Annotated in this window: 47 protein-coding genes and 1 riboswitch; of the genes, 23 read left to right on the forward strand and 24 right to left on the reverse strand. The window is 64.9% G+C overall.

Going from position 1 to position 43424, the window contains the following annotated elements; all coding sequences use genetic code 11:
• Window positions 1–139: 139 nt before the first annotated feature.
• Window positions 140–763 carry a response regulator FixJ gene (fixJ, locus tag KP010_RS20725; RefSeq protein WP_166143970.1) on the reverse strand — a complete coding sequence of 208 codons (624 nt, stop codon included), beginning with the start codon at window positions 761–763 and terminating at the stop codon, window positions 140–142.
• 408 nt (window positions 764–1171) lie between these two features.
• On the opposite strand from fixJ, the gene KP010_RS20730 reads away from it, so the two are divergent.
• From KP010_RS20730 to KP010_RS20775, 10 genes are all read left to right on the forward strand, one after another.
• Complete coding sequence (locus tag KP010_RS20730) at window positions 1172–1564, forward strand: hypothetical protein (RefSeq protein ID WP_142864711.1); 393 nt, start codon at window positions 1172–1174, stop codon at window positions 1562–1564.
• A 128-nt stretch (window positions 1565–1692) separates the two neighbouring features.
• Window positions 1693–2244 carry a NifU family protein gene (locus KP010_RS20735; RefSeq protein ID WP_142864710.1) on the forward strand — a complete coding sequence of 184 codons (552 nt, stop codon included), beginning with the start codon at window positions 1693–1695 and terminating at the stop codon, window positions 2242–2244.
• 46 nt (window positions 2245–2290) lie between these two features.
• A complete protein-coding gene (gene tsaB / locus KP010_RS20740) occupies window positions 2291–2986 on the forward strand; it encodes a tRNA (adenosine(37)-N6)-threonylcarbamoyltransferase complex dimerization subunit type 1 TsaB (protein ID WP_142864709.1) in 696 nt (231 codons plus the stop codon).
• Complete coding sequence (locus KP010_RS20745) at window positions 2983–3489, forward strand: GNAT family N-acetyltransferase (protein ID WP_142864708.1); 507 nt, start codon at window positions 2983–2985, stop codon at window positions 3487–3489. Before tsaB ends, KP010_RS20745 begins: the two co-directional genes overlap by 4 nt.
• Before the next feature lie 149 nt (window positions 3490–3638).
• Window positions 3639–4001 (forward strand): hypothetical protein, encoded by a 363-nt coding sequence (locus KP010_RS20750; RefSeq protein ID WP_142864707.1) that lies wholly within the window; start codon window positions 3639–3641, stop codon window positions 3999–4001.
• 57 nt (window positions 4002–4058) lie between these two features.
• On the forward strand, window positions 4059–4847 hold the full coding sequence (locus tag KP010_RS20755) for a 1-acyl-sn-glycerol-3-phosphate acyltransferase (RefSeq protein WP_142864706.1): 789 nt from the start codon (window positions 4059–4061) through the stop codon (window positions 4845–4847).
• A gap of 116 nt (window positions 4848–4963) precedes the next feature.
• Window positions 4964–6385, forward strand: coding sequence for a tRNA (N6-isopentenyl adenosine(37)-C2)-methylthiotransferase MiaB (miaB, locus tag KP010_RS20760; protein WP_281405371.1), 1422 nt, complete (start codon window positions 4964–4966; stop codon window positions 6383–6385).
• A complete protein-coding gene (locus KP010_RS20765) occupies window positions 6382–7428 on the forward strand; it encodes a PhoH family protein (RefSeq protein WP_142862701.1) in 1047 nt (348 codons plus the stop codon). The genes miaB and KP010_RS20765 overlap by 4 nt, the downstream gene beginning before the upstream one ends.
• Window positions 7425–7943 carry an rRNA maturation RNase YbeY gene (gene ybeY / locus KP010_RS20770; RefSeq protein ID WP_142862702.1) on the forward strand — a complete coding sequence of 173 codons (519 nt, stop codon included), beginning with the start codon at window positions 7425–7427 and terminating at the stop codon, window positions 7941–7943. The genes KP010_RS20765 and ybeY overlap by 4 nt, the downstream gene beginning before the upstream one ends.
• Window positions 7936–8889 carry a hemolysin family protein gene (locus KP010_RS20775; protein ID WP_142862703.1) on the forward strand — a complete coding sequence of 318 codons (954 nt, stop codon included), beginning with the start codon at window positions 7936–7938 and terminating at the stop codon, window positions 8887–8889. The genes ybeY and KP010_RS20775 overlap by 8 nt, the downstream gene beginning before the upstream one ends.
• A gap of 149 nt (window positions 8890–9038) precedes the next feature.
• Here the strand turns inward: KP010_RS20775 and KP010_RS20780 are convergent, their stop codons facing one another.
• The 3 genes from KP010_RS20780 to KP010_RS20790 all read right to left on the reverse strand — a co-directional run bounded on the left by KP010_RS20780 (window position 9039) and on the right by KP010_RS20790 (window position 12259).
• On the reverse strand, window positions 9039–9584 hold the full coding sequence (locus KP010_RS20780; protein ID WP_142862704.1) for a hypothetical protein: 546 nt from the start codon (window positions 9582–9584) through the stop codon (window positions 9039–9041).
• A gap of 62 nt (window positions 9585–9646) precedes the next feature.
• Window positions 9647–10210, reverse strand: a complete 564-nt coding sequence (locus tag KP010_RS20785) for a hypothetical protein (protein WP_142862705.1) — start codon at window positions 10208–10210, stop codon at window positions 9647–9649.
• 24 nt (window positions 10211–10234) lie between these two features.
• On the reverse strand, window positions 10235–12259 hold the full coding sequence (locus tag KP010_RS20790) for a TonB-dependent siderophore receptor (protein ID WP_142862706.1): 2025 nt from the start codon (window positions 12257–12259) through the stop codon (window positions 10235–10237).
• A 110-nt stretch (window positions 12260–12369) separates the two neighbouring features.
• Window positions 12370–12575, reverse strand: a riboswitch (cobalamin riboswitch).
• Window positions 12576–12708: 133 nt separating this feature from the next.
• Between KP010_RS20790 and KP010_RS20795 the strand changes: the two genes are divergently transcribed.
• Complete coding sequence (locus KP010_RS20795) at window positions 12709–13140, forward strand: cupin domain-containing protein (RefSeq protein WP_142862707.1); 432 nt, start codon at window positions 12709–12711, stop codon at window positions 13138–13140.
• 5 nt (window positions 13141–13145) lie between these two features.
• On the opposite strand, the gene KP010_RS20800 is transcribed toward KP010_RS20795, so the two are convergent.
• The gene (locus KP010_RS20800) at window positions 13146–14597 is read right to left on the reverse strand and encodes an NAD-dependent succinate-semialdehyde dehydrogenase (protein ID WP_142862708.1); all 1452 of its coding nucleotides are present in this window, start codon (window positions 14595–14597) and stop codon (window positions 13146–13148) included.
• 309 nt (window positions 14598–14906) lie between these two features.
• Here KP010_RS20800 and KP010_RS20805 point away from each other — a divergent pair, with 309 nt between their 5' ends.
• The 5 genes from KP010_RS20805 to KP010_RS20825 all read left to right on the forward strand — a co-directional run bounded on the left by KP010_RS20805 (window position 14907) and on the right by KP010_RS20825 (window position 21596).
• Complete coding sequence (locus tag KP010_RS20805) at window positions 14907–16796, forward strand: extracellular solute-binding protein (RefSeq protein WP_246659817.1); 1890 nt, start codon at window positions 14907–14909, stop codon at window positions 16794–16796.
• Between the two features lie 6 nt (window positions 16797–16802).
• On the forward strand, window positions 16803–17912 hold the full coding sequence (locus tag KP010_RS20810; protein WP_142862709.1) for a microcin C ABC transporter permease YejB: 1110 nt from the start codon (window positions 16803–16805) through the stop codon (window positions 17910–17912).
• A gap of 33 nt (window positions 17913–17945) precedes the next feature.
• Window positions 17946–19088: an ABC transporter permease gene (locus KP010_RS20815; protein ID WP_371824247.1), complete on the forward strand. Its 1143-nt coding sequence runs from the start codon at window positions 17946–17948 to the stop codon at window positions 19086–19088.
• 8 nt (window positions 19089–19096) lie between these two features.
• Window positions 19097–20725 (forward strand): ABC transporter ATP-binding protein, encoded by a 1629-nt coding sequence (locus tag KP010_RS20820; protein ID WP_142862716.1) that lies wholly within the window; start codon window positions 19097–19099, stop codon window positions 20723–20725.
• An 88-nt stretch (window positions 20726–20813) separates the two neighbouring features.
• Complete coding sequence (locus KP010_RS20825; protein ID WP_142862711.1) at window positions 20814–21596, forward strand: phosphorylase; 783 nt, start codon at window positions 20814–20816, stop codon at window positions 21594–21596.
• 19 nt (window positions 21597–21615) lie between these two features.
• On the opposite strand, the gene KP010_RS20830 is transcribed toward KP010_RS20825, so the two are convergent.
• The 3 genes from KP010_RS20830 to KP010_RS20840 are packed head-to-tail and all read right to left on the reverse strand — an operon-like array spanning window position 21616 to window position 24329.
• Window positions 21616–22068 carry a MaoC family dehydratase gene (locus KP010_RS20830; RefSeq protein WP_142862712.1) on the reverse strand — a complete coding sequence of 151 codons (453 nt, stop codon included), beginning with the start codon at window positions 22066–22068 and terminating at the stop codon, window positions 21616–21618.
• Window positions 22069–22086: 18 nt separating this feature from the next.
• On the reverse strand, window positions 22087–22935 hold the full coding sequence (locus tag KP010_RS20835) for a C40 family peptidase (RefSeq protein WP_142862713.1): 849 nt from the start codon (window positions 22933–22935) through the stop codon (window positions 22087–22089).
• The gene (locus tag KP010_RS20840) at window positions 22932–24329 is read right to left on the reverse strand and encodes a M17 family metallopeptidase (RefSeq protein WP_142862714.1); all 1398 of its coding nucleotides are present in this window, start codon (window positions 24327–24329) and stop codon (window positions 22932–22934) included. The genes KP010_RS20835 and KP010_RS20840 overlap by 4 nt, the downstream gene beginning before the upstream one ends.
• A gap of 86 nt (window positions 24330–24415) precedes the next feature.
• Between KP010_RS20840 and KP010_RS20845 the strand changes: the two genes are divergently transcribed.
• Window positions 24416–25483 carry an FUSC family protein gene (locus tag KP010_RS20845; protein ID WP_216281580.1) on the forward strand — a complete coding sequence of 356 codons (1068 nt, stop codon included), beginning with the start codon at window positions 24416–24418 and terminating at the stop codon, window positions 25481–25483.
• A gap of 66 nt (window positions 25484–25549) precedes the next feature.
• Window positions 25550–26446, forward strand: coding sequence for a tetratricopeptide repeat protein (locus KP010_RS20850; RefSeq protein WP_142862989.1), 897 nt, complete (start codon window positions 25550–25552; stop codon window positions 26444–26446).
• On the opposite strand, the gene KP010_RS20855 is transcribed toward KP010_RS20850, so the two are convergent.
• From KP010_RS20855 to KP010_RS20900, 10 genes are all read right to left on the reverse strand, one after another.
• Window positions 26418–27389, reverse strand: coding sequence for a type II secretion system F family protein (locus KP010_RS20855; RefSeq protein ID WP_142862988.1), 972 nt, complete (start codon window positions 27387–27389; stop codon window positions 26418–26420). The two genes, KP010_RS20850 and KP010_RS20855, sit on opposite strands and share 29 nt — an antisense overlap.
• A gap of 29 nt (window positions 27390–27418) precedes the next feature.
• Window positions 27419–28390, reverse strand: a complete 972-nt coding sequence (locus tag KP010_RS20860; protein WP_142862987.1) for a type II secretion system F family protein — start codon at window positions 28388–28390, stop codon at window positions 27419–27421.
• Between the two features lie 15 nt (window positions 28391–28405).
• Window positions 28406–29839 (reverse strand): CpaF family protein, encoded by a 1434-nt coding sequence (locus KP010_RS20865; protein WP_108916522.1) that lies wholly within the window; start codon window positions 29837–29839, stop codon window positions 28406–28408.
• Between the two features lie 32 nt (window positions 29840–29871).
• On the reverse strand, window positions 29872–31122 hold the full coding sequence (locus tag KP010_RS20870; RefSeq protein WP_142862986.1) for a CtpF protein: 1251 nt from the start codon (window positions 31120–31122) through the stop codon (window positions 29872–29874).
• Window positions 31122–31847, reverse strand: a complete 726-nt coding sequence (locus KP010_RS20875) for a CpaD family pilus assembly protein (protein ID WP_142862985.1) — start codon at window positions 31845–31847, stop codon at window positions 31122–31124. Before KP010_RS20875 ends, KP010_RS20870 begins: the two co-directional genes overlap by 1 nt.
• A 23-nt stretch (window positions 31848–31870) precedes the next feature.
• The gene (locus tag KP010_RS20880) at window positions 31871–33352 is read right to left on the reverse strand and encodes a type II and III secretion system protein family protein (protein ID WP_246659845.1); all 1482 of its coding nucleotides are present in this window, start codon (window positions 33350–33352) and stop codon (window positions 31871–31873) included.
• A 31-nt stretch (window positions 33353–33383) separates the two neighbouring features.
• The gene (gene cpaB / locus KP010_RS20885) at window positions 33384–34169 is read right to left on the reverse strand and encodes a Flp pilus assembly protein CpaB (RefSeq protein WP_142862983.1); all 786 of its coding nucleotides are present in this window, start codon (window positions 34167–34169) and stop codon (window positions 33384–33386) included.
• A 139-nt stretch (window positions 34170–34308) separates the two neighbouring features.
• Entirely contained in the window at window positions 34309–34815 is a 507-nt protein-coding gene (locus KP010_RS20890) for a prepilin peptidase (protein WP_253203954.1), read from the reverse strand.
• Between the two features lie 137 nt (window positions 34816–34952).
• Entirely contained in the window at window positions 34953–35117 is a 165-nt protein-coding gene (locus KP010_RS20895; RefSeq protein ID WP_142862981.1) for a Flp family type IVb pilin, read from the reverse strand.
• Window positions 35118–35256: 139 nt separating this feature from the next.
• Entirely contained in the window at window positions 35257–35421 is a 165-nt protein-coding gene (locus tag KP010_RS20900; RefSeq protein ID WP_018265749.1) for a Flp family type IVb pilin, read from the reverse strand.
• 226 nt (window positions 35422–35647) lie between these two features.
• Between KP010_RS20900 and KP010_RS20905 the strand changes: the two genes are divergently transcribed.
• From KP010_RS20905 to KP010_RS20915, 3 genes are all read left to right on the forward strand, one after another.
• Window positions 35648–36115 (forward strand): pilus assembly protein N-terminal domain-containing protein, encoded by a 468-nt coding sequence (locus tag KP010_RS20905; protein ID WP_142862980.1) that lies wholly within the window; start codon window positions 35648–35650, stop codon window positions 36113–36115.
• Window positions 36116–36192: 77 nt separating this feature from the next.
• Entirely contained in the window at window positions 36193–36789 is a 597-nt protein-coding gene (locus KP010_RS20910) for a TadE/TadG family type IV pilus assembly protein (protein ID WP_246659844.1), read from the forward strand.
• Complete coding sequence (locus KP010_RS20915) at window positions 36786–37541, forward strand: TadE/TadG family type IV pilus assembly protein (protein WP_142862978.1); 756 nt, start codon at window positions 36786–36788, stop codon at window positions 37539–37541. The genes KP010_RS20910 and KP010_RS20915 overlap by 4 nt, the downstream gene beginning before the upstream one ends.
• Window positions 37542–37545: 4 nt before the next feature.
• Here KP010_RS20915 and KP010_RS20920 read toward each other — a convergent pair whose 3' ends face one another.
• Entirely contained in the window at window positions 37546–39045 is a 1500-nt protein-coding gene (locus KP010_RS20920; RefSeq protein WP_142862977.1) for a phosphomannomutase/phosphoglucomutase, read from the reverse strand.
• A gap of 254 nt (window positions 39046–39299) precedes the next feature.
• Here KP010_RS20920 and KP010_RS20925 point away from each other — a divergent pair, with 254 nt between their 5' ends.
• Window positions 39300–39839: a cytochrome b gene (locus KP010_RS20925; protein WP_142862976.1), complete on the forward strand. Its 540-nt coding sequence runs from the start codon at window positions 39300–39302 to the stop codon at window positions 39837–39839.
• 46 nt (window positions 39840–39885) lie between these two features.
• On the opposite strand, the gene KP010_RS20930 is transcribed toward KP010_RS20925, so the two are convergent.
• The 5 genes from KP010_RS20930 to KP010_RS22945 all read right to left on the reverse strand — a co-directional run bounded on the left by KP010_RS20930 (window position 39886) and on the right by KP010_RS22945 (window position 42875).
• Window positions 39886–40659, reverse strand: a complete 774-nt coding sequence (locus KP010_RS20930) for a DUF4261 domain-containing protein (protein ID WP_142862975.1) — start codon at window positions 40657–40659, stop codon at window positions 39886–39888.
• A gap of 96 nt (window positions 40660–40755) precedes the next feature.
• Complete coding sequence (locus tag KP010_RS20935) at window positions 40756–41097, reverse strand: hypothetical protein (protein WP_142862974.1); 342 nt, start codon at window positions 41095–41097, stop codon at window positions 40756–40758.
• Between the two features lie 79 nt (window positions 41098–41176).
• Window positions 41177–41659, reverse strand: coding sequence for a hypothetical protein (locus KP010_RS22935; protein ID WP_246659843.1), 483 nt, complete (start codon window positions 41657–41659; stop codon window positions 41177–41179).
• Complete coding sequence (locus tag KP010_RS22940) at window positions 41656–42039, reverse strand: hypothetical protein (RefSeq protein WP_246659842.1); 384 nt, start codon at window positions 42037–42039, stop codon at window positions 41656–41658. The genes KP010_RS22935 and KP010_RS22940 overlap by 4 nt, the downstream gene beginning before the upstream one ends.
• Entirely contained in the window at window positions 42036–42875 is an 840-nt protein-coding gene (locus KP010_RS22945) for a glycosyltransferase family 4 protein (RefSeq protein ID WP_246659841.1), read from the reverse strand. Before KP010_RS22945 ends, KP010_RS22940 begins: the two co-directional genes overlap by 4 nt.
• On the opposite strand from KP010_RS22945, the gene KP010_RS22955 reads away from it, so the two are divergent.
• On the forward strand, window positions 42820–43341 hold the full coding sequence (locus KP010_RS22955; RefSeq protein ID WP_253203955.1) for a hypothetical protein: 522 nt from the start codon (window positions 42820–42822) through the stop codon (window positions 43339–43341). The two genes, KP010_RS22945 and KP010_RS22955, sit on opposite strands and share 56 nt — an antisense overlap.
• Window positions 43342–43424: the final 83 nt, after the last annotated feature.

Here is a 43424-nt window from a genome sequence, read left to right on the forward strand (position 1 = left end):
GTCGAAGACAAGGCCTTCCACGCAACGCCCGCGCTTTATCGCCCCCCTGTGTCCCGTTCGCTACAGGACGTGGTTAACAAAAAGGACGCGCCGAGGAACCGGCGCGTCCTTCGTATGCTGGAAAATCGCCGGGCGCGGGTCAGCCCTTGCCGCGCGCCTGCTCGGCGGCCAATGACATGCGCACGAGCTCGGAGAGGCTGCCGGCGCTCATTTTCAGCATCACATTGGCGCGGTGAACCTCCACCGTGCGGACGCTGATGCCGAGTTCGCGGCCGATGACCTTGTTCGGCATTCCGTGCAAGAGACGCTCGAGCACCTCGCTCTCGCGCGCGGTGAGCGTCTGCAGACGCGCCTCGATCGTCTGCGTCTCGGCGGCGCGGAACTGCTCCTCCCGCTCATAGGCGAGCGCGAGGCGCACGCAGGCGATCAGCGCCTCATTGTCGAAAGGCTTTTCGAGAAAGTCGAAAGCGCCCTGCTTCATCGCCTGCACGGCGAGCGACACATCGGCATAAGCGGTGATGACGACGACCGGCAGCGACAAATGCCGCGCCTTCATCGCCTCCAGCAGCTCTATGCCGGTCATCTCCGGCATACGCGCGTCGGTTACGACGCAGCCCGTATCGCCGGAATCGACGGAAGCGAGAAATCGGCTGGCGCTCTCATGCGCCCGGACCCGAAAGCCGTCCGTCGACAATAGAAGACTGAGAGAATCGCGAACGGCGTCGTCGTCGTCGACGATATGAATCGTGGCGTCTCTGCTCATCCGTTCTTGCGGAAGGGCACAAATTCGACGAGACGACTCGTCGACGAGCGCGCTCGTCAGCGGAGGCGGCTGAACCATGGTCATCCTTCGTCTCGAGTGGAACAAGCGCGTCGCGCGTCTCGACGCGCCGACACAGGGAACGCGAAGCATGGGATCGCATCGCGCAGCGACAGACAGATCATCATCAAAAGCCCCGGAATAACCAAGCGCGGAAAGGCCGAGCGAACGACGTCTGCGCCGAGTTTCGTTCGGCGTGACCCGCGCTATAACCATTATTCTGGGCAGGGCGGGGATTGACAAACTGGGGAATACACGTAGCTGGGAATCGAGCATGCGCGAATCACAAGCGAGCGTTCGAATAATATTCGCGCAACGCATCACGCTTCGTTCCATTTTCGCGCAATGGCGATGACGAGAGCATTTTTCTACTGTGGATTGTCGGCGCTCGCGATGCTCGCTCCCGCCGCGGCGGAAGCGACGCGCGATGAGGATGCGCGCGTCGAATGGCTGCTTCGCATAGACGAAGCACGCGAGCGTTACGACGCTTTCGCGACGCGCGTCGTCGCCGATCGCGAGCGCGCCGTCGAGACGCGCGACGCGCGCCAAGATGCGCGCCTCGACGATCCGACCTTGCGCAAAGGCGACATCATCGTCACACAGACGGGCCTGCTGATGTTCGAAGGCTCCGACAAAATCGCGCCCGACATCTCCGATTTCGCGCCCATCGGCGAAGCGCGCGCGCGGCGCTCGGAGCATAGCGCGACGCTGCTCGGCATTTTGCGCGCCCGCCCCGCCCGCTGAGCACGCCATTGCGCGCGCCCGGCGTGAGGCGTCGTGCGCGAGGCTCGGCTGCCGCGCGGCGGATTTTGTGCTAGAGAAGCGGCGCCATCGCCACGCCGGCCTTGAACCGGACGCTGCGGAGAAGACACATGTTCATCCAGACCGAGACCACGCCCAACCCTTCCACGCTGAAGTTTCTGCCCGGCCGCCCCGTCCTCGCCGAGGGCGCGCGCGAATTCCGCTCGCCGGAGGCCGCGGCCGCCTCGCCGCTCGCCGGCGCGCTGCTGTCGATCGACGGCGTCGAAGCAGTGATGTTCGGCCCCGATTTCGTCTCCGTCACCAAGACGGGCGCCGAATGGGCGCATCTGAAGCCGGCCATTCTGGGCACGATCATGGAGCATTTCAGCTCCGGCCAGCCGATCGTCATCGACGGCGCCGAGGCCGCTCCGGCGGAGTTCTTCGATCCCGCCGACGCCGCGACAGTGGCGCAGATCAAGGAGCTGATCGCGACGCGGGTGCGGCCGGCGGTCGCCAATGACGGCGGCGACATCACTTTCCGCGGCTTTCGCGACGGAATCGTCTATGTGGCGATGAAGGGATCGTGCTCCGGCTGCCCCTCCTCCACGGCGACGCTCAAGAATGGCATAGAGAATATGCTGCGCCATTTCGTGCCCCAGGTCACGTCGGTGCAGCAGGTTTGAGAGGCCGCTTTGAAAGCCGCGCGAAACCCGTCATAATCCGCCGGCAATGAGAATCCTCGCCATCGACACGGCGCTTCCCGCCGTCTCCGCCTGCGTGCTCGATCTGGGCGCCGCGGACCCAATCGCTATCGAGACGGCGCCCATGGAGCGCGGCCACGCCGAGGAATTGCTGCCGCTCGTCGAGCGCGTCGTCGCCGCGGCGGGCGGCGGCTTCGCCTCCATCGGACGGGTGGCGGTCACGGTCGGGCCCGGCTCCTTCACCGGCATCCGAATCGGTCTCGCGGCGGGCCAGGCCATCGCTCTCGCCGTGAAGGCGCCGATCGTCGGCGTCTCCACTCTGGCGGCGCTGGCGGCGCCTCATGTGCTCGTCCCCTTCGACGGCGTGGTGGCGGCGGCGATCGACGCCCGCCATGGCCAAGTCTATGTGACCGCCTATGGGCCGGATGGCCGCACGCTCTTGTCGCCGCGACGCGTCGGCGCCCATGAGGCGCTGCGCGCGCTCGGCTCGGGCCCGCTGCGGCTGATCGGCTCCGGCGCGCCGCTGCTGGCGGAGGAGGCGCGGCTCGCCGGCCTCGAGGCGGAGGTCGCCAGCCGCGCGCCGGCGCCCGATATCGCCTATGTCGCGCGGCTCGGCCTCGTCGCCGATCCGGCGACGGCCCCCGCCCGCCCGCTCTATCTGAAGGCGCCGGACGCCAAGCCCTCGGAGCAGCGCCCGCTGCAAGACGCCCCGGCCGAGGCATGAGCGGCGCCGTCATGAGCTTGTTCTCGACCTTCTTTCCGAGGCCCCATTATGTGATCCGCCCCATCGGCGCCGATCACGCCTATGATTGCGCCAAGATCCACGCGGCCTCTTTCGCCTTTCCCTGGTCCAAGATCGATTTCGAGAGCCTTTTGACGGACCGCACCATTCTCGCCGACGGCGCGATGAACGAGCGCCTGCTCAAGGACGAGATGGGCGGCATGGCGCTGTCTCGGCTGCTGCCGCCGGACGCCGAGATTCTGACATTCGCCGTCGATCCGGCCCGTCGCGGGGCGGGCCTCGGTCGCACGCTGCTCGCGGCCCATATGACCAATCTCGAGCGCGGCGGCGCGCGGCTCGTTTTCCTCGAGGTGGGCGAGGACAATGCCGCGGCGCTGAAGGTCTATGAGAGGCTGGGATTCAAGACGATCGGCCGGCGCGAGAACTATTATCAGCGTCCGAACGGCGAGCGTCAGGCGGCGCTGACGATGCGGTGCGAGCTTTAGAGCCTTTTTGTTTTTGAAAGCCGGCGCTCGGGGGACGACGGCAACGCCTCGCGCGGGCCTCGCGACATATCGACGTCTTGCCAGCGGACGACGCCGCCCCAACTAGGCTCATCGCAACGCAGCCCCCATGGCCATGGAAAGGGATCGTCATGTCCACGAGAACTTCGTCCGCGTCGATTTCCGCCCCCAAGCTGTCGCCACTCGGCGTCGCCCTGCTTTTCGCGACGGCGCTCGCCGTGTCGCCGAGCTACGCGGGCGGAATGATGGGCGGCGGAGGAGGCTATGGCGGAGGGGGCCATGGCGGCGGCGGTTATGGCGGAGGCGGTTATGGCGGAGGAAGATGGGAGCCCCGCCATCAGGGCCGCTCCGGCTACGGCGGCCTTGGCCACTGGCGCAATTGCTACAGGTTCGACGCCGCCTCTCGGGCGGCCTTCAGAGCCGGCGATTATCCGCGCGGCAATGCGCTGCAGGACCGATTCTACGGCTGCATGAGGTCGCGCTGGATCGACTGAAGCGCCGCGCAGAAATTTCCGTCACGAAACTGTCGCTCGCGCGTTGGAAAGAGGGCCATGCCCTATCTGCGCGCGATCACTTTCGTCCTGGCGATGGCCGGGGCCTTCGTCGTCTTCGTTCCTATCCAGTGGCTGGCGCGACGGCGCCGCTGGGAGCTGCGCCATCGCATCCAGACCGGCTTTTGCCGCGTCATGTGCAGGATCATCGGCATAGAGGTCCGCGAGAGCGGCGCGCCAGGTGGCTCCAGCCCGCGATTCGTCGTCGCCAATCACGTGTCCTGGACCGACATCATCGCGCTCGCGAGCCTGTATCCACTCGTCTTTCTCGCCAAGGCCGAGGTCGCCTCCTGGCCAGTGCTCGGCTTTCTGGCCCGGCTGCAGGGCACGGTCTTCGTCGAGCGCGGCAATCGGCGGGCGATCCCGATCGTCAATGCGGCGCTGGCCGAGCGGCTGCGGGCGGGCGACGACGTCGTCGTCTTCGCCGAGGGAACCTCGAGCGACGGCGCAGGCGTGCTGAAATTCAACGCATCGCATTTCGCCATGCTGAGCGGGCTCGCCGAGTCCAACCAGGATGCGGCGAAGCCGACGCTCGTTCCGACCGCGATCGTCTATACGCGGCGCTCGAGCACAGGCGAGCGGCTCGACGTCGGCTGGTATGGCGATATGACTTTTCTCCCGCATTTGTGGAGTCTGATGAAGCGCGGCGGCGCGAAATGTCATATACTATGGGGTGAGGCGGTGGACCCGAGCTCCGGCGACCGCAAAGCTCTCGCCGCCGCGACAGAGGCCAGCGTGCGCGAACTCTTGGCGGCCGATCTCTCGGCGGCGGGCGGCAAGCGCGCGTAATATCGCCGGGGCGTGTTCTCCGAAAAGCGCGAAGCGGTTTTCGGAGAACACGCGATCGTGCAGCTCGAGAGAGTTCCGCCAGGAGAATTGAGATTACCGACGCCGCATCTAAGCCGATCGCTCCCGCATCGCAGTCCCGCGGAGACGCGGAATCGCCCGGCAAAGCAAAAGCCTATGTGAAATCATATGGCTGCCAGATGAACGTCTATGACGCGACGCGCATGGCGGATTTGCTCGCGTCGCGCGGCTATGCGGAAGCCGCCGATGAGGACGAGGCCGATCTCGTCGTGCTCAACACTTGCCATATTCGAGAGAAGGCGACCGACAAGGTCTATTCCGAGCTCGGCCGTCTCGCCAAGCTGAAGAGCGAGCGCGGCGCCGAGGGGCGCGACTATAAAATCATCGTCGCCGGCTGCGTCGCCCAGGCCGAGGGCGAGGAGGTGCTGCGCCGCCAGCGCGCGGTCGATCTCGTCGTCGGGCCGCAGAGCTATCATCGCCTCGCCGATCTTTTGACCCGCGCCGAGGCCGGCGAACGCCTCGCCGAGACGGATTTCGCCGTCGCCGACAAATTCGCGGCGCTGCGCCGCATGGCGGCCGAGGGCAAGCGCGTGCGCGACGTCACGGCTTTCGTCACCGCTCAGGAAGGATGCGACAAATTCTGCTCCTTCTGCGTGGTGCCCTACACGCGCGGCGCCGAGGTCTCGCGACGTCCGTCTGAGATCATCGAGGAGGCGGAGGCGCTAGCCGCCGCCGGCGTGCGCGAGCTGACCATCATCGGGCAGAACGTCAACGCCTATAGCGGGACGGACCAGCATGGCGCGCCCTGGTCCCTGCCCCGGCTGCTGGCGCGGCTCGGGCGTATCGAAGGCGTCACGCGGCTGCGCTACACCACCAGCCACCCGGTCGACATGACGCAGGAGCTGATCGACGCCCATGCCGAGCTTCCCTTTTTGGCGCCCTTCGTGCATCTTCCCGTTCAATCGGGCTCGAATCGCATTTTGAAGGCGATGAACCGGCGCCATGACGCGAGCTTCTATCTGGACATCGTCGCGCGGCTGCGCGCGGCGCGGCCGGATATTGCACTCTCGTCCGACTTCATCGTCGGCTTTCCCGGCGAGACGGACGCGGATTTCGAGGCGACATTGGAGCTCATTCGCGCTGTCGGATTCGCATCCACATTTTCGTTCAAATATTCGCCGCGTCCCGGCACGCCGGGCGCCGAGCGCGAGGATCAGATCGACGAGAGCGTCAAATCCGAGCGGCTCGCCATTCTGCAGACGCTGGTCGAGGAGCAGCGGCAGGCGTTCAACGCCGCCACTGTCGGCCGCACGGTCGAGGTCTTGTTCGAGAAAGCCGGCCGGCACGAGGGTCAGATCGCCGGCAAGAGCCCCTATATGCAGCCCGTTCATGCGATGGGCGGCGCGGAGCTGATCGGAAAGACGCTGCCGGTGACGATCGTCGCCGCCGGCTCCAATTCGCTCGCCGGACGCATCGCCGGCCGCGCGATCCCAAATGATGCGAGGGAGGCCGCCCTGTGACGCTCGACCGCGAGAGACGGGTCTTCGAACAGCCGGATGCGCCGCGCTCGGGCGAGCCGGAGGCGGAAGTCACGCTCGCCTTCGAGGACAATCGTTACGCCTCGCTCGTTTTCGGCCTCTACGACCAGCATCTCGCCAAGATCGAGCGGCGGCTCGGCGTTTCCTGCTTCGCCAATGGAAATCATGTCACGCTCAAGGGTCGCTCGGAGTCCTGCGAGCACGCCCGCCGCGTTCTGGAAACTCTCTATGGCCGGGTGCAGCTCGGCCAGAATGTGGGGCTCGGCGACGTGGATGGCGCTATTCAGGAATCGGCCCGCCAGGGCAGCCTCTTTCCCGAGGCGGAGCCCGGCCGCGCCGTCTTCGAGCAGATTTCGACGCGCCGACGCGGGCCGGTGCGCGCCCGCAATCTCGCCCAGGACCTCTATTTGCGGGCGTTGAAGCGCCATGAGCTGGTCTTCGCCGAAGGGCCCGCCGGCACGGGCAAGACCTGGCTCGCCGTCGGCCATGCGGTCTCGCTGCTCGAGCAGGGAGCGGTCGAGCGCATCATCCTCTCGCGACCGGCGGTGGAGGCCGGCGAGCGCTTGGGCTTCCTGCCCGGCGACATGCGCGAGAAGGTCGACCCCTATCTCCGACCCATTTACGACGGCCTTCATGATTTCATGGACCCGCGCATGGTGGAGCGCGGCATTCAGACCGGCATGATCGAGGTGGCGCCGCTCGCCTTCATGCGCGGCCGCACGCTCACCAAAGCCTGCGTTCTGCTGGACGAGGCGCAGAACGCCACCTCCATGCAAATGAAAATGTTTCTTACCCGACTCGGCGACGGATCGCGTATGATCGTCAATGGTGACCCGTCGCAGACCGATCTCCCGCCCGGCCAAAAGTCCGGATTGAGCGAGGCGATCGCGCTGCTCTCCAACATAGAGGGCGTCGGAAGAGTGAAATTCGCCGAGGGCGATGTGGTGCGCCACGACCTCGTGCGGCAAATCGTCGGGGCCTATGAAGCCGCCGGGCGGGAGAAGGCGAAGCCTCGAGAACCATGAGCGTCGCGATCGACATCATCGTCACCGCGCCCTGCTGGGACCAGCAGGCCGGGCTCGACGAGCTGACGCAGAGTACCGTGCGCGAGTGCGTCGCCCAGACGGCGGCGCCGCTCGCGCCGGGCTGCGAGCTGAGCGTCAATTTCACCGATGACGCGACGATTCGCGAATTGAACGCGCAATGGCGCGGCATGGACAAGCCCACCAATGTGCTCTCCTTCGAGACGCCCGGTCCGCTCGCGCGCCGCATGGCGCTCGGCGACATCGTCATCGCGCATGAGACAGTGGCGCGCGAGGCGGTGGAGCAAGACAAGAGCTTCGAAGCGCATCTCACCCATTTGCTCATTCATGGATTTCTGCATCTGATCGGCTACGACCACCAAACTCCACGGGAGGCCGAAGAGATGGAGGCTCTGGAGCGCCGCATAGCCGCGGCGCTCGGCCTCAACGATCCTTACGAAGGCTCCGAGCCCGTGGCGGAGACTTCATCCAAAGGAAAATCGAACGGCGATGTCTAGGACGGATAATGGCGAGCACGCGGCCACGAGGCGCGAGCAGCGAAGCGGCATCGTCGATCGGCTGCGCGCGCTCATCGGGCTGGGCTCGCCCTCGGTGCGCGAGGATATAGAGGAGGCGCTGGAGGGCGCCGCCGGCGATGTGACGCCGCATGAGCGCGTGCTGCTGAGAAATGTGCTGGCCCTGCACGATCTGCGCGTCGCCGACGCGATGATCCCGCGCGCCGACATCGTCGCCGCCGCGCAGGACGCGACGCTCGGCGAGACGCTGGCGCTGTTCCGCAACGCCGGCCACTCTCGCCTGCCCGTCTATGGCGACACGCTCGACGATCCGCGCGGCATGATCCACATTCGCGATTTCGTCGATTATCTCGCCTCGCTCGCCGAGCGCGCCGAACCGGTGACGGCGGAAGCGCCGGCGCCCGGCGAACATGCGGCGACCGTGTCGCTCGCCGCGATCGATTTTTCCGCGGAGCTCTCCACCGTCACCGTGCTGAAGCCGGTGCTCTATGTGCCGCCTTCCATGCCAGCGCTCGATCTCCTCGTGAAGATGCAGGCGACGCGCACGCATCTCGCGCTCGTCATCGACGAATATGGCGGCACGCATGGTCTCGTCACGATGGAGGACATCGTCGAGATGATCGTCGGCGACATAGAGGACGAGCATGACGTCGACGAGGAGCCGCGCATAGAGACCGTGTCCGACGGCGTCTACCTCATCGACGCCAAGGCCGATCTCGAGGAAGTCTCGCAGCGGCTCGGCGTCGATTTCACGCCGGAGGACGACGGCGCCGAGGTGACGACGCTCGGCGGGCTCGTGGCCTCGCTCGCCGGCCATGTGCCGATGCGCGGCGAGATCGTGCCCGCGCCGGTGGAAGGCTGGGAGTTCGAGATCGTCGAAGCCGATCCGCGCCGCGTCGCGCGGCTGCGGGTTCATGCGCCGAAATAGGTGCCTGTGTCATCGAAGCTGAACGGTTTTAAAAGAGCGAGCCTTCAGGCTCGCTTCTCGACACACATGAATTCAACCGACGCGGACCCTACGACCGACGCTCGCGCGTCATTCTCCCCATGGAGAGAATGACGCGCCGATCACATGTTTCAAACGCGCAGCGACGCGACCTGCCGCCGCCCCGCGCCAATGGCCGCGCAGACGAGGCCAAAGGCCCAGAGGCCGAAGAAGGCGCAGGCGTTGATGGCGAAGATACGCGCGACGCTGGCGAGCGCATAATGCGAGACATCGCCGCCGATGGCGCGGGTGATGGCGAAGAGCGCCCCCTCATAGACGAGAAAGCTCGCTGCGAGCGCGGCGAAAGGCGCGCCGGCGCCGATAGACATGCGCGCGGCGAAACGCGCCGTCTCGCAGCAGACGAGCGCGATGATTCCGAGCGCGCCGCCCCAGGCGAGCGTCTCGACGTCCAATGGATAATGCAGCATGGTGAAGCCGACGAGCTGATTGGCGAGCCAGACCGCCGCCGTCAGCGCCAGCGCGTGGCGCCGCGCGCTCGTCAGCGCCGCAATGGCGGCGAAACCCGCGAGCGGCGCCGCACAAGCGAAAGCCAGCGAGAAGAAGGCGCCGACGAGAATGAGCGCGCCGCTCCAGAGCAGATTGCGCTCTTCGATGATGGGAAGTGAAAGCCTTGTCATGCGATGCTCCTTATTTATGAGCGGGCCGGACGCCCTGCTCTGCCGAAGATCAATGCCGAAGATCAATGCGCCCGCCGATCGAGCGGATCTGGCTCGACCAGCCCGAGCCAGCGCGCCCGCAGCGCATCCCACAATGAGAGCCGCGACCAATCGGGCTCACGCAGGATTTTCTCCGTCTCTGGATGCAGAAACGGATTGGGCAAGAGCACGGCGAGCTGCTGCTCATCCGCGCCATTGAACAATTGCAGGCTCCAGGACATTGGAACGCATGTCCCCGAGAAGCGCCGCTGTAGCTCCGCGCGCGCCGTGCGCCTGTGCCGCGCGAGCTCTGGCGACGTCGGCCGCCTGCGCGGTCCCTTCGTCTCGCCGATGCAGACGTGAAAATGCGTCTGCCCGAAAGCGATGGTGAGATAGCCGTCGAGAAGACCAATATGCGTCGGCGCATGATCGACATGAATTTCGAAGGCCGCGCCTTGAATGATCGGCCCGAACACGATCTCGCGCCAATGATTTTCGAAGAGATCGCGCAAGAGCGCTTCGAGGCTCTGCGCGTCGGTCGGCAGAGCGAAGACATCGACCGGCGTTCCATCCGGCTCCAGGCGCCGTTGCGGCGTCGCATTCGTCATTGGTTTATTCTCCCTGAAACCGCGTCACCAGCTGAATTTCACGCCGCCATAGATGGAGCGTCCCGCCGTTCCATAATTGAAGACTTCCTCATAGCGCGCGTCATTGACGTTCTCGATCCGCGCGAACACCGACATGCGCTCGTCGATCTTGTAATCGGCGAAGAGATCGAGCTTTGCGTAAGGCGCGAGCGTCACACGCTGCGAGAAAATATAGTCATAGTCGGGGTTCGGCCCGACGAAGGCGAGGCGCGCCTCGAGCTCCAGCCCTGCGATTCCCGTGTAGATGACGGAGCCTGTCGCCTTGTCGCGCGGCCGGCGGAACAGGCTGCGATGCGTCGTAAGATTTTCCGCAGCGAGATGCGTGTAGCTCGCGCGCAAACGCCATTCGCCGGGAACGACGATCGCCTCGCCGGAAAATTCGACGCCTTTCGTGCGCGCGCGGCCAACATTGTAGTAGCAGCCGAAAGCCTGCGTCGCCGCGCAGCTCGGCGCGCGACCGAACTCGATGAGATCGCGAAAGCGATTTTCGAACAGCGACAGCGATGCGTAGAGACGCTCGCCGAACAAAGATTGATCGACGCCGACGTCATATCCGACGCTCGTCTCCGGCGCGAGAGCAGGATCGCCATATTGGCTGAAGCGCTGATAGAGCGAGGCGACGCGCGCGCCGGTGCCGGCGCTGCCGCGCAATTTGGTCCCCGTCTCCTCAAGGCGATAGGCGGCGGTCGCGCGCCATGTCGCGAATGTGCGGTTCTGATCGACAGCGTCGATACGTCCGCCATAGGAGAGATCGACGCGCTCGAGCAAGGTGAGCTTATGCTGCGCGAAGCCCGAATGCGTCGTCTGCGCAGCGTCGATCGGCGTGAATGTGGTCGGCGGAACGGGGTCCTGCGACGTGTGGACGGACTCCGTCTCATTGCGCGCGCCGAAGGTCAGAAGACCAAAGCCGCCGAGCGAAAGATCGCCCTGATATTCGAAGCCGCGCCGCGTTCCACGATAGCCGCGCAGGCAATTATAGGCGTCGTAGCTCGCATCATAGCAGGAGCGCGCCTGCCAGACGTCGCGGTTCGTCACATTGCCGAACAAAGTGAAGCGATTGTGCAAGGCCTTGTCGAACATGTCGGCGTCGATGCGCGCATACCCTTGCGCAAATGTCGCATGTTGATGGTTCTGTGGATCGTAGACGTCGATCGCCGAGAAGGAATAGGGATTGTCGAAGCGGATGGCGCTGTCATAGCCGAAGAATGCGGCTTCGACCGCGATATCCTCGTTCACGCGATAGCCGAGGCGCGCGCTGGCGCCGCCTTTTCTGGTCGGGTCATTGGGCGGCAGAGGCGGCAGAGGCGTCTTGCCGTCGCCGATCGTCAGCGGCCGCGCAATGCGATAGCCATAGCGCGGATGGCCGTCGATCGTCAGCGCATCGATCGCGAATGCATACCACAAGCGATCCTCGCTTCCCGAGACGCGCGCGCGCAAATGCGCGGTTCCATAGGAGCCGCCTTCCAGGGAGAGAGACGCGCGCGGCCGCCCCTCGCCTTTGCGCGTGACGATGTGAATGACGCCGCCCATGGCGTCGGAGCCATAGAGCGCCGATTGCGGGCCGCGCAGCACCTCTATGCGCTCTATGTCCGTGGCGACGAGGCCGCCGAGATCGACGGAGCCATCAGTGGAGGACGAATCGCCGATGCGCACGCCATCGACGAGGACCAGCGTCTGGCCGGGCGTCGCGCCACGCAGAAAGACGGAGGTCTGCGCGCCGGGGCCGCCGGTCTCATAGAGATCGAGGCCCGGCGCGCCGCGCAGCGCCTCGGTGAGGCCGCTCGCGCCGCGCTTCTCGATCTGCGCGGAAGGGATCACGGTGACGGCGGAGGAGGATTTGTCGACGCGCTCTTCGACGCGATCGGCGGAGACGATGGTCGCCGCGCCGATTTCGACGGCAGGAAGCGCCTCCTGTCCCGCGGCGCGAGCGGGAAGGAGAAGCACGGCGGAAAAAAGCGCAAAACGAGAAGCGGCGCCCGCGAGGGCGGCCCGATGGGACAGGGAAGACATTGCTGAACGACTCGCAGCAGACGTGGGCCGTCACTGCGAAAGGTCGCGGCCCTCTCGCGCAAAGCGAAAAGGGTCTCGGCCGCCTCGGTGCACCCCGCCCGACGCTATCGCGCGTGACCACGACTGATGGCAGGTCTCCTGGCTCGCGGGTCAGCGCCTTCGGATCGCCTTCCCGGAGCGCATGGCTCCAGTGGCTCGTTTGATCCTCGGCTCACCGCTCACAGTTGCGGGGGCAGCCGCGGCTTCGCCCCGTCGCCGGCGCTCACCGCATTCCCTTTTGATCCCTCGAGAGGGAACCATCCCTTTCAATAGAGCCGCGCCGCGCCGCCGTGTCAAGCGCCCGCGCGCATGTGCGGAACGAAGCCGCGCGCGGCGCGTTTGGACGACGGTGGGCATCGCCCTCGGGTCTCGCCCCACGGAAAATTCGATTAGAATTTCGGAGAAAACAAATGAGCGCCATTCACCTCGTCGCCACCAATGACCTCCCGCGCGCGCAAGTCGGCGGCGTGGACGATCCGAGCGTGCGCTGGGCGGGCGCCTTCGCCTCCTGCGGCGAGCATGGAGCGACGCAGTCCTCGACCATCGTCTATGAGATCGAGCCCGGCGGACGGCTCGGCTGGCACACCGACGCCACCGAGGAGACGCAATATATTCTCGGCGGCTCCGGCGAATTGCGCGCCGAGGGCGGCGTCACCCATCATGTGCGGCCAGGCGACGTCTTCGTCATTCCTACGCCGCTACGGCATGATCTCGTCAACACGGGCGAGGAAACGCTGCGCGCCGTCGCCTTCTTCGCGGCGCCGATGTTCACGCAGCGTTTCGACAATGTGATGATCGCGCCCGACGTGCACGTGCTGGGCACGCCGAATCGCGCGGGCTGAGCGCCTCACATATTGCCGAGACAGACATATTTGATCTCGAGATAGCTCTCTATGCCGTATTTGGAGCCCTCGCGTCCCATGCCCGACTGCTTCACGCCGCCGAAAGGCGCCGCCTCGCTCGACATGAGCGACTCATTGACGCCGACCATGCCGAACTCGAGCTGCTCTGCGACGCGGAACACGCGCGCTATGTCGCGGCTGTAGAAATAAGCGGCGAGGCCATAATGCGTCGAATTGGCGAGGCGGATCGCCTCCGCTTCATCCTCGAAAGTGGTGATCGCGGCGACGGGGCCGAAGATCTCCTCCGCGAAGATCTGCATGTCCGGCCGCGTATCGAAGAGCACGGTCGGCGCATAGAAATTGCCGCCGAGCTCATGGCGACCGCCGCCGGTCAGCACTTTCGCGCCGCGCGCGCGGGCGTCGGCGACGAGACGCTCGACCTTCTCGACCGCCGCCTCCTCGATCAGCGGACCGATGACGACGCCGGGCTCGACGCCGCGCCCGACCTTCAGCTTCGAGGCCGCCTCGGCGAGCTTGGCGCCGAAAGCCTCGGCGACATCCCTATGCACGAGGAAGCGATTGGCGCAGACGCAGGTCTGGCCGCTGTTGCGATATTTGGTCGCGAGCGCGCCCTTCACGGCGAGATCGACATCGGCGTCGGCGAAGACGATGAAAGGCGCGTTGCCGCCCAGCTCCATCGAGCATTTCTGCACATTCTCCGCCGCCTGACGCAGAAGAATTTTCCCCACTTCGGTCGAGCCGGTGAAGCTGATCTTGCGCACGGTCGGATTGGAGGTCAGCTCCACGCCGACGCTGGCGGGGTCATTGGTCGTCACCACATTGAGCACGCCGTCCGGCACGCCGGCGCGCTGCGCGACCTCTGCGAGCGCTATGGCCGAGAGCGGCGTCAGCTCGGCAGGCTTCACCACCATGGTGCAGCCGGCGGCGAGCGCCGCGCCGGCCTTGCGCGCGATCATGGCGGAAGGGAAATTCCAGGGCGTGATCGCGGCGGTGACGCCGATCGCCTGCTTGAACACGAGAATGCGCTTCTCGCGCGCCTGCTGCGGAATTACGTCGCCATAGACGCGGCGGCCCTCCTCCGCAAACCAGTCGAAATAGGCCGCGGCATAGGCGATCTCGCCGCGCGCCTCGGCGATCGGCTTGCCCTGCTCCGCGGTGATGATCTGCGCGAGGCGCTCCTGATCGGCGAGCAGCAGATCATGCAGGCGCCGCAATATTTGCGCGCGCTCCTTGGCGAGCTTGCCGCGCCAGCCGGGCAAAGCGCGCTCGGCCGCCTCGATCGCGCGGCGCGTCTCGGCCGCGCCCAGGTCCGGGACCTCGGCCAATACCGCGCCCGTGGCCGGATCGCGAACGGCGAAGGTCGCGCCATTGTCGGCGCCGACGAAGGCGCCGTCGACGAAGGCCTGATGGCGGAACGGGCGGGGCTCTCTGGTCATCTCGGCTGCGCTCCCGACGCGATACGAAAGGGGCCATCGAATACGGCGCCTTGGCCAGCGGACACAACATTTAGCTTCCGCAAATCGCGCGGGAGAAGCCCGCCCGCGGTCCCGCTGCCTGAAAAGCGGCGTTTTCCTCGCGTATCCGGCGCCCTCCCGCGGAAGGCGGAACCGCGGCCCCGGCTCGCGCGTCATATGGGAAGCGACTGCAATCTCATATGGCTTCATCCCGAAAATCCGACATAATCGCGGGATTCGCGTGAGCCGCCGCGCTCACGCCAGCCCTGACGCCCCGAAAGCGAGATCACCTTGGCTGAAACACGCAATTTTCTTCCCGTGACGCGCCGCCGGGCGCTCGCCGCCATCTCGAGCCTCGCGGGGCTGGCCCTGCCGGAATGGGCCCTGCGCCCCGCCCTCGCCGAAGCTGCCGCTGGCGAGACCGAGAGCCATGGGCTCTCCATTTTCGGCGAGCTCGCCGAGCCCGCGGATTTTCCGCATTTCGCCTATGTGAACCCCAAGGCGCCCAAGGGCGGAACGCTGGTGATGGAGCCGCCGCCGCCCGAGACGAGCAGCTACGATTCGCTCAACCCCTATATTTTGCGCGGCAATCCGGCGGCGGGCGTCGGGCTCATCTATGACACGCTGATGGCAGGCAGCCTCGACGAGCGCGACGCGCTCTACGGCCTCGTCGCCAAGCAGGTCCGCATTTCTGCCGACAAGCTCACCTACACTTTTATGCTACGCAGAGAAGCGCGCTTTCACGACGGCTCGCCGCTCACTGCCCATGACGTCGCCTTCTCTCTCGATATTTTGAAAAATGAGGGCCATCCGTCGATCTCGCAATCGCTGCGCGACCTCGTGAGCGCGACGGCGATCGCAGACGACATTCTCGTCGTGAAGCTCGCGCCGAGTCGCACGCGCGACCTGCCGATCGTGGTCGCCAGTCAGCCGATTTTCTCCAAAGCATTTTATACGAAACACCAGTTCAACGAGACGACGATGGAGCCGCCTCTCGGCTCTTCGGCCTATAAGGTCGGGCCCTTCAACCCGGGCCGTTTCATATCCTTCGAGCGCGTGCCGGACTATTGGGCGAAAGACTTGCCGGTCAATGTCGGCCAAGCCAATTTCGACGTGATCCGCTTCGACTATTACGCTGATCGCAACGTCGCCTTCGAGGCGTTCAAAGCCGGCTCCTTCACCGCGCACGAGGAGTTCACTTCCGCGATTTGGGCGACAGGCTACGACTTCCCCGCCTTTCGCGAGGGGCGCGTCAAGCGCGAGGAAATCCCAGACTACAACAATTCCAACTCTCAAGGCTGGTTTTTGAACATTCGCCGGCCGGTTTTTTCCGATCCGCGCGTGCGCAAGGCGCTCGGCTACGCTTTCGACTTCGAGTGGACCAATCACAACCTTATGTATGATTCCTACAAGCGGACGAGCTCCTATTTCGAGAATTCGGACCTCGAGGCGGTAGGTCCGCCGACGCCCGCTGAGCTCGTGCTGCTGGAGCCCTTTCTCGATCAGCTGCCGAAAGAAGTCTTCGATGCGCCCTTCCAGCCGCCCGTCTCCGATGGATCTGGTCAAGACCGCAATCTGCTTCGCAAGGCCATCGATCTGCTGACCGAGGCCGGGTGCACGCGCAGGGACGGCGTGACGCGCCTGCCGAGCGGCAAACCGATCGAAGTCGAATTTCTCTATAATTCGAGCTTCTTCGAACGTCTCACCCAGCCCTTCGTCAAAAATCTGAAGCTTATCGGCGTCAATGCGCGCATCCGGATCGTCGACTCCGCGCAATACAAGGCGCGGCTCGACGATTTCGACTACGACATCATCATGGAGCGCCCGCGCATGGGCTATTCGCCGGGCGAGGAACTGCGCGTCATGTTCGGCTCCCGAGCGGCGGGAACCAAAGGCGAACGCAATGTGATCGGCGTCGCCGATCCGGTCGTCGACGCCCTCATCGAAAAGGCGCTGCTCGCAAACTCGCGCGCCGAGCTCGTCGCAATCTGCCGCGCTCTCGATCGTGTGCTGATCGCGGGCTATTATTGGATTCCGCATTATTACAAGCCGACGCATTGGATCGCCCATTGGGATGTGTTCGGCCGCCCGGAGCGCTACCCACGCTTCGACCCGGGCATAGCCGCGACATGGTGGTGGGACGACGCCAAAGCGCGCAAGATCAACTACACGGGGCGTTGAACGAATATGGCCGCCTATATTCTGCGACGCTTGCTGCTGATGATCCCGACGATCCTCGGCATCATGCTCATCTCCTTCGCCATTGTGCAATTCGCGCCGGGCGGCCCTGTCGAGCGCGTCATCGCGCAGCTGCAGGGCTATGACATGGGCGCGACCTCGCGCTTTTCCGGCGGCGGCGGCGATGTCGGCCGCGGCGGCGCGGCGACGCCCGGCGCCGGCGCGGAAGGCGCCTCCAAATATCGCGGCGCGCAGGGGCTCGACCCCAAATTCATCGCAGAGCTGGAAAAGCAGTTCGGCTTCGACAAGCCGGCCTGGGAACGCTTCCTGCTGATGGTGAAGAATTACGCCGTCTTCGACTTCGGCCGCAGCTATTTTCGCGACGAGAGCGTGCTGAAGCTCATCGGCGAGAAGCTGCCCGTCTCCATGTCGCTCGGCCTATGGATGACGCTGATCTCCTATTCCGTCTCCATTCCGCTCGGCATCGCCAAGGCGGTGCGCGACGGCGAGCGCTTCGACGCCTGGACCTCCAATCTCGTCATCATCGGCTATGCGATCCCGAGCTTTCTCTTCGCAATGCTGCTCATCGTGCTCTTCGCCGGCGGCTCCTTCTGGCAGATTTTTCCGCTACGCGGCCTCGTCTCGGAGAATTTCTCGGAGCTGTCGCTCATCGGCAAGGTGGGCGATTATCTCTGGCACATCTTCCTGCCCGTGCTCGCCATGACGCTCGGCGCCTTCGCGACACAGACCTTTTTGACCAAGAACTCTTTCCTCGACGAGATCCGCAAGCAATATGTGCAGACGGCGCGCATGAAGGGCCTGACCGAGAATCGCGTGCTCTATGGCCATGTGTTCCGCAACGCCATGCTCATCGTCGTCTCCGGCTTTCCGGGCGCCTTCGTGCATGCCTTCCTGACCGGCTCGGTGCTGATCGAGACCATCTTCTCGCTCGACGGGCTCGGCTATCTCTCCTACGAATCCATCGTCAATCGCGATTATCCGGTGGTGTTCGCCAATCTCTATATTTTCGCGCTGCTGGGCCTCGTGGTGAATCTCCTCTCGGACCTCACCTACACATGGATCGATCCGCGCATCGATTTCGAGACGCGCGAGGTCTGACCGATGAACGAGACCAGCATCCCTGCCCCGACGATGAAACTCGCGCCGGAAATTCCGGGCGGCGGGCTGTTTCACCTGCGGCCGATCGACCGCCGCCGGCTGCAGAATTTCAAGGCCAATTCCAGAGGCTATTGGTCCTTCTTTGTCTTCATGGCGCTCTTTCTGCTGTCGCTGGCGTCCAACTTCCTCGCCAATGACAAGCCCGTGCTCGCCTATTACAAGGGCGAGCTGCTCTTCCCCATCTTCAAGGATTATCCGGAAGAAAAATTCGGCGGCTTTCTCGCGCGCACAGACTATCGCGATCCGACCATCGAGAAAGAGATCGAAGCGAACGGCTGGATGATCTGGCCGCCGATTCACTATTCCTACGACACGCATAATCTCGATCTGCCGACGCCCGCGCCCTCGCCGCCGACATGGCTGCTCACCAAGGCGCAATGCGAGGCCGCAGCGGCCAAGAAGCTCGGACCGGAGAAAGCGCATCTCGGCTGCTCGGCGATCGAATGGAACTGGCTCGGAACGGATGACCAAGGCCGCGATGTCGTCGCGCGTCTGCTCTATGGTTTCCGACTATCGGTGCTGTTCGGCCTCATTCTGGCGAGCATCTCCTCGATCGTCGGCGTCGCTGCAGGCGCGGTGCAGGGCTTTTTCGGAGGGTGGGTCGATCTCGTCTTCCAACGCTTTATCGAAGTGTGGTCGTCGCTGCCGCAGCTCTATCTGCTGATCATCGTCTCCTCCTTTCTGGCGCCGGGCTTCTTTGTCCTGCTCGGCATATTGCTGCTGTTCTCCTGGGTGTCCCTCGTGCATGTGGTGCGCGCCGAATTTCTGCGCGCACGCAACTTCGAATATGTGAACGCGGCGCGCGCGCTCGGCCTCTCCAATTTCCGCATCATCACGCGCCATCTCCTGCCCAACGCCACGGTCGCGACCTTGACCTTTCTGCCCTTCGTTCTCAATTCCTCGATCACGACGCTGACCTCGCTGGACTTCTTAGGCTTCGGCCTGCCGCCGGGCTCGCCGTCGCTCGGCGAATTGCTGCTGCAAGGCAAATCCAACCTCCAGGCGCCCTGGCTCGGCCTCACCGGCTTCGTCATCATCGCGCTGATGCTCTCGCTTCTGGTGTTCATCGGCGAAGCGGTGCGCGACGCCTTCGACCCGCGAAAGACCTTCCGGTGAACGATCGCATGGGCTCTTCTCCCCTCCTCGACGTCCGCGATCTCTCCATCGCCTTCTCGCAAGGCGGCAAGGAGACGCTCGCGGTCGATAAAGTCTCCTTCTCGGTCGAACGTGGGCGCACGCTGGCGCTCGTCGGCGAATCCGGCTCCGGCAAATCCATCACCGCGCTCTCCATCGTGCGGCTGCTGCCGCCGGCGGCGATCCACACATCGGGACGCATCGACTTTTCCGGCGAGGATATTCTGAAGGCATCGGACGCCGAGCTGCGCGCCATTCGCGGCGCGAAGATCACAATGGTCTTCCAGGAGCCGATGACCTCGCTCAATCCGCTGCAGACGATCGAGCAGCAGATCGGCGAGATCCTCGATCTGCATGGCGCGCGCGGCGCGGAAAAGATTCGCGCGCGCGTCGTGGAGCTGCTCGGCGAGGTCGGCATTCCGAACCCTTCCGAGCGTCTCACCGCCTTTCCGCATCAATTGTCGGGCGGCCAGCGCCAGCGCGTGATGATCGCCATGGCGCTCGCCAATCGGCCGGACCTGCTCATCGCCGACGAGCCGACGACAGCGCTCGACGTGACCGTGCAGGCGCAGATTCTCGCTCTGCTGGAGCGCGTGCAGAAGACCTATGGCATGGCCATGCTCTTCATCACCCATGATCTTGGCCTGGTGCGGCGCTTCGCCGATGATGTCTGCGTGATGCAGCATGGCCGCATCGTCGAGAAGGGCGATGTCGAGAAGGTCTTTTCGGCGCCCGAGCATCCCTACACCAAGGCGCTGCTCGCCGCCGAGCCCAAGGGCTCGCCGCCGGTGGAGGACGAAAACGAGCCCGTGCTCGTCGCCGCCGATGATCTCAAGGTCTGGTTTCCGATCAAGCGCGGCTTCCTGCGCCGCACTGTCGGCCATATCAAGGCGGTGGACGGCGTCACCCTCGCGGTTCGCCGCGGCTCGACGGTCGGCGTCGTCGGCGAATCGGGCTCCGGCAAGACGACGCTCGGCCTCGCGCTGCTGCGGCTCATCCGCTCCGAGGGGCCGATCCTCTATCTGGGCGAGCGCATCGACGCGAAATCGGTCGCAGAAATGCGCCCGCTGCGCCGCGACATGCAGATCGTCTTCCAGGACCCCTATGGCTCGCTGTCGCCGCGCATGTCGGTCGCCGAGATCGTCGCCGAGGGCCTCGGCGTGCAAATGAAGGGCCTCACCTTCGAGGAGACGCGCGAGATCGTCGCCAAGGCGCTGGCCGAGACCGGGCTCGACCCCGCCATGATGGACCGTTATCCGCATGAATTCTCGGGCGGCCAGCGCCAGCGTATCGCCATCGCCCGCGCCATTGTGCTGAAGCCGAAATTCATCGTGCTCGACGAGCCGACCTCGGCGCTCGACATGTCCGTGCAGGCGCAAATCGTCGATCTGCTGCGCGAATTGCAGGCCAAGCACAGCCTCGCCTATCTCTTCATCAGCCATGATCTCAAAGTGGTGAAATCGCTCGCCGCGCATCTCATCGTGATGCGCTATGGCAAGGTGGTGGAGGAAGGCCCGGCGGCGGATGTGTTCGCCGCGCCCAAGAGCGACTACACGCGCGCCCTCTTCGCCGCCGCCTTCCGCATAGAGGCCGAGCCGCACCCGGACGACAAGGCCTGATTCCAGTGACGGCCACGCGCGCCCTTGCGGCGAGGCCTCGGCTTCGTCACACTCGGCGGCGACGATTCGAATCCTTTCGAGGCAATTCATGAGCACGCGCGCAAAGGACGCCGCCGATATCATCGGCGCGCGCAATCCTCTGGGGCCGATCGAAACCGCGGTCGTGCTCGGACGCGAATTTCTCGCCGCCGCCGATATCGGCGAGCAGGCGGTCGCCATTCCCTATTCCGAACTGCCGGGATTTCCCGAGATCGAGGGCGGCGAGGTCGTGATCGGCCTCGTCGAAGGCGCGCCCATGCTGTTCTTGAAGGGCCGTTCGGAATTCTACGAGAGCGGCGATCCGAGCCTCATGTCTTCGCCGATCGAGACATTGATGCATTTGAACGTGCGCGCGCTTCTCTCCACCGGCCTCGCCGTCTCGACCAATGCGGATTTCCAGCCCTCCTCTATTTTCAGCGTGACCGATCACATTAATTTCAGCGGCTTGAACCCTCTCATCGGCGCCGCAGGGCAGAATTTCGTGAATATGAACAGCGCCTATGACAAAAGGCTGCTGCGACGGCTCAAGCAGGCCAGCGCCGGCGCCGGGGTGACGCTGAACGAAGGCGTGCTCATGTGGTTCTCCGGCCCGAGCTACGAGACCCCGGCCGAAGTGAAAATGGCCCGTATGCTCGGCGCCGATGCGCTCGGCATGTCGATCGCGCCGGAGGCGATCCTGGCCAAGCGCTTCGCTCTGCCCTTCGCGGCCGCCGCCGTCATCACAGACTATGCGGCGGGCTTCGCCGGCGGCAATCCGGCCTATGATCCCAGTCGAACCTCCAGCCTCGTCGCCTTGCGACGACTGCTGCGCGCCTTTCAGAAATTCAAATAGCGCCGAGGCTCGGCGACCGTTACGTCGGATTCGGCCGACGGAAGGCCATCACATTGGCGTCCAGCAGTTGCACCGGCTCATTGCGCTGATTGGAGGTGACGACGCGAATGGCGACCATTCCGCGATCGTCGCGGGACTTCGACGCCGTGATGCGCCGGATCGTCGCCTCGACGCTCAAGAGATCGCCGGGCCGCACCGGCCGCAGCCATTCGATCTTGCCGCCGACGCCGATCAGCCCGCCGGAGAAAGTCGCGCATTGCGTCAGCAGCCGCATTGTGAGGGAAGCGGTGTGCCAGCCGCTCGCAACCAAGGCGCCGAACAGACTGCTCGTCGCCGCCGCCTCGTCGAGATGAAAGGGCTGCGGGTCGAATTTGCTCGCGAAAGCTTTGATCTCTTCGATCGTCACCTCGATCGGCCCGGCGCGAAAGCGCTGATCGACGAAGAGGTCTTCGAGATAGAGCGGCTCGGGCATATCCCTCACTCCAATCCCTCATTCGATAAGGCGCCGCACGCTCGTCACCGCCGAGCCCGAAGCGAGAATCCGCTCGCGCGCCGGCGCGAAGGGCTCGCTCGCGACCTGAAGATGGAAGGCGTTGGCGTGCAGCAGGCGCTCCGCATCCTGCATTATGCCGACATGCCCTTTCCAAAAGACGAGATCGCCGCGCCGCAACGGCTCGCCCTCTGCGAGCGCGCGACCGAGCCCCTTCTCCTGCAAATCCGTGTCGCGCGGCGCCTCTATCCCGGCCATTGCGAGCGAGGTCTGCACCAGCCCCGAACAATCGACGCCGAGCCAGCTCTTGCCGCCCCAAAGATAGGGAGCGCCAATGAGACTCTCCGCCATGGCGACGAAATCCGCGACGCGCGCCTCGCGCGGCGTCAGATGCGGGCGATAGAGGAAGCCGCCGCCGGCCTCGATCAAAAACTTGTCGCGCTCGCCGACGATCTCGACGTCCGCGCCGAGCGGTAGAGCCAGCAAGGGCGGGTCCTTGATCTCTGGCCGCGGAAAAACAAAGGTGCGGGGAACGCAGACGCGATGCGTCGGCGTCTCGATCCGGCTCCACAGAACATTGGCGGCGATCCAACCGACATAGGAATCGCGCTCGAGCTGGACCCAGGACCAGCCCTCCTCATCGTCATAGACGATGACCGTCTCGCCATAGAGCGCCTGCGTGTCGAGCCGCGCATCCGGCCGCGGCTCGCGCTTCAGATCGGCGACGCCTTCCTTCACCTGCATCCGCCGCCCGTCGACGAAGCGCGCCGCCTCGACCTTGCCCTCGAGATGGCGCGCGGCGAGATCGGGCCGCGCCGGCGTCAGCCTTTTGTCGAAGCTCTCGCTCATGCCTTCACGCTCCAACGCGCGGCGCGCTCCTCGATCAATTCGGCGAGGAGGCGCGCCGTTTGAATCTCGCCGCCCTCCGGTCTGCCCGGCTTGGCGGAAGGATTCCAGGCGAAGAGATCGAAATGCGCCCATTTCTCCGGCTTGGTCACGAAGCGGCGCAGGAACAGCGCCGCGGTGATAGAGCCCGCATGTGCGCTCGACGACACATTCACGATATTGGACGCTTTGCCTTCGAGCTGCGCATCATAGGGCTCCCACAATGGCAGCCGCCAGACCGGATCGCCGAGCTTGCGGCCGTAAGTCTCGATCTCCAGCGCCAGAGAATCGTCTCCCGTATAGAAGGCGGGTAGTTCCGGGCCGAGAGCGACGCGCGCGGCGCCGGTGAGCGTCGCGAAATCGATCAGCAGATCGGGTTCCTCCTCGCACGCCAGCGCCAGCGCGTCGGCGAGAACGAGACGCCCTTCGGCGTCCGTATTGCCGATTTCGACGGAAAGACCCTTGCGGCTCGGGTAAATGTCGCCCGGCCGCATGGCGTCGGCGGAAATGGCGTTCTCGACGATGGGCAGCAGCACCCGCAGGCGCAGCAGGCGCGCGGAAGAACCCATCAGAATATCGGCCAGAGCCAGCGCCGTGGCGGCGCCGCCCATATCCTTCTTCATCAGCAGCATGGCGCTGCTCGGCTTGATGTCGAGGCCGCCGCTGTCGAAGCAGACGCCCTTGCCGACCAGCGTCACTTTCATCGCCTCTTCCGGCCCGAAGGACATATCGACGAGCCGCGGCGCCTGCGCCGCCGCGCGGCCGACCGCATGGACCAGCGGGAAATTCTCCGACAGCAGCGCATCGCCCGCGATGACACGCGCCTGCGCGCCATGTCGCGCGGCGAGCGCCAGCGCCGCCTCGGCCAGAGCCTCCGGCCCGAGATCATTGGCGGGCGTGTTGACGAGATCGCGCCCGAGAGAGAGAGCAGCGGCGATGCGCTCTATGCGCGCGCGATCGGCGTCCTGCGGCGCGCAGAGGCGCGGGCGCTCCTTCTTGGGCGCGACATAGCGCGAGAAGGAATAGCCGCCGAGCAAAAAGGCGAGCGCGGCCGAATAGGAATCGGATACGCCTTCGCGCAGACGATAGAGGCCGGGCGGCAGCGAGGTCGCGAGCTTGCCGGGAAGGAAAGGATCGCGATGACGCGCCCCCGCCGCCTCCACGCCGAACAGAACCACTGCCGGCGCGCCATCCGGCCCCGGCGCGAGCAGATGCGCGCCGACCTTGCCGTCGAAGCCGCAAGCGCGCGCGAAAGCGGCGATGGCCGGCGGCAAGGTCTCGGCGACGACCGGCCAGCTCTCTTTGTCGACGAAGTCGATCGGCGTCGCTTGCGCCGTCCAATCCTCCAATCGGCTCATTTCAACCTCTTTTCTTGTTCATTCGCGTCTTTGCGGCTTGTTTACCACCAAGACGCCAAGGACACGAAGACGATATAGGAGCCCGTATGGAAATCGGCCCGCTCTCCCGCTATCGCGCCCAGCTCGCGCTCGGCGCGCGGATCACCATCGCCGCTATGGCGACGCTCGGAATCGGCCATCTCCTCGGCACACCGATGATTTTATGGGCTGTGCTGACGGCGGTCATCCTCACGCAAATGAGCGTCGGCCGCTCGGTGAAGGCGACGATCGACTATTCCTTCGGCACGTTGGGCGGCGCGATCTACGCCGGGCTCGTCTCCAATTACGTGCCCGGCGCGCATGAGCTCGCGCTGCTCCTGCTGCTCGGCCTCGCCATCGCCCCGCTCGCCCTGCTCTCCGCGCTGACGCCGCGCTTCTCCGTGGCGCCGGCGACCGGCGTCATCGTCGTGCTCGCGCCGACCATCACGCATGTCACGGCCTTTCACTCGGCCTATGATCGCGTGCTCGAGGTGGCGCTCGGCGGCGCGGTGGCGCTGTTCGTGTCGCATCTCGTCTTTCCAGCGCGCGCGCGCATTCTCGCGCTCGAGGCCGGCGCCGACATGCTCGACCTCATGGCCAGGGCGCTGCCTGTGCTGTTTTCGGGCTTCGCCCGCCCGCAGGATCCAGAATCCATTCGCGATTTGCAGCGCGGCGTCGGCGACGCCTTCGCCCGCCTCGACAAAATGGAGCAGGAAGCGCGCCATGAGCGCATCGCCTTCCTCGACGCCGAACCCGATCTCGCGCCGCTGTTGCGCGCCTTGCTGCGAATGCGGCACGACCTCGTGATGATCGGCCGCGCCGCGGTCACTCCTCTGCCCGACGCGCTGCGTCCGCGGCTCGAGGCGCCGCTCGCCGCGATCGCGGAAACGGCCGCCGCCCATCTTCACGATTGCGGCGCCGCGCTGACCGCGGCGGGAGCGCCCAACGTCAGCGCCTCGCTGGAAGCGGCGTTCGACGCTTATTCGGGAGAGATCGCCACACTGCGCGAAGAAGGTATTTTGCGCAGCCTGCCGGTCGAACGCGTCGAGCACGTCTTCGCGCTCGGCTTCGCGCTCGAGCAATGGCGCGGCGACCTCGAGGAGCTCGATCGCAGGATCGCCGAACGCGCTCGTTAAGGAAGCGGCAAGGTTAACGATTTATTGCTCGACCCAGACGGTTCAACCGCAAGAGAGGGTCGCCCGATGTTCTCGTCCAATTTCGTCGCGTCGCGCCGCCGCAGCGCGCCGAGCGCGCTCGCGATCTGCGCCCTGCTCGCGCTCTCCGGCTGCGCCCAGCCGTTCTCCGACATCACCGGATCGATCGGCGCCGGATCGCTCGGCGCGACGCGACGCGCCGAGCTGCCGACCGACGAAGCCCAGCTACGCCGCTTCGCCGAGGAATGGGGCCATCGCTTCGACGCCGACCCGAAGAACAAATCCGTCGCTCTGACATATGCGCGCGCGCTTCACGCGCTCGACCGCAATGTCCAGGCCGTCGCCGTGCTGCAAGGGCTGGCCATTCGCTATCCCGACGATCTCGCCGTTCTCGGCGCCTATGGCAAATCGCTCGCCGACGCGGGGCGCCTGCGCGAAGCGGCCGATGTGCTCTCGCGCGCCCATACTCCCGAACGCCCGGACTGGTCGGTGCTCTCCGCGCAGGGCTCGATCGCCGATCAGCTCGGCCATCATGAAGAAGCGCGCGACTATTATCAGACGGCTCTGAAGATCAAGCCCGACGATCCGAAAGTGCTCTCCAATCTCGGCCTCTCTTACGCGCTCTCCAAGCAGCTGCCGCAGGCCGAGAGCACATTGCTGACGGCCGCCGCGCAGCCCGCCGCCGACATGCGCGTGCGCCAGAATCTCGCGCTCGTGCTCGCGCTGCAAGGCAAGTTCGACGAGGCCGAAAATTGGTCTCGCTATGATCTGTCGCCGATCGACGCTGCGGCCAATGTCGCCTCCATCCGCCAGATGATCGCGCAATCCAACAGCTGGCGCGAGATCCAGATCTACAGCGAGAAGACGAAGCGAAAGAGCGCCGAAACGCCCGCGCCGCGCGGAAAGCTCGGCGCGCTCACCAGCTCTGCGACATCACCTGAATGATCGCCGGCGCCATAACGACGACCATCAGCACCGGCAGGAAGAAAATAATCATCGGGACAGTGAGCTTTGGCGGCAGAGCCGCCGCCTTGCGCTCGGCCTCGGCCATGCGCATGTCGCGACTCTCCTGCGCGGTGACGCGAAGCGCGCGACCGAGCGGCGTGCCATATTTCTCGGCTTGAATGAGCACGGTCGAAATCTGCTTCACGCTCTCGAGCCCGGTGCGCGCCGTCAAATTCTGAAACGCCTGCCGACGATCCGGCAGGTAGGAGAGCTCCGCCGTCGCCAGCGCGAACTCTTCCGCCAGCGCGGCCGAACGCACGCCGATCTCCTGTCCCACTTTGCGAAATGCGTGATCGACCGACATGCCGGATTCGACGCAGATCAGCATAAGATCGAGCGCGTCGGGAAAAGCGATGCGCATACTCTCCTGCCGCTTGGTGATCGTATTGCTGATGAACAGCTCCGGCGCCTTGACGCCGAGATAGGTCGCGAAGATCACAATTCCCGTTTTCGTGAGCAAGGGCCAATCGGAATCGTCGAGCACGACGAGATAGAACACCGCAAAGAGCGCGAAAGCGATCGGCGCCACCAGGCGGAAGAACAGAAACGCCACCTCCGCCTGCGGCCCGCGATAGCCGGCCGAGGCGAGGCGCAGCTTGGCGTCGTCGGTGTTGAGCCATGTCGACAGCGAGAAGCGGTCGACGACATTCTTCATATATTGCTTGGGCTGCTGCCGCAGACCGCCGCCGTCGGCCTTGGCCGCCGCGCGCTCGCGCGCCCTGATGCGCTCGCGCTCATTGGCGACGCTCTTCATGCGCTTCGCCAATGTGTCGCCTTGCAGAAATGTCGCGCCGATCGACCAGATGGTGGCGATGACCGACATTGCGACGAGGACGCTGAAAACCAGCCGCCCATTGGTCGCGAATTCGACGATCTTCTCCATGAACCAGACCTTTCGTTCGACTCGACCGCTCAAATATCGAAGTCGATCATCTTTTGCATGATGAAGACGCCGATCGCCATCCAGAGCAGGCTCGCTCCGATGATGATATTGCCCACCGTCGTATTGAAAAGCACCCCGATATAGGCCGGATTGGTGAACCAGACGACGAGCCCGACGAGAAACGGCAGGCTGCCGATGATGCCGGCGGACGCCTTGGCCTCGGCCGACATGGCTTTCACCTTGGCCTTCATTTTCTTTCGCTCGCGCAGCACGCTGGCGAGATTGGTGAGCGCCTCGGAGAGATTGCCGCCCGCCTTCTGCTGAAGGCTGATCACGATCGAGAAGAACGACGCTTCCGCCACCGGAACGCGCTCTGCGAAGCGTTCCGTCGCCTCGGCGATCGACAGGCCGATCGTCTGCGACTCGACGATCTGGCGAAACTCGCTGCGCAAAGGCTCCGGCGCCTCGCCCGCGATCATGCGAAAGCAATCGGCGACCGGCAGGCCGGCTTTGACGCCACGAATGATGATGTCGACGGCGCCCGGAAACTCGGCGATGAATTTGGCGATGCGCCGCTTCGCCAGAAAGCCCAGCAGCCAATGCGGCGCGCCGACGCCGGCGACGACGCCCGCGCCCAGCGCGACGAGAAGATCGGAATTGAACACGAAAGCGACGAAAGCGATGACGAAGCCGAAGGCCGCGGAAGCGAGGAGAAAGATCGGAGGCGTCGTCGTGAGCCCCGCTTGCGCGATACGCTGCTCGAGCGTCACTTTCGCCTTTTTCTTGGTCTCGACATCTTTGAGACTATCCTGAATCACCTTGCGACGCTTGGCTGGATCGCCATTGCGCGCATCGCGGCGTCGATCGGCGGACGACATCAACGCCGCCGTCCGCTTCTGCGCCAGGATCTCGCCGGAGAGATAGGGATAAACGAATGCGTACATCACTCCGCCGACGGAGAGCATGACGAGCGCTGCGGAAAGGAGCGACTGAGGATCCATAGTCTGGTCCCGCGATCAATTTTCGTCGTCGATGACTGAGGCGGCGTCGAGCGCCGCGGCGAGCCGGTTCTCCTCGCCATAGTAGCGCGCGCGCTCCCAGAAGCGCGGCCGGCCGACGCCGGTCGAACGATGGCGGCCGATGATGCGCCCATTGGCGTCCTCGCCGATGATCTCATAGACGAAGAGATCCTGCAGCGTGACGACATCCGCCTCCTGGCCGAGCACCTCGGTGATATGGGTGATGCGACGCGAGCCGTCACGCAGGCGCGCCGCCTGCACGATAATGTCGATCGACGACACGATCATATCGCGGATCGTCTTGGCCGGCAGCGAGAAGCCGCCCATGGTGATCATGGATTCGAGACGGCCGAGCGCCTCGCGCGGCGAGTTGGCGTGCAGCGTGCCCATCGAGCCGTCATGGCCAGTGTTCATCGCCTGCAGAAGGTCGAACGCCTCCGGTCCGCGAACCTCGCCGACGATGATGCGTTCGGGACGCATACGCAGGCAGTTCTTGACGAGATCGCGCATCGTCACGGACCCCTGCCCTTCCAGATTGGGAGGACGCGTCTCCAGGCGCACCACATGCGGTTGCTGCAACTGCAATTCAGCCGCGTCTTCGCAAGTGATCACGCGCTCGTCGGTGTCGATATAATTGGTGAGACAGTTGAGCAGCGTCGTCTTGCCGGAGCCCGTGCCGCCGGAAATCAACACATTGCAGCGCACGCGGCCGATCACCTTCAACACTTCGCCGCCTTCGGGCGAGATGGAGGCGTAGCGGATGAGCTGGTCGAGAGTGAGCTTGTCCTTGCGGAACTTACGAATGGTGAGCGCCGGGCCGTCGATCGCCAGAGGCGGCGCGATGACATTGACGCGCGAGCCGTCGAGCAGGCGCGCGTCACAGATCGGCGAGGATTCGTCGACGCGGCGGCCCACTTGGCTGACGATGCGCTGGCAGATATTCATCAGCTGCGCATTGTCGCGGAAGCGGATGTTAGTGAGCTGGATCTTGCCGCCCACCTCTATGTAGGTCTTGGCGGCGCCATTCACCATGACGTCGGCGATGTCGTCGCGCATGAGCAACGGCTCCAGCGGACCATAGCCGAGGACGTCGTTGCAAATATCCTCGAGCAGTTCCTCCTGCTCGGCGATCGACATGACGACATTCTTGATCGCGACGATCTCATTGACGATGTCTCTGATCTCGTCGCGTGCGCTTTCCGGCTCCAGCTTGGAGAGCTGCGCGAGATCAATCGCCTCGATGAGCGCGCCGAAGATCATGCTTTTGGTGACGTAATATTGCTCCGAGCGCTTTTGCTCGGCGGCAGGCGCCGCCACCGCCATCACCGGCTCCGCGACCGGCGCCGGAGCCTTGCTCACCGGCGCCGGCTGCTGCGCCGGCCGCGCGGCTCCTGTCTGCGCCGCTCCGACATTGGTCCGCTTTCCGAACATGCGATCTCCCCGTAACGCCTATGCGTCGCTCGTCAACCGGCGAGCTTTCGCGACAAACGATCGAGCAGCGGCGCGAGCAATCCGCTCTTGGACTTGCGGCTCACGGCGCGCCCCGTCAGTTCGCGGCCGAGCGCGTCGAATTGCTCGATGAGCTTCGAGGAGGGCTCGACCTCGGCGATCATTTGTCCATTGTTCGACGCGGCTCCGAACAGCTTCGGGTCGAAGGGAATGATCGCCGACGGCTCCATCTCTATCGCTTTGGCGAAATCCGCCACCGCGATCTCCGGGCGCTTCGGAACGCCGACGAAATTCAAGACGAGCTTGGGCGGCGCATCGTTCTGACGCGCCGCGCGCAGCTGGTCGACGAGCGTCTTGGCGTTGCGCAGATTGGCGAGGTCTGGCGCCGCGACGATGGCCACCTCGTCGGCGCCGATCAACACGCGCTTCGTCCAGGAGGACCATTGATGCGGAACGTCGAGGACGGTGCAGGGCGCGGTCGCCCGCAGCGTGTCGATGATCGCGTCGAAGGCGGTCTCCGGCAGATCATAGAGGCGATCGACCGTCGCCGGCGCCGCGAGCAGGCTCAGCTGATCGCTGCACTTCGACAGCAGTCGGTCGATGAGATTGGCGTCGACGCGATCCGGCGCGAACACTGCTTCGGCGACGCCCTGTGGCGGGTCCTGATTGAAGTCGAGCCCCGCAGTGCCGAAAGGCAGATCGAGATCGGCGACGACGGTCTGCATCTGCAGCGCACGCGCGATCGACCAAGCGAGGTTATGCGCGATGCAAGAGGCGCCGACGCCGCCCTTGGCGCCGGCGATCGCGACGATGCGCCCGAGCGCCTCGGCGCTGTTGTTGTAGAGATCGGAAATACGGGAGATGAAACCGAGCACATCGATCGGCGCCACGATATAGTCGCTGACGCCTCGCGCTATCAGCGCGCGATAGAGCGAAATGTCGTTGACATGGCCGAGCACGACGACCTTTGTGCCGGAATCGCAGGATTCCGCCAGAGTCTCGAGCTGCGAAATGAGAGCATGACGCTCGCCGACGGCCTCGAGCACGATCAGATTGGGCGTCGGCGCCGATCGAAACGCCTCGATCGCCGCGACGACGCCGCCCATATGGACTTTGACATGCGCCTTGTCCATGCGGCGATCCAAGGCGGCCGAATTCATCACCGCCACGGCTTCCGGCGTCTCGCAGAACGCCTGCACGGAAATGCGCGGTAACGGAGCGATCTGCGCCGCGTCGCTTTCCGCTATTGCCGACTGCTCTTTCATCAACCGCCTCCAACCCCGCTGATATTCGATCCCTTGACGCGCCAATTGGTCGCGGGATCCGCGCCTTTGCGCACATTGCCGATCGCACGCATTCGCGATTCGATATCGGCGGGCGTTTCGCCGCGCGGCGCCGCGAGATCGCGAGGATCGTCGATCTGCGCCGCGAATGTCGTCTGACTCGCACAGCCGAAATTCCAATAGGTCGTATTGTCCCAGCCTTCGAGCGAGCTCGCCGAAGCGAGATCGGCCGGCCATTCGCCGCAGCGTCCGGCGACCTTCGCGCGAACGCCCTGGAACGACAGCCGCACCGGCGCGGCGAGATTGGGATCGCTGACCGGATAAGAGGCGACATAGACGGCGCCCGAGACGCCATTCTCGGCCAATATGCGTCTCACGGCGTCGACGCCGCTGCGCGCCGCGAGCTGGTCCTTGGCGCCGGTCGGCGCGAGAAGCGTGATTTGGCCATGGCCGAAGCGCCGATATCGCAAAACGAAGTCGCGAATGCGCCCCGTCGTCGCAAAGTCGACACCCTGCGACGGAAAAACATCGATCGAGACGCTGGCGTCCGCGAGCGCCACGGGATGGCGGTCGCGATAATCTTGCGCGACGGCGCGCGGCGGCAACGTTCTGTTCACGCCGCAGCCGGCGAGCGGCGCCATCGCTGCGAGGCAGGCGAGCCTCACCGCGAAGACCTCGAGTTTCGCGCTGTTCAGTCGGATAGACATATGAGACCGCTCCTCGCCCGCGCTCAGTCCTGAATGAAGCCGATGCGGCCCTTCAGGCGCGGAACCGCTTGCGGATGTTGGGGATTGGCGTAGAGCCGATTGACGCGCCCGAGCAGCCATGCCTGCGGGTCGGTGGCGTCCGCGAAACCGTCGTCCGGCCGCGCCACGTCACGCGCCTGGATCGAACGCGCGATATAGGGCGTGATGACGATGAGCAGCTCGGTCTCGTTGCGGAGATAGTCGCGCGACCGAAACAGCGTCCCGATCACGGGCAGATTGAGCAAGCCGGGCAGACCGTTGACGGCTTGATCCGACTTCTGCTGCAAGAGCCCAGCCGTTGCGATGGAGGCGCCGGAGGGCAGCTCGACGCTCGTCTCGTTCTTGCGGGTCTTGAAGCCCGGAACTGTGACGCCATTGTAGGTTTGCGCGCCTTGGTAGTCGACCTCCGTCACTTCGGTGGCCAGATGCAGAAGAATGCGTCCTTCGGCGAGCACCACCGGCGTAAAGTTCAGCGAGACGCCATATTGCTTGAACACGATGCCGACGGTGCAGAGGATAGAGCTGCTGACGCAATTTCCGTTGCCGGGCACCGCGACTTCGCCTCCGACCGTGAATTTGGCGGATTCTCCCGAGACCGCGGTGACGGTCGGTTCGGCGAGGATGCGCGAGACGCCGTAGCGCTCATAGGCCTGGATCGTCGCTGTCGTGCCGTTCGGTCCGTTGAGGCTCAACGCGCTCGTGGTGAGCGCCCCATTTATCGCAAAGGGGTTTTGCTGAACCAGCTTGCCCCAGCCGCCCGTGAGGATCGTCTCCCCGGCGCTCTGCGCCGAAACGCCGAGCTGCTTGATCACGCGCCGCTGCACTTCGGCGACGGTGACCTTCAGCATCACCTGATCTTGCGTATTGATGGTGAGCGCATTGACGACGAGCCCTTCGCCGCCCGCTCCATTGCCCTGCGACGAAGCCGATCGGGCGGCGAAGCCTTTGGCGATGTCGACGGCGCGCTGCGCCTCGGCCGCCGACTCCACAGTGCCCGTGAGGATGATCGTGTCATTCACCGTGCGCGCCGTAATGTTCGATTTGGGAAGCGCGGCGCGCAGCAGAGGACCGAGCTCGCCGACGTCGCGACCAATGCTGATCTCGAGATTGGCGATCTGCCGCCCGGCGCGATCGATGGCGAAAATCGTGGTTTGACCGGTTTCCGCGCCCATGATGTAGAGCTTGCGCGCCGAACGAACGACCGCGTTGGCGACCTTGGGGTTGCCGATCACGATTTCAGACGCCTCCGCCGGCAGATCGACGATGATCGATTTGCCGACGCCCATGGCGATGCGCCGCGACAACAGCGCGTCCGAGCCCGTTTCGACTCCCGGCCTCTCCAGGGCGAATGCCGGAGCCGCCGCCAATGAGACGCCCGTGAGCGCGAGGATCGCGAGAGCCGCCGCTCCCGGCAGACGACACGCCGAGGCGTTCATGCGCTTCGTTCCGCTTTCGATTTTCGCCATAGGGCGCCGTCCTTCGATGAGCAGCATCGCGTCACCGCGTGCGCATGGTTGTCGGGACGCCGAAGCGCACGACCGTGAGCGAATCGTCCGCCGCCGACGCCTGCTTGTCGTCGTCATGCGCGTCCGCCATGGAGCGCAGCATGAGCGCCAATTGGCCAGTGCGCTGCGCGAGAATGACGAGCTCGGCCTGGCGCGGCTCGAGATCCAGCGTGGCGGTCGCCCCGGTGACGACGGATTCGCCGTTCTTGGTCTCGACGATCGGCCCGATCGCCATCACGCGCACATTGGTCAAAATGATTTCCGACGAGAGATCGGCGGCGCCTTCGCGGCCGCGATCGGCGTCGCGGAATGTGCGCATCACATCGACATGATCATTGGGAAGTATGAATCCGCCGGCGGTGGTGTTGGGCGAAATGTCGATCGCGACGGCGCGATGTCCGGCCGGAAGCAGCGTCGACATCAGCCCGGCGGTCGGCCCTTTGACGAGTCGCTCGCGCCGCACCGGCTCGCCATTGGAGATCGGATTGCGGACATAGGAGCCGCGCAGCTCTTCTTTGGCGTTCGGCGCCTCGCTCTTGCGCAGCACGCCCTGCGGCACGGCCCCGATCGGCCATTCGATCCAATTTGTGTCCGGCTCCGCGAGCGCCGTGCCGTAAGAGAGATCGCGCGTCGCCACCAAGACATTGTCAGTCTGCGGCTGCGTGGGGATCATTTGAACGATCTTCGGCGCCTCGGGAGCCGATCCGCTCATCATCAGAAAGGCTCCGCCGCCCGCTGCGACAGCGACGCCGAGAACCACGATCTGCGCCTTGTTCATTTGCTTCCAGTCCGATCGCCCCAGCTAGAACGGAGCAATCCGAATGAAAGCGGAAAAACGTCAAATTATGGTTAATCGCCGGTAAGAGACCGGCTCATTTCCGGATTCGCAGCGGCGCGGCTTTCGCGCTCCGCGCAAATCACGCCGCCGTGAGCAGCGTCCAGAGCTGGGAATTCGGATAGACCGCGATCCCGGCGATCGCCAGCGCGATTCCATATGGGACCCCCTCGGTCGCGTCGCACAAATGAGCGAGCCGGGGCGAATCGACGACGAAGCGCGGCTCGTATCGGCGCAGAGCGAGGATCGCGAGAGTGAGCGCGCCGCCCGCGAGAGACGCCACGAGCGCGTAATCGGCGAGTTGCTCGAAGCCGAGCCACAAGGCCGTTGCGGAGGCGAGCTTGGCGTCGCCGCCCCCCATCCAGCCGCGATTGAACATCAAAAACGTCGCCACCAGAACCGCCGCTCCGCAGGCGACATGCGAGAGCACGCTGTCGAGCGGCATTGCGGCCCATGCGGCGAAGACGGCGAAGAAGCCGACGAGCGCCAGCGAGACGCGGTTGGGAATCGTCATTGTGAGAAGATCGGCGAAGGCCGAAAACGCCATGAGCGCCGGAAAGAGAATCAGCGCGGCGGCGGCTGCGATCATGAGCGTCGTTCCTGTCGCCGCGCCTTTTTCGTCTGCGACAAAGGCGCCTCTCGAATTTGCGTTGCGCGCGCCGAAAGCGCGCGCGATTCGCGCGTCGCGCGGCGAGGAGCCGACGCGCGCGCACGAGTCGTGATCGCTCAGCTGAGGTTCTGGGCGATCTTGTTGAAGGTCTCGGACAGATTGCTGCCCACGAGCTTCACGGCCGTGATGATGATAACGGAAATCAGCGCGCCGATCAGGCCATATTCGATAGCCGTGGCGCCGGACTCATTGTCGAGAAATTTCAAAAACGACGATTTCATCGTCCACTCCCGATATTTGGCGTCGCAATTCGACGCCGGCTGACCGAGCCGGCCGGCCCGTTCGAGCCGGCCTGCGGCGGATTTGCGAGCGCTGACGAGCTCTCGTCGCGGCGGCGACGAGATCATCCCCCGCCCGACCTCAGCTCAGATTCTGAGCGATCTTGTTGAAGGTCTGGGACAGGTTGCTGCCGACGAGCTTCACCGCGGTGATGATGATGACCGAAATCAGCGCGCCGATCAGGCCGTATTCGATGGCGGTCGCGCCGGACTCGTCCTTTACGAACCGCGAAAACAAGCTCTTCATACTCGTGCTCCTCGCTCTATTGACTGCATCCCCGCGGCGCGCTCGTCGAACACGCTCGCCGGACCGTTCGAGACCCTACGTAGAACTTCTTGCAAACGCGTTAATCCCATTGTCGACCGCGCCGCGCGAAATCGCAGCTCCGTCTCATTTTCAGCAATGATTCACTATTACGTGGTTTTCTTGAGCCGGAGCCTCGCAAAGGCACGGATTGTTTCAGAGGTGCGTGATGCGCTCGACGCGTTTTTCTGGTTATTTGGCGCTGCTGGTCGGCGTGACGGTCTCGGCCGGCGTCGCAGTGGCGCGCGACGGCGAGCGACGCGGCGTCTTCGTCGATATCGATCACGCTCGCGTCGTGCGTATGCCGGAAGGAGCGCAGACGCTGATCGTCGGCAATCCGCTCGTCGCCGATGTGACCATGCTGAAGACAAATCGTCTCATGGTGGTCACGGGAAAAAGCTTCGGGTCGACCAATCTCATTCTGCTCGATCCGACCGGCAATCAGGTCGGCGAGGAAACCATCACCGTGGTTCAGCCTATGAACAAGCTGGTCGTGCTGCGCGGCGCCCGACGCGAATCCTATGCGTGCGCGCCCGATTGCGCGCCGACCGTCGATCTCGGCGACGACAAGGACTATACGGCGCGCGTTCTCGAAGCGGTCAAGCAGCACGAGGCCTCCTCATCGCCCAAGCGCTGACAAAGCTGCGTCACACGCCCTTTCGGGCCATATGGGTTCGAGACATGAGCGGAGAAGAGAATTCATCGCGACAGGCGATGCGCAGCCTCACAGCGAGCCTCATTCGATTCGGCCGCGATCGCGACGCGGCGCTCGCGGTCGAATTCGCTATGGTGCTCGTCCCGATGCTCGGTCTGCTCGGCGCGATTTTCGAGACCGGCATCGTCTATTTCAAGAGCCAGCAGCTGCAGATCGCCACCCAACGTGCGAGCCGCGCCGTGCTGACGCACAGCCTCGGCAGCATGACCTATCAGAGCTTCATCGATAATTACGTCTGCACATGGCAGTCGACGGGCGCCGTCGCCGCGGGCACGCTGAGCAAATCCTTCGATTGCTCGAAGCTTCTCGTCGACATCGCCGACGTCGGCACTGGAACGGACTGGTCGAACGCCTCCACCTCCAACGCCTTTTATCTCGCCCCTCCGTCGTCGAGCGCGACGATCACAATGCCGGCCCCCGGACATATCGCCGTGGTGCGCATCGTCTATCCCATGCCGGCGGTGACGGCCATTCTCACCGGCGGAATTTTGACCGGCATAACGCTCGGCAAGACGACCAGCGGCGAGGTCGCTTACAGCAATCGCTGGACGCATCTCTTGTTCGGCGTCGCCGCCTTTCGCGTGGAGCCGACGTGAGCCGCCCCTGCGCCGAGCGCCGCGACGCACGCGCCCTCCTCGCGGAGAATCGCGCCTTCGCCGCGGTCGAATTCGCGCTCATGCTGCCGCTCGTCCTCGTCGTTTATCTCGGCCTCGCGGAGCTGGCGCTCGGGCAGCGCGCGAGTCAAAAGGTCGAGCTCGTCGCGCATACGCTCTCGGATCTCGCCGCGCAGCAATTGACCGGCGGCTCGAATCCCGGCCAGGCAGGGATCGACGAGACGACGATTAAAGCGATCTTCTCCGCCGCGACGACGCTGATGGCGCCGCTGCCGAGCGCCAATTTGAAGATGACGATTTCCGAGGTCGCCATCGTCGCCGACGCCACTCAGACGAGCGGTTACAAGGCCACCGTGCAATGGAGCGTCACCAGAAACTCCGGCGCGCTGCGGCCCTGCAAGATCGGCGGAGTCGCCAAGCTCAACGCCGCCGATGTGGCGCCCGTCGACCCGAACTCGATGCCGACGAGCTATACGACCGCGAAATCGGTGACGCTGGCCAACGCCGGCGGCGGCTCGACGACGACGAGCGTTACGCCCACCGTCGGATCGATCATCGTCGCCGATGTGATCTACACTTATCAGCCCTCGTTCAGCCGCACGATCACCTGGCTGAAGACCGCGACGCCGCAGATGTCGCGCACCAGCTATTCGCCGGTGCGCAACACCTACAGCCCCAATCACATTCAATATTACATGACGAGCGGAACCAATTGCACGCCCGGCACGCCGTGAGCGATCAGATCGTCTGATTATAGGCGCCGACTTCCGGATTCTCGCGCAGCACGGCGTCGACGGCGTGGAACATCTCGCGCATCCGCGCCTCGGACACCGGGCTCTCGACGACGACGACCAGCTCCGGCTTGTTCGACGAGGCGCGCACCAGGCCCCAGGTGCCGTCGGCGGTCGTCACGCGCACGCCATTCACGGTGACGAGATCGCGAATCTTTTGTCCCGTGAAGGCGACGCCCTCGGCCTCCATCTTCTGGAAGCGCGCAATGACCTTGTCGACGACGCCATATTTCGTCTCGTCCGCGCAATGCGGCGACATGGTGGGCGAGCCCCAGGTCTTGGGCAGAGCGGCGTAGAGGTCGGACATGGACTTGGTCGGATTGCGATCGAGCATCTGCAGCACATGCACCGCCGTCAGAAGGCCGTCGTCATAACCGCGGCCGACCGGCGCGTTGAAGAAGAAGTGCCCGGACTTCTCGAAGCCGGCGAGCGCTTTGAGCTCCGTGACGCGGCGCTTGATGTAGGAATGGCCGGTCTTCCAATAATCGGCCTTCACATTGCGCGAGAGCAGCTCTGGATCGGTCGCGAACAATCCCGTCGATTTCACATCGACGACGAAGGTCGCGCCGGGATGCAGCTTGGAAAGATCGCGCGCCAGCATAACGCCGATCTTATCGGCGAAAATCTCCTCGCCCTTATTGTCGACGACGCCGCAGCGATCGCCGTCGCCGTCGAAGCCGAGCCCGACATCGGCGCCGCTCTCGCGCACCTTGTCGGCCATGGCGTGCAGCATATGCAGATCTTCGGGGTTCGGATTATAATGCGGGAAATTATAGTCGAGCTCGGTGTCGAGCGGCACGACCTCGCAGCCGATGCGCTCCAACAGCTGGGGCGCGAAGGCGCCGGCCGTGCCATTGCCGCAGGCGGCGACCACTTTCAGCTTGCGGGAGAGTTTCACGCCCGAGGCGAGATCGTCGAGATAGCGCGCGCCGAAATTATCGACATAGCGATAGGAGCCGCCCTCGGCGAAACGGAAAGCGCCGGCGAGCACGATCTCCTTGAGACGTGTCATCTCCACGGGGCCGAAGGTGACGGGACGCTGCGCGCCCATCTTCACGCCGGTCCAGCCATTGTCATTGTGCGAGGCGGTGACCATGGCCACGGCCGGGACATCCAAGGCGAATTGCGCGAAATAGGCCATGGGCGAGAGCGCGAGGCCGATATCGTGCACGCGCACGCCCGCGGCCATCAGGCCGGAAATCAGCGCGAGCTTGATGGAGGCCGAATAGGCGCGATAATCGTGGCCCGTCGCCAGCTCGAGCGGCACGCCCATCTCATGCAGCAGCGTGCCCAATCCGAGGCCGAGCGCCTGCACCCCCATGAGGTTGAGCTCTTTCTCGAACAGCCAGCGCGCGTCATATTCGCGAAAGCCCGTCGGCTTCACGAGCGGCGTCGTCTCATAGGCGTAAGTGTTCGGGGCGAGATCGGAAACGGGGATCGGAAACATCGCATCTCCTGAAGGGCGAAGGGCGTTGGGCAAGGACATAAGGGAAAAGAGCCGCTCCGCATACCAAGGCGCGGCGCCCTTCCACAATCCTCCGCTCGTCGCGGCGGAGGCCGTCTGGACATAGAGCGGGACTCCCGCCCTCTGGTCTTATAACCTTTTTTTTATGATCGAAATGTGCCGCTCTCGCCTCATGCTTTTCCGCGCCGCTCGATCGCGCGTTCGGAAACAATGGACGATCTCGAAAGGAGCCTCTCATGTTCGACCCACCGCTCTACTCGCCGCTCGCCAAAGCGCTGCATTGGATCATCGCGGCTCTATTGCTGATTTTGCTGCCGATCGGCGTCGTCATGGCCGATCTCGACAAAGGGCCGTTGCAGGATGATTTGTTCGTGCTGCACGAATCGGCGGGCCTCCTCGTGCTGGCGCTGATGGTTCCGCGCCTCTCCGCGCGGCTGCGCAGCCGGGCGGAAGCGGGCCGGAATATCGCTCCGGTCGAGCGCCTCGTCTCGAACGCCACGCATCTGACGTTGTATCTGCTGATGTTCGCGGCGCCGCTCGTCGGCTGGCTGGCGCTGTCGGCCTATGGGCTCCGGCCGAGCTTCTTCTGGCTCGGCCATCTTCCGGCGCTCGCGCCCAAGGACGAGCCCTTGTCGAAGCAGCTGTTCTCGCTCCATGAAATCATGGGCTGGGCCATTGTGGCGCTGATCGTTCTGCACATCGCCGGCGCGGTCCGCCACCGCCTGGCGGGCGACGATGTGATTTGGCGAATGCTTCCCGATTCGTGGCGCAAATAGCGAAAGCGGCGGGGCGACGGAGTTCGTTCGCCCCGCCCTGTCGGCGTCAGGCGTGGCCTTGGGTCGGGAAATACAGCCGATACACATTCTGTCCCGGCGCGACGACCGAGGCCTCCCGGCGCACGACGATTTTGGTGTCGGCGTCGGGACCGATGGTGTCGCCGTCGCCCAGCACATCCCCGGACTCGATCAGAAACGCCGCGAGATCGATCAAAAAGCCGTTGAGCTCGCGCGGATCGTCGCGATAGCCGCGGGTCTCGATCTCCATCAGGCCGAAAGCGTTCAGCCCTTTGGTGATCGCCGAAACGCCGCCCTCGGGATCGCGGCCGAGCGCCACCGCCACGCAGAAGGGAACCGGCGGCTCGTCGCCGCTCTTCGACACCGCCTCCGCAACGAGCGCGGCCGGCCAAAGCGCGTCGGAGCCGGCGAAATGCACCGCGCAGGCGGAGGGCGTCGCCTCGATCACCGCCGCGACGGCGCGACCGAGCAGGCGCGCGCGCGCTTTGGCGTCGGCGCCGCCGGTCGCGGCCACCACCACATGGCCGGCATGGCCTTCGATCGCCGGCCAGACGTCCTGCCAATGCCAGGCATAGGCGACGCAGGGGTCGTCCTTGGCGATGGGCGCCGGCTCTGTGACGCCGCCGATCGCCGCTATCGCGCCATCGACGAGAAACACGCTCGTGTCGCCGGGCACGTCTTTTTCGGGAGTCTGCGCCTGCGGCAGATGGCGGCGGATCGCGGAGCCGAGCGCCTCCCCCTCGGGAAGCCGCTCGTCCTTCGAGAGAACGAGCGCGAGCATTGTGTCATTGGGGGCGGCCATACCGGGCTCCGAGTGAGAGATTGAAAGACATGCGAGAGCGTTAGCATGGATGGCGCCATCGCCCCATGGTTCGGGACGAGCTGCGAGTGAAACCCTTCATGCCGGGTCTTCTCCATCCGCGGCGGGAGCGGTTTCGGTCCCTTCGGGCGAGGTCGCTTCGATGGCCTTTTGCCGCTCCTCGGCTTCCAGCGCCGCGATACATTCGTCGAGATCGTCCCTTATCCGTCTGGCGGTCTCCAACACGAAATTAATGTAGCAGGTCGGCGGGCCGGCACCGCCGAGACGCACAGATCCGTCGGCGAGCACTTTCAGCCCGAGATACAAGCGTCGATCCACGCCCGAGCCGGCCCTTTTCACGCGCCACTGAAATATAGAGCCAGAAGTCAGCCCCTGCCGCTCCTGGCATTCAAACACGACGCCGCCCAGCAGGGCGGCCATGGCCTTCAGCGGAAAAAGCTTCTCGATAGCTCGCCACATCGGAAAAACATAACCGGAAGCGAAATCGTCGGAAAGCCCGTTAGAGGCCGGCGCGAAGGCGGCCGCCCTTCGGCCGCGCGAACATGTCCGAATGGCCGATTTCGCATTCCGCCGCCATTCGGCGGGCCCGGCGCCAATCCTCGATCGTCTCCGCCGAAACCTCGCCGGTCTCGGCGACGGCCGCCGCCGAACCTTCGGCCAGAGCCGCGATCAGCGCCGCCTCCGCCGCGCCGAGACGCCAGGGGCTCGGCGCGGTCTCGACCTCATAACCCCGACGCTCCAGCGCTTTCGCCAAAAGCCCCGCCGCGCGAGGCCCGGCCGCAGGGCCGAAACCTTTGTCGCCCGCCTGATGGCGATGGAAAGCAGCCAACATCCGCGCATCGGCGGCGTGGGGCGGCGTCCAGCGCTCTTCGCCGGAATAGCTCAATATCGCATAGAGCGGCAGCCGGCGCGCCGCGATCTGCTCTGCAAATCTGTCGAGCCATTGCGGCGAGACGAGATCGAGAAAGGCCGCCGAGGTCACGAGGTCGGCTTCCCCCGCAAGCGCCGCCCCCGCGCCGCCAGAGAGATCGGCGATTCGAAACTCTGCCTCGAGGCGCCGCGCGCCTTTGGCGAGCGACAGAATTTCCCCCCCCCCTCGGCCACATCCGCCCAGGCGGCGAGGCGCGCGCGGGCGGCAGCCAGCAGCGCCGGATCGTGATCGACGAGGAGCCATTTCTGTCGCGCCGGCAAATGTTCCGCGAGACCGCGCAGATTGGAGCCGGCGCCACAGGCGAGATCGACGATGGTCAAAGATTCGCGATCCGCGAAGGCGCGGGCGACGCTCTCACGCAGAGCGGGATTGCGCGCAGCGTGATCGGCCGATTCGCGCAGATCCAGCCATTCGGCCGAAAAGCCGCTCATGCGATCCCCTTTACGACAGAGGCGACGATGCGCGCCGTCTCGTCCCAGCGCGGCAGCGCCTGTCCGGCCCGCCAGGACGCCTCGCCGAGACGCGCCCGCAAGGCCGGATCGGAGACGATCTCGCGCAGCGCCTCGCGCAGCGCGGCCACGTTGCCCGGCGGAATTTTCAGCGCGGCGGAATCTGGGATGGTTTCTCCCGCCGCGCCGCCGGTCGCGGCGACGATCGGCAATCCGCGCGCCAGCGCTTCGGCGAGCGCCATACCGTAACCCTCATGCAGCGAGGAGGAGACGAAGACATCCGCGCCGCGAAAAGCCGTCTCCAATTCCTCCCCCGAAAGCTCGCCGACGAGCGCGACCCTCGTGTAGAGCCCTTTCGCCTCTATGAGCCGCGCGAGATCGGCCGCCGTCTGCGGCGAATGGCCGGCGCCTCCGACAATGGCGAGGCGCCAGTCGAGATCGGCAAGGCCGCTCAACGCCTCGACCAAGAGATCGAAACCCTTGCGCGGAATGAGCGAGCCAACGGCGAGCAGCGCCGGCGCGCCGCCCGAGCCCCTTGCGCGCGCGGCCGGATCTGTTCCCGGCCGAGCGATGGTCAGCCTGCGCTCCGACGCGCCGAAATCGCGGATCAGCGTCTCGCCCGTGTGCGGACTCGTGGCGATCACACGGGCGGCGAGCGCCAGCGCCCGGCGCTCGCTCTCGCCCAATGCGGCGGCGCGGGCGGGAGAGAGCCCCGATTCGAGGCAGAGCGGATGATGGCAGAGCGCGACGATCGGCGCGGCGATGGCCGCGATCGCCGTCTCGGAGAGCGCGCCATTTGCGTATAAAACCGCGAACACCCTTGCCGATTTGTTCTCCGGCGACGACGGCCTGTTCGAGGCTGGTCTTGGAGCCGTGAATGCGGATGACGTGGTCGTCGACCTCGACGGCTTCGACGACCGCCCGCAAATAGGTTCGGCGGAACGAAGTTTCGCCGACTGTGATCTTTTCGCGCATGAACGTCCCGAATCGCTCGAGCTGGTCCGGTTCGAGCGTGAGTTGCGGCGCGGACTGGGCTTTGATCCGCTCCAGCGCGGCTTTCGCCCGCTCCCGCTCCGATTTGATCGCGGCGAGGCGGTCCCGAAGCAGATCGTCCATGTCGGTGACGCCGTCCTCGACCATTTTATAGAGGCGCTTCAGCCTGTCCTCGGACTGGGCGATTTCCGATTGGAGGGTTTCCACTCGATTGCGGACCTCTTCGTCGCCGGCGGCGCGCTTCTGAGCCGGGGAAGTCAATATGCCGGCCAGCCGGTTCGGGCCGAATAGCCGGTCGGCGAGATGGGTCGTGACCAGCCCGTCGAGCCGGTCCATCGGGATCGAGCGCCCCTTGCAGCCGGTCTTGCCGACGC

This window comes from Methylosinus sp. KRF6 (assembly GCF_018887255.1).
GTDB lineage: Bacteria > Pseudomonadota > Alphaproteobacteria > Rhizobiales > Beijerinckiaceae > Methylosinus > Methylosinus sporium.

Bases quoted from the DNA above. Each gene is read 5' to 3' on its own strand.
- KP010_RS20735 (WP_142864710.1), top strand. From the start codon at position 1,693: ATGTTCATCCAGACCGAGACCACGCCCAACCCTTCCACGCTGAAGTTT.
- KP010_RS20825 (WP_142862711.1), top strand. From the start codon at position 20,814: ATGAGCACGCGCGCAAAGGACGCCGCCGATATCATCGGCGCGCGCAAT.
- KP010_RS20745 (WP_142864708.1), top strand. From the start codon at position 2,983: ATGAGCGGCGCCGTCATGAGCTTGTTCTCGACCTTCTTTCCGAGGCCC.
- tsaB (WP_142864709.1), top strand. From the start codon at position 2,291: ATGAGAATCCTCGCCATCGACACGGCGCTTCCCGCCGTCTCCGCCTGC.
- KP010_RS20845 (WP_216281580.1), top strand. From the start codon at position 24,416: ATGGAAATCGGCCCGCTCTCCCGCTATCGCGCCCAGCTCGCGCTCGGC.
- KP010_RS22940 (WP_246659842.1), bottom strand. From the start codon at position 42,039: ATGAGCGGCTTTTCGGCCGAATGGCTGGATCTGCGCGAATCGGCCGAT.
- KP010_RS20895 (WP_142862981.1), bottom strand. From the start codon at position 35,117: ATGAAATCGTCGTTTTTGAAATTTCTCGACAATGAGTCCGGCGCCACG.
- KP010_RS20815 (WP_371824247.1), top strand. From the start codon at position 17,946: ATGAAACTCGCGCCGGAAATTCCGGGCGGCGGGCTGTTTCACCTGCGG.
- KP010_RS20810 (WP_142862709.1), top strand. From the start codon at position 16,803: ATGGCCGCCTATATTCTGCGACGCTTGCTGCTGATGATCCCGACGATC.
- KP010_RS20820 (WP_142862716.1), top strand. From the start codon at position 19,097: ATGGGCTCTTCTCCCCTCCTCGACGTCCGCGATCTCTCCATCGCCTTC.
- KP010_RS20795 (WP_142862707.1), top strand. From the start codon at position 12,709: ATGAGCGCCATTCACCTCGTCGCCACCAATGACCTCCCGCGCGCGCAA.
- KP010_RS20890 (WP_253203954.1), bottom strand. From the start codon at position 34,815: ATGATCGCAGCCGCCGCCGCGCTGATTCTCTTTCCGGCGCTCATGGCG.
- KP010_RS20785 (WP_142862705.1), bottom strand. From the start codon at position 10,210: ATGACGAATGCGACGCCGCAACGGCGCCTGGAGCCGGATGGAACGCCG.
- KP010_RS20925 (WP_142862976.1), top strand. From the start codon at position 39,300: ATGTTCGACCCACCGCTCTACTCGCCGCTCGCCAAAGCGCTGCATTGG.
- KP010_RS20855 (WP_142862988.1), bottom strand. From the start codon at position 27,389: ATGGAGAAGATCGTCGAATTCGCGACCAATGGGCGGCTGGTTTTCAGC.
- KP010_RS20870 (WP_142862986.1), bottom strand. From the start codon at position 31,122: ATGAAAGAGCAGTCGGCAATAGCGGAAAGCGACGCGGCGCAGATCGCT.
- KP010_RS20750 (WP_142864707.1), top strand. From the start codon at position 3,639: ATGTCCACGAGAACTTCGTCCGCGTCGATTTCCGCCCCCAAGCTGTCG.
- KP010_RS20800 (WP_142862708.1), bottom strand. From the start codon at position 14,597: ATGACCAGAGAGCCCCGCCCGTTCCGCCATCAGGCCTTCGTCGACGGC.
- KP010_RS20905 (WP_142862980.1), top strand. From the start codon at position 35,648: ATGCGCTCGACGCGTTTTTCTGGTTATTTGGCGCTGCTGGTCGGCGTG.
- KP010_RS20780 (WP_142862704.1), bottom strand. From the start codon at position 9,584: ATGACAAGGCTTTCACTTCCCATCATCGAAGAGCGCAATCTGCTCTGG.
- KP010_RS20865 (WP_108916522.1), bottom strand. From the start codon at position 29,839: ATGTTCGGAAAGCGGACCAATGTCGGAGCGGCGCAGACAGGAGCCGCG.
- KP010_RS20860 (WP_142862987.1), bottom strand. From the start codon at position 28,390: ATGGATCCTCAGTCGCTCCTTTCCGCAGCGCTCGTCATGCTCTCCGTC.
- KP010_RS20920 (WP_142862977.1), bottom strand. From the start codon at position 39,045: ATGTTTCCGATCCCCGTTTCCGATCTCGCCCCGAACACTTACGCCTAT.
- fixJ (WP_166143970.1), bottom strand. From the start codon at position 763: ATGAGCAGAGACGCCACGATTCATATCGTCGACGACGACGACGCCGTT.
- KP010_RS20880 (WP_246659845.1), bottom strand. From the start codon at position 33,352: ATGGCGAAAATCGAAAGCGGAACGAAGCGCATGAACGCCTCGGCGTGT.
- KP010_RS20835 (WP_142862713.1), bottom strand. From the start codon at position 22,935: ATGAGCGAGAGCTTCGACAAAAGGCTGACGCCGGCGCGGCCCGATCTC.
- KP010_RS20775 (WP_142862703.1), top strand. From the start codon at position 7,936: ATGTCTAGGACGGATAATGGCGAGCACGCGGCCACGAGGCGCGAGCAG.
- KP010_RS20930 (WP_142862975.1), bottom strand. From the start codon at position 40,659: ATGGCCGCCCCCAATGACACAATGCTCGCGCTCGTTCTCTCGAAGGAC.
- KP010_RS20910 (WP_246659844.1), top strand. From the start codon at position 36,193: ATGCGCAGCCTCACAGCGAGCCTCATTCGATTCGGCCGCGATCGCGAC.
- KP010_RS20755 (WP_142864706.1), top strand. From the start codon at position 4,059: ATGCCCTATCTGCGCGCGATCACTTTCGTCCTGGCGATGGCCGGGGCC.
- KP010_RS20830 (WP_142862712.1), bottom strand. From the start codon at position 22,068: ATGCCCGAGCCGCTCTATCTCGAAGACCTCTTCGTCGATCAGCGCTTT.
- cpaB (WP_142862983.1), bottom strand. From the start codon at position 34,169: ATGAACAAGGCGCAGATCGTGGTTCTCGGCGTCGCTGTCGCAGCGGGC.
- KP010_RS20840 (WP_142862714.1), bottom strand. From the start codon at position 24,329: ATGAGCCGATTGGAGGATTGGACGGCGCAAGCGACGCCGATCGACTTC.
- KP010_RS20850 (WP_142862989.1), top strand. From the start codon at position 25,550: ATGTTCTCGTCCAATTTCGTCGCGTCGCGCCGCCGCAGCGCGCCGAGC.
- KP010_RS20790 (WP_142862706.1), bottom strand. From the start codon at position 12,259: ATGTCTTCCCTGTCCCATCGGGCCGCCCTCGCGGGCGCCGCTTCTCGT.
- KP010_RS20875 (WP_142862985.1), bottom strand. From the start codon at position 31,847: ATGTCTATCCGACTGAACAGCGCGAAACTCGAGGTCTTCGCGGTGAGG.
- KP010_RS20730 (WP_142864711.1), top strand. From the start codon at position 1,172: ATGACGAGAGCATTTTTCTACTGTGGATTGTCGGCGCTCGCGATGCTC.
- KP010_RS22955 (WP_253203955.1), top strand. From the start codon at position 42,820: ATGGCCGCGATCGCCGTCTCGGAGAGCGCGCCATTTGCGTATAAAACC.
- ybeY (WP_142862702.1), top strand. From the start codon at position 7,425: ATGAGCGTCGCGATCGACATCATCGTCACCGCGCCCTGCTGGGACCAG.
- KP010_RS20900 (WP_018265749.1), bottom strand. From the start codon at position 35,421: ATGAAGAGCTTGTTTTCGCGGTTCGTAAAGGACGAGTCCGGCGCGACC.
- KP010_RS20935 (WP_142862974.1), bottom strand. From the start codon at position 41,097: ATGGCCGCCCTGCTGGGCGGCGTCGTGTTTGAATGCCAGGAGCGGCAG.